This is a genomic window from Microbaculum marinum (genome assembly GCF_037855135.1).
Classification (GTDB): Bacteria; Pseudomonadota; Alphaproteobacteria; order Rhizobiales; family Tepidamorphaceae; genus Microbaculum; species Microbaculum marinum.
In genome coordinates, this window is sequence record NZ_JAZHOF010000001.1 from 56,839 (window position 1) to 113,092 (window position 56,254).

Consider the following 56,254-nt stretch of genomic DNA (forward strand, 5'->3'; position numbering starts at 1 on the left):
CCAGTCGTATGATTCGGGCAGATAGCGCTTTCAGGCCTCCGCGACAGCGGAACTGCCCGAACTTGACGCACCGTGCGGGCTGTCGAGGTAGTCCCGGGAGCGCATTTCGTACAGGCGCGACGCGGTTCGCCTGAACTCGGCGGCGCCGTCGCCGGCGGTATAGAGGGCGTCGGGTTCGGCGTCGGCGGAGACGACCAGCTTGGCGCGATGATCGTAGAGCGCGTCGATCAGGAGAACGAAGCGGCGCGCTTCGTTGCGCTGGTCGGCGCCGAGCACCGGAACGGCATCGAGAAAGACCGTGTGGAACGTGCGGGCGATCGCCAGATAGTCGCTGGCGCCGAGCGGCGCCTCGCAGAGGTCCGCAAAGCTGAACCGTGCGACGTCGCGGCAACGCTCCGGCACCGACACCCTGCGGCCGAGGACCTCTATCGAGGACGGCTTGCCATGGTCGGTCCCGGTCAGTTTGCGCCAGGCGACGTTCATCGCCCGCCTCGCGGCGTCGTCAGCCGGCGAGAAGTAGACCTGCTCGTCGCGAAGGCGGCCGAGGCGGTAATCGGCACCGGCATCCAGACAGACCACGTCGACGCGGCTCTCTAGCAGGTCCAGGAAGGGCAGGAACAGCGACCTATTGAGGCCGTCCCTGTAGAGGTCGCGGGGCCTGGTGTTTGACGTCGTGACGAGGACCAGGCCGCGGTCGAACAGCCGTGTGAACAGGCGGCCGAGGATCATTGCGTCGGTTATGTCGTCGACATGGAATTCGTCGAGGCACAGGAGCCGGCATTCATCGGCGATACCGTCGGCGACGGGCCGGATCGGGTCGTCGCCCTTGACCGCACCGTCCTTCAGCTTGACGCGCCAGTCGTGCACGCGTGCATGCACGTCGGCCATGAAGTCGCTTAAATGGCTGCGGCGCTTGCGCTTGAGGGTGACGGACTCGAAGAACAGGTCGACGAGCATCGTCTTGCCGCGTCCGACCTCGCCCCAGACATAGACCCCCTTCAGCGGATCGACCTTCTGGCGCCTGGCGAAGATCCAGCCCAGATGCGACTGCTTCTCGGCCATACGCCGGTTGACGAGCTCGACCGAAAGCCTGGTCAGGCGCTCGGCCAGAGCAGCCTGCTCGGGATCGAAGGCGAGTTCGCCGGCCGAAGCCATGGCGTCATAGCGCTCGATGACGGTGCCGCTCATGCCGGCTCCGGTAGAACGGCGCTCAAGCTGCCGGCGGGGATCGTCGGAAAGTCGCTTCGGGGCATCCTGCAAGGCCGGCGGCTGAGGTCAGGGGTTCACGGCACGCGCCGACGTAGCGCAGACGCGGCAGCTTCGGAAGTCCCGAAATGCGGCAGACGGGACCAGAATGAAGGCACTACGTTCCAAATGATCGTCTTCAGGCCTTAGCGGCGTCCCAGATCGCCACGCCCGGCAGTCCCGCCCAGGCGGCGCGGGTGGCCTCCGGGATGTGCGGCGACGTGACGGTGACGGCGGAATCCGGGCCGAGCGCGGGCTCGAAGCAGCCGCGCACGAGGAAGCCCGAGGCCGTCAAGGCCTGCACGTATTCCGACGCCATATGCGGGTGGAGGGCCATGAACCCGGTGGCGCCGTCGGCGGCGGGAACCTGGGCGCGCCAGCCGAGCGTGATCAGGAACGGATGGACGTCACTGATGAACAGGCTGCCGCCCGGCCTGAGCACTCGTGCGAACTCGGTGATCGCAGGCGCGACGTCCGGTAGATGGACGAGGGCGAGCGCGCAGACCACCGCGTCGACGCTCGCGTCGTCCAGTGGCAGGTCAGTCAGCTCTCCGAGACGGAAAGTCGCCTGCGGCAGCTTCACACGCGCCCTGGCAAGCATCGCCTCGGAGTTGTCTATCCCGACGACGTCATGGTCGCTCTCGACCAGATGCGCGCTGTAGCGACCAGTGCCGCAGGCGGCGTCGAGAACGGTTCCGGGCGGCAGTCCGGCGATCAGCGCGTGCAAGGTGGGCTCTTCGACCGGAAACAGCCTTAGCGGCCGGTCGTAGGTCTTCGCCCACCGTTGGTAGCCCGCGGCGAGGTCGAACTCGGCCGCGTAGGCGGGGGCCAGCAGCGCCGCGTCGGTGTCCACGTCGCCAACGAGCCTAACGATGTCTGCAATCCGGTCGCGCCGGGCCTGCATGTCGTCGCTGAAGGCGAGGCGCAGAAGTGCAAGCCCCTCGACCCCCAGGAGCAGTTCGGCCAGGCTCGGACCCGGGCTGGTCACGCCACCATTCCCGGCATTCAGTCGTGCGGCTTGAAGGCCTCGTCCACCGGCACCTGCAAGCCGTTGACGAGCCTGTTGGTTTCGTTGGCCATGCCGACGACGGCGAGCAATTCCATCAGCATCTGGTCGGTCATTCCCTTGGCGCGTGCCGCGGCGGTGTGGGAGCAGATGCAGTACTCGCAGTTGTTGGTCGCCGAGACGGCAACGTAGATCATCTCCTTGACCAAAGGATCCAGCGCGCCCGGTGCCATCACTTCCTTGACGCTCTCCCAGGTGCGCCGGAGCAGTGCGGGATCATGTGCCAGCGCCCGCCAGAAATTGTTGACGAAGTCGGTCTTGCGGGTCCGGCGGATGTCCTCGAACACCTCCCGCGAGGCAGCCGGTGCATCTTCGTCGCTGAGAATGGGAACGATGGGCATGGGGTCCCTTTCAGATTGAATGGCGTGCCGCTTGCGGTACGTGGCTATTTCAGCTTGTCGGCGAATTCCGCGACGATCCGTGCATAGACATCGCGTTTGAACGGTACCACCAGTTCGGTGAGATCTTCGAGACGCGCCCATTTCCAGGCGTTGAATTCCGCCTTGTGATGACCGCCGCCCGGCGTCTCGATGTCGATCTCGGCGTCCTCGCCCTCGAAGGCGAATGCGTACCACTTCTGGGTCTGGCCCCGATAGCGGCCCTTCCAGGCCTTGCCGACCAGGTCGGGCGGCAGGTCGTAGGTGAACCAGTCCCGGGATTCGGCGATCAGTCGTATCGAACTGATGTTCGTCTCCTCGTAAAGCTCCCGGCAGGCGGCGGTTTCGGGATCCTCGCCCTCGTCGATACCGCCCTGCGGCATCTGCCACCATGATCCCGGTCCCTCCGGCTCCTCGGGCCCGTCGGCCCGATGGCCGATGAAGACGAGGCCGTCGCGGTTCACCACGAGGGAACCCACGCAGGGGCGGTAGGGAAGGTCGGTTGTAAGCATGTCGATGTCCCTGATTGCGTCGACTGGGTCGGGGCTCCGCATCGCCTATCCCGGTGGGCGGGCACAGGCGGAACAGCTTGCGTGGTCCGGCCGGCCGCCGGAGGGATGACATTCTTTTGTGCACCATCCTGCCGTTGCAGGTACGAGCACGGCAGTCGCGGGCGCTTGCGGGCTTCCCCGACGAAGGCGCCCGGCAACCGGTTGGGGGCCGGTCCCGGGCGCGTTCAAATCATCCGCCATGATCCGGACGGTCTCGATCCGGTCCGGGCGCGCCGGCAGCCCGCCGGAGCGGCGCTCGAACCGCAAGTCTGTCAGTTCGGAACCGCACCGTCGGGATTCGGCGGGAACAGGCTGTTGACCTCGACCCCGCGCAGCAGGTCCAGCGCGTAGTTGAGCTGCTTGTCGTCTTCCTTGTCCGGCGGAACGTAGGCGGACGAGCCGCCTTCTTCCTCTTCACCCTCGGTCGTCAGGTGGCCGCGCAGGGAGGATTCGCCCTTCGAGGTGGTCGCGCCCTTCAGTTCCTCGGGAACGTCCTGCTCGACGAGGATGTCTGGATCGATGCCCTTGGCCTGGATCGAGCGGCCGGACGGCGTGAAGTAGCGCGCCGTGGTCAGTCGCAAGGCGCCGTTGGAGCCGAGCGGAATGATCGTCTGGACCGACCCCTTGCCGAAGGAACGGGTGCCCAGCACCGTGGCCCGCCGATGGTCCTGCAGCGCGCCCGCGACGATCTCGGAGGCCGAGGCCGATCCTCCGTTGATCAGGACGATCACCGGCTTGCCCTTGATCAGGTCGCCCGAACGCGCGTTGTAGCGCTGGCTCTCGTCGGCGGTGCGGCCCCGCGTCGAGACGATCTCGCCGCGGTCGAGGAAGGCATCGGAGACCGCGATGGCCTGGTCGAGCAGCCCGCCGGGATTGTTACGCAGGTCGATGACGAAGCCCTTCAGGTCCTCTTCCGGGATCTCGTCTTCCAGTTCCTCGATTGCCGACTTCAGGTTGTCGAAGGTCTGCTCGTTGAACTGCGTGACCCGGACATAGCCGACATCGTCTTCCGTGTTGTAGCGCACGGCGCGGATCTGAATGATGTCGCGCACCACCTCGATGTCGATCGGCTCTTCGGCGTCGCCCCGGCGGATGGTCAGCTTGATGGGCGTGTTGATCCGCCCGCGCATCTTCTCGACGGCTTCCGCCAGTGTCAGGCCCTGCACCGCCTCGCCGTCGAGATGGGTGATGAGGTCGCCTGCCAGCACGCCGGCACGGGCGGCCGGCGTGTCGTCGATCGGCGTGACGACCTTTACCAGACCGTCCTCCATCGTCACCTCGATGCCGAGGCCGCCGAATTCGCCGCGCGTCTGCACCTGCATGTCGCGGTAGCTTTTCGGGGACATGTAGCTCGAATGGGGATCGAGCGCGGCCAGCATGCCGTTGATCGCCGATTCGACGAGTTCGGAATCCGCCGGCTCCTCGACATAGTCGGCCTTCACGCGTTCGAATACGTCGCCGAACAGGTTCAGCTGACGATAGGTGTCGGCGTTCCCCGCGGCTTCGGCGACACCGCTCATCTGCCAAGGCTGCGATACGGCAAAGGTTGCCGCCGCGCCCATCATCATTCCGAATACGAGTATCGTGGCTCTGCGCATTATCCGCCTACTCCCGTGCGGCCTTCCGCCCACCATGGGGCGGGATCGATGGAACGTCCATCCTTACGAAATTCAATATATAGGACCGGCTGGCTGCGGCCGACAGTCACGTTTGTGGCACTCGCCAGAACAAGCCCGCCCATCTGCCCGACAGGTTCGCCTGCCAGCACGAACTGGCCTAGGCTCACCGCGATCTTGTCCATGCCGGCGAGAAGGACATGATATCCGTCGCCGGCGTTCAGGATCAAGAGTTGTCCATATGATCGGAACGGACCCGCGTATACGACCCAGCCGTCGCTCGGTGCAATGATCTGGGCCTGCGCCCGCGTTGCGACCGAGATGCCGCGGGCGGCCGATCCAAAGTCGTCGGGGCTGCCAAAGCCGTGCACGACGGCGCCGTTGACGGGCATCGGCAGAAGACCTTTCGCATCCGAAAAGGCGATCGCCGGCTCGAGCCGGGACGGGTTGCGCAGTGCGCCGAGGGCGTCGCGCGGCGTCAGCGGCGCCCGGCTGGTCAGGGCGGCCTGGCTCCTGGCGAGCTCGATCTCGCGGTCGATCGAGGCGATCAGTTCCTCGAGGTTCTGTGCCTCCTCGGCAAGCTTGCGCGCCTTCTCCCGGATTTCGCCTAGTTCGCTCTCGCTCTGCTGCGCGCTTTGCTGCTTGGCCTCGATCAGGGCGGCAACACGCTTGCGCTCGCCGTCGAGATCACGGTTCTGGGCAATGAAGCGTGCCTTCTCTGTTTCGATCTGCCGTTTCAGGCGCGCCATCTCCTGAAGGTCGGAGGCGAGCGCTTCCGTCTCGATCCGCAGACCGGGCAGGACCGCGCCGAGCAGGATCGCCGTTCGCACCGTCTTCAGCGCGTCGTCGGGATTGACCAGAACGGCTGGCGGCGGACGACGCCCCATCCGTTGCAATGCGCCGAGCAACTCGGCAAGCAGTGCGGATCGCCCGCGGAAGGACTGGCGCAGCTGGTCCTCGCGCTCCTCCAGCATCGCCAGCCGGTCCTCCACGGCTTCAATGTTTCCTTCGATGTCCTGGATCCGTCCGGCCGTCGCGATCAGTTGTTCGTTCAGTGCGGCGCGATCCTTGCGCAGGGCCTCGATCTCCGCCGCCAGCTCCTGTTCGGCCCTGCGGCTTGCCTCGATGTCCTGCCGGACGGCCTTCAGCGCTTCTTCCTTCTCCGAACGCTCGGCGGTCTGCTCGCCTGGCGCGTCGCCGGGCTGGCCTTCCTCCGCACCGGCGGCGACGGCCAAGGCAGACGCCAGCCCGGCCGCCAGCACGATCGCGACGATCGTGGCGGTCAGGGATTCGCGGCGGCTTCGGGTTCGCGGGCGCATCGGCGCGGAGTCTAGACTGGTGAACATTAACGGCTTGATAAGCCTAGCAATGCGGCAACATCACGATGGCCGCCAGTTACGGTTTGGTCATGCGCCACAGGGCGCGGCGGCCGGCGGCCCGGACATGGTCACGCCCGATGATAGGGATGTCCCGTCAGGATGGTCACCGCGCGATAGAGCTGTTCCGCGGCCATGGCGCGGACCAACTGGTGCGGCCAGGTCATGGCGCCGAAGGACAGGATCAGATCGGCCTTCGTGCGCGCCGCGCGGCCGTGTCCGTCCGGTCCGCCAATGAGCACAGATGTCGCCGGGACACCCTCGTCGCGCCAGGACGCCAGGGTCTGCGCAAAGGTCTCGCTCGATATGTTTCGGCCGCGTTCGTCCAGGACGATCCGCTTCGCCCCCGCCGGCACGCGGGCGAGCAGCGTCTCGGCTTCCGCCTCGGGGGACTTTCCGTCGCCGAACTCGACCACCTCGAAAGCCGAAAGGCCGATGGCCCGGCCGCCGGCACGGGCGCGGTCCAGGTAGCGATCGACGAGGTCGCGCTCCGGTGATGCCGCCTTGAGGCGGCCGATTGAAAGGATTTCGATGCGCATTGCGTTGCGCGCGCAAGCGCGCCGGCCGGAGGGCCGGCGCAGCCCGTGTCGCGGCGGCCGACGGTCAGTCGGCGGTCAGATCACCATCCGTTCCCGCGGAATCTCCGACGACCACATCTTCTCCAGATTGTAGAAGCTGCGGACCTCGGGACGGAACAGATGCACGATCACGTCACCGGCGTCGATCAGTACCCAGTCGCACGCCTCCAGGCCCTCGACGCCGACCTTGCCGTAGCCGGCGTCCTTCAGGGCCCGCAGCAACCGATCGGCCACCGCGCCGACGTGACGGTCGGAACGCCCGGTGCCGACAATCATGGCGTCGGCGATCGATGATTTGCCTGTGAGATCGATAGTGACGATGTCTTCCGCTTTGCCGTCTTCCAGCGCGGTCAGGATCGTCTCGAGCAGACCGTCCGACGGATCAACCTGTCGGTCAGCCGCAAGGGGAGGCACGCCGCGGACGACGCCCTCAGCGGACTTCGATGGTGTCAGGGGTTCTACCTCTCGTCATACCATCCGAGAATTACGGCAGCCTTCGCTTCGGCGCACTTACTGCCAACACTAAGATAGGGCATTCACTGTAACGTTTTCAATAAGTGGGCCGAGATTCCGCCAGCGCAACCCGTCAGCTGCCCTCCTTGGACAGCGTTCGCAGCTTTGTCGAGGACTGCGACGAGCGGCGACCGTGCAGGAAAACCCAAGCCGGCGGCTGGCAGAAGGGCAGGACCGGCGCGTCCGACTCCTTGATGCGGTAGGGAGCAAGCCAGGTCGCCGCTGCCCCGGTCGGGCCGTGGAACGTGTGGCCCGGCCGGTCGATGACGGCGATCGGCACCAGCGCGGCGATTTCCCGCCAGGCGTGCCAGCGATGGAAACCGGAGAGATTGTCGGCACCCATCAGCCAGACGAACCTCAGCGTCGGGCCGCGCCGCCGCAGGTAGCGCAGCGTGTCGCGTGTGCGGCTCATTCCGACATCCGCTTCGATCGCCGTGACATGGATACGCGGATGGGCGGCAATGGCGCGGGCTTGTTCGATCCGCTCGCCCAGCGGCTTCAGATTTCCTTTTTCCTTCAGCGGGTTGCCCGGGGTTATCAACCACCAGACGGCGTCCAGCCGGAGGCGCTTCAGGGCGATCTCGCTGATCAGCCGATGGCCCGGATGAGGCGGGTTGAAAGAGCCGCCGAGCAGGCCAATCCGCTGCCCCGGCCCGTGCGTCGGCAGGACCGGCCAGATACCCCCGCCTTGCGTCACGGGCGCGTCTGGCCGGAGCCGCGCACCCGGTACTTGAAGCTGGTGAGTTGCTCCACGCCGACCGGACCGCGCGCGTGCATCCGGCCGGTGGCGATGCCGATCTCGGCGCCCATGCCGAATTCGCCCCCGTCGGCGAACTGTGTGGAGGCGTTGTGCAGCAGGATTGCCGAATCGACCCTTGCAAAGAACTCCGCGGCTGCGGCCTCGTCATCGGTGACGATCGCCTCGGTGTGGTGCGAACCGTAGGCGTCGATGTGCCCGATCGCCGCCTCCAGCCCGTCGACGACCTTGACCGCGATGACGGCGTCGAGGAATTCCTTGCCGTAATCCCCGGCAAAGGCCGGCTTCACCCGCGAATCGGCGGCGAGGGTCGCCTCGTCGCCGCGAACCTCGCAGCCGGCCTCGAGCAGCGCGGTCACCAGCGGCTTCAGGTGCGAATCTGCGAGCGCCGTGTCGATCAGCAGCGTCTCGGCTGCGCCGCAGATGCCGGTGCGGCGCATCTTGGCGTTGACGACAATAGCCTTCGCCATCTCGAGGTCCGCCGGGGCGTGGACGTAGATGTGGCAGATGCCTTCGAGGTGCGCGAAGACCGGCACGCGCGCCTCGGACTGGACGCGCTCGACCAGGCTGCGGCCGCCTCGCGGCACGATCACGTCGATGGTCCCGCCAAGGCCGCGCAGCATCTCGCCGACGGCGGCGCGTTCGGTGGTCGGGACGATCTGGATCGCATCGCCGGGCAGCCCGGCGGACTCGAGCCCTTCTACCAGGCAGGCGTGGATGGCGCGTGAAGAATGCGTGCTCTCCGAGCCCGGGCGGAGGATCACCGCGTTGCCGGCCTTCAGGCAGAGCGCGCCGGCATCGGCCGTGACGTTGGGACGGCTCTCGAAGACGACGCCGATGACGCCGAGCGGCGTGCGCACCCGCTCGATGTGCAGGCCGTTCGGCCGGTCCCACTCGGCGATCACCGTCCCGACGGGATCGGCGAGTGCGGCGATGTCCTCGACGCCGCGCGCCATCGCCTCGATCCGGGCCGGGTCAAGCTTCAGCCGGTCGAGAAATGCGCCGGCCGTGCCGTTTTCCTCCGCCGCCTCCATGTCGCGGCGGTTGGCCGCCAGGAGGTCGTCCGAGCGCGCGCGAAGGGCGGCGGCCATGGCGGCCAGCGCCTCGTCCTTGCGAGCGCTCGGCGTCACCGCAAGCACGCCGGCGGCCACGCGGGCGCGCTCGCCAAGCCCAAGCATGAGCGCTGCGATGTCGTCCTGCGCCCGATCCGAACGGACAAAATCCTTCACTTCGGCGGTCATTTCGTCCCTCGTCGTTCCTCAGGTCTTCTTCAGGGTCAGATCATCCCGGTGGACCATTTCGGCGCGACCGGCATAGCCGAGAATACCGAAGATTTCCCGGCTGTTGCGACCGATGATCCGCCCGGCATCGACACAGTCATAGGCCGACAGGCCGCGACCGATCTCGCGGCCGGCAGTATCCCGGATGATCACCGCATCGCCGCGGGCGAAGCGGCCCTCGACGGCGCGCACGCCGGCGGGCAGCAGGCTTTTCCCCTGCTGCAGCGCCCGTGCGGCTCCGTCGTCGACGATCATCGTCCCGCGCGGCTCGAGCGCCCCGGCGATCCATCGCTTGCGGGCAGCGATCGGATCGCCGTGCGGACGGAACCAGGTCGCTTTGCCGCCGGCGTCGATCGCGGCGAGCGGATGAGCGACATGCCCCGACCCGATCACCATCGCGGTGCCGGCCGACGTGGCGATCTTGGCGGCCTCGATCTTGGTCAGCATGCCGCCGCGCGACAGTTCGGATCCCGCCGAGCCGGCCATCGCCTCGATCTCCGGCGTCACCGCCTCGACGGTCTCGACAAAGCGGGCGTCGGGGCTGCTGGCGGGCGGGGCGGTGTAGAGGCCGTCGACGTCGGACAGAAGCACCAGGCAGTCGGCACTCATCATGGTGGCAATCCGAGCCGCCAGCCGGTCGTTGTCGCCGTAGCGGATCTCGGTCGTGGCCACGGTATCGTTCTCGTTGATCACCGGGACGGCCCCGAGCTTCAGCAGCGTCTGCATGGTGGAACGGGCATTGAGGTACCGACGGCGCTCCTCGGTGTCGCCGAGCGTGACGAGGATCTGTCCGGCCGCGATGTGGTGCGCGCCGAGCGCCTCCGACCAGGCCCGTGCGAGCGCGATCTGGCCAACCGCCGCTGCGCCCTGGCTCTCCTCCAGACGCAACGGCCCGCGCGGCATACCGAGCACCGAGCGGCCGAGCGCGATCGCGCCGGAGGAGACCATTATCGCCTCACCCCCATGGACGATGTGGGCGGCGATATCGGCGGCCAGTGTCGCCAGCCAGCCGTGCTTCAGCCCGGTGGCAGGATCGACGAGCAACGAGGAGCCAACCTTCACCACGATCCGCCGGTGGGCACGCAGGCGACCGTCCGCCCGTCCGGCACCGGAAGCAAAACGCTCCTTCACTCCGGCCCCGCCCATCACGGCCTCCAGCCGGTTTGGTCTGTACGTTCTGCGTCTTCCCTGGCGCGCTCTTCCTGCTCCGCCGCCTCGATCTCGTGCAGAATCCGTCCGAGCAGTTCGCGCATGCCGAATCCCGATGCCGCCGAGACGAGGAAGACGTCGCGGCCGCACTCGCGGGCCAGCCCGCGGCGCTTCTCCTCCAGATCATCCTGCAGCACGGCATCGCATTTCGACAGCGCCACCAGTTCCGGCTTGTCCTCGAGGCCGGCCCCGTAGGCGTCGAGTTCGGCGCGCACCACGCGGTAGTCGGCGGCGACGTCCTCGCCGGTCGCATCGACGAGGTGCACCAGCACCCGGCACCGCTCGACATGGCCCAGGAACCGGTCGCCGATGCCGGCGCCTTCGTGGGCACCCTCGATCAGGCCGGGGATGTCGGCGAGGACAAATTCGCGGTCGCCCAGCCCGACGACCCCGAGACCGGGATGAAGGGTGGTGAAGGGATAGTCGGCGATCTTGGGCTTTGCCGCAGTGACGGAGGCCAGGAACGTCGACTTGCCGGCATTGGGCAGACCGACGAGGCCGGCATCGGCAATCAGCTTGAGACGAAGCCAGATCCAGCGTTCCTCGCCCTCGAGACCGGGATTGGCGCGGCGCGGCGCGCGATTGGTGGAAGACTTGAAATGCGTGTTGCCGAATCCGCCGTTGCCGCCGCGCGCCAGCAGGACGCGCTGGCCGACTTCGGTCAGATCGGCAATCACCGTTTCCCCGTCCTCCTCGAGAATCTCGGTGCCGACCGGCACCTTCAGAACCGCGTCGGCGCCTCCGGCACCGGTACGGTTCTGGCCCATTCCATGGGTGCCCTTCCGGGCCTTGAAATGCTGCTGGTAGCGGTAATCGATCAGCGTGTTGAGACCGCCGACGCATTCCGCCCAGACATCGCCGCCCCTGCCGCCATCGCCGCCGTCGGGACCGCCGAACTCGATGAACTTCTCGCGCCGGAACGAGACGCAGCCGGCGCCGCCGTTGCCGGCCTTCACGTAGACCTTGGCCTGGTCGAGGAACTTCATCGGGGCGCCTCCCCCGGCCTGTCGGGTTCGAAGACGAATAGCGGCGCGTCGTCGATGTGCCGGCCGCGCTCGGGGGCATCGAAGGCCACGGTGCCCCGGCGCCGAAAGCCTGCCTTCTGCAGCACGCGCTGGGACCCGGCATTTTCGGGAAACGTGCGGGCGTGGATAACGGCTCCCGGCAGCCACGACCGGGCATGGGCGGCCGCGGCGGCGACAGCCTCGCTCATCAGTCCGCGGCCCCAGAAGCCAACGCCCAGCCAGTAGCCGACCTCGATACCCTCGCTGCCGAGGTTCCTGAGGATCGCCACGCCGATCAGCTGAGCCGGCTCCTCCGACAGCGCGATCGCGAAGACCCGACCCTCGCCGCGTGCCGCCTTGGCGTGCGCATCCGCGATGAAGGCGTCCGCGGCGCCGTCCGGGTAGGGGTGGGGGATGCTTGCGGTGTGGCGCGAGACGCGCTCGTCGCCGGCGAGCGCACTGATCGCCGGCGCGTCGGAGGCCCTCAGCGGCCGCAGCAGCAGCCGGTCGGTGCGCAGTTCGATTTCTTCAGGCGTCGACATCGTCTTGGCAAGGCGCGTTTCAAACGACAACGGGGGAGACGGTGTCCCGTCTCCCCCGGCTGTCTCGTCTGGTTCTCGCTGCAGACCGCCGGGCTCGATCAGGACACCGGCGGACGGCCGGCTACTCGGCCGGCGAGGGCGAAACCACGGATACGTACTGGCGTCCGCCGGTCGTGGTGCGGAACTCGACGGTGCCTTCGGTCAGGGCGAAGATCGTGTGATCCTTGCCGAGACCGACATTGACGCCGGGATGATACTTGGTGCCGCGCTGGCGGATGATGATGTTGCCGGCGACCACCTGCTCGCCGCCATACTTCTTGACGCCGAGGCGGCGGCCGATCGTGTCGCGGCCGTTGCGGGACGAACCGCCTGCTTTCTTGTGTGCCATCGTCCTGATTCCTTATTTCTTGTCGGCCGCCGGGGCCTTGGTCTCGGCCGTCGCTTCGGAAGGCGCCGCCCCCGATTCTGTCGCCGCCGTTTCGGGCGCCGCCGTTTCCGCTGTCACCGTCTCGGCTGCCGCTTCCGCCTGCGCTTCCGCAGTCTTCGCGTCGTCCTTGGCCGACTTGCCGGGCTTCTGGTCCGCCTTCGGCGCAGCCTTCTTTGCTGACTTCTTGGCGCCGTCGGTGAGAATATCGGTAATCTTCACCACGGTGAGGTGCTGGCGGTGGCCGGCGGTGCGGCGATAGCCCTTGCGCCGCTTCTTCTTGAAGATGCGCACCTTGTCGCCGCGGGTCTGCTCGACGACCTCGCCGGCGACGCTGGCACCGGCCACGAACGGCGCGCCGATCGTCGCATTGTCGCCGTCGCCGACCATCAATACCTGGTCGAAGGTCACCGCGGCACCGGCGTCTTCGGGAAGCTTCTCTATCGTAATCCTGTCGTTAGCGGCGACGCGATACTGCTTGCCGCCCGTCTTGATGACCGCGAACATCGGGTCGTGTCCTTCTGTCGTCGCGCATCCTTCGGCGCCGCGTTTGAAGCGGACTTTGCGGGCGCCCGTGATCTTAGGAACGGGCGCGGGCCTCGGACAGCGCAATTAGGCGCGGCAGCCGTCAGCTCCGCGCGATGCGGGCGGAATATACGGAGCGCGACCGAAGAGTCAATGCGCAGGGCCGGGTCGAGAGGGCGGCCGCGGACGCCGGGGCGCGGGCGGATGGCGGCGCGTCCGGTGTAGGGCCGCCGATCCAGGGCGACACGCGGCGCCGCACGCGAACGCCGACCTTGTTCGAGGCGAAAGCGTCGTGTAGTTAGGGCGCCGTCTCGGCCCTGAGCCGATGCCCCGACCGCGGAGAGGTGCCGGAGTGGTCGAACGGGGCGGTCTCGAAAACCGTTGAGCGCGCAAGCGTTCCGAGGGTTCGAATCCCTCCCTCTCCGCCAGATCACCCGTCAGGACGCCAAGCGATCGACGCGTTTGGCGTGGGTTCGCCCGGGCCGCCGGCCGTTCCCGCGAGTCCTGCCTGCCGCACTCAGTCCGGCAACACGGTCCGGCACGCTTGAGATGCCCGCCGCGCCTGCCGATTGCAACCGCCCGCCGAAGACGGCTCCTCAGCCCCCCTGAGGGCTGCCTAGTTCAGTTCCTTATTGCTGATATAGGAAAATCGTATTTCCGAAATCGCGGTTCCCCCCGAACTGTCTGTGCCGCCCCCGTAGAGGGGCAGTCGCTGGACAAGACAGCGCTAGGGAGGAAACATGATACGCTTTGACGCAGGGATTCTGCGTGGATTGGTTCTGTGCGCGTCGCTCGCCGCGGTGCATCAGGCTCAGGCCGATGAAACGGAACTTCCGCAGGACATCCAGGATACGCTCTACAACTCCGACATGATGGATCCGGCGCAGCCGCTCGGCGACAGCGCCTACCGCAACTTCGTGGCGAAGAACCCGCCGCCGTGGAAGATCGGCTACGCATCGAGCTACGCGGGCAACACCTGGCGGGCCGCCGTGATGAACCGGCTGCAGAACGAGATCATCCCGAAGTGGACGGATCTCGGCCTGCTCTCCGAGGTCGTCATCACCCAGTCGAACCTCAACGATTCCACCCAGATCCAGCAGATGCGCCAGCTCGTCGACCAGGGCGTCGACGCGATCATCGTGTGCTGCTCCAATCCGACCGCCCTCAACCAGACGGTCGAGTACGCCCATTCCAAGGGCGTTCCGGTGTTCTCGGCCACCGGCTACCTGACGAGCCCCTACTCGGTGAACTCGTCGGCCAACTTCGTGGTCGGCGGCAACATGATGGGCGAGTGGATGGCCAACGAGCTCGGTGGCAAGGGCAACGTCCTCATCGTCGAGGGCATTCCCGGCACGTCGGCCTCCGACAGCCAGAACACCGGCATCGAGGCGGCACTGGCCAACCACCCGGACATCAAGGTCGCCGGCCAGATCGCCGGCATGTGGACCGACCAGGTGGCGCAGGCGGAAATCCAGAAGTGGCTCGCCACCAATCCCGGCAAGCTCGACGGCATCATCATCCAGTCGGCCTCGGAACTGGGCGCGCTGCGGGCGATGAAGCAGTCCGGCCGCGACATGATCCCCTTCACCATCGGCTCCGAGCTCGGTGCGCTGTGCTACTGGCGGCACAATTCGGACTTCGTCTCCGGCGCGATCCACGCCTGGCCCCCCGGCGACGATTTCGAGATGGCCTGGAACATCATGATGCGGACGCTGCAGGGGCAGGGGCCAAAGGTCCGGTCGATCCTCGCCAAGCCGATCGAGATGAACAAGGACGAGATGCTGGCGGCGATCCCGGAGGATTGCAGCGAGGACTCCGGCGACTGGTACCATCCGGGCGCCGAGGTCTGGGCCAGCAAGGAGTATCTCGACGACTTCTTCCTGCGGCCCGCGGATCCCGAGGCCTACGACCCGGCTTCCCACCCGAAGCCCTGAGTGCGCGAGCGCGGCTGTCGCGGCGGATCATCCGCGGCAGCCGCTTCGCGCCCGTCTCGCATCGTGAGCCCGAGCTGTCATGGCTGCCGTTTCGGTCGACATCTCCCACGTCCGCAAGACCTTCGGTCCGACGGTCGCGCTCGATGACGTGAGCCTGCGCGCCTACGAGGGCGAGGTGCACGCGATCATCGGCGGCAACGGCTCGGGCAAGAGCACGCTCGCCAAGGTGATCTCCGGCGTGCTGATCCCCGACGGCGGACAGGTCTCGATCCTCGGCAAGTCGGCGACGACGCCGCACGAGGCGCGCGACCTCGGCATCTCGAATGTCTTCCAGGAAGTGCTCGTCGCCGACGAGTGCTCGATCCTCGACAACATCTATCTCGGCGCCGACGGCCTGCTCGGCTCGTCGGTAAGCCAGGAGGAGCGTGCCCGCCGGGCCTCGGCGCTGATGGCCGAACTGCTCGGCTTCGATATCGACCTGAGCATTTCCGTCGGCGAGCTGCCCCTGTCGATCAAGCAGTGGATCACCATCGCCAGGGCGATCCTCACCGACCCCCGGGTGCTGATCCTCGACGAATCCTCGGCAGCCCTGGACTTCGATTCGACGGAGCGGCTGTTCCGCAAGATGCGCGAGATGAAGCAGCAGGGCTGCGCCATCCTGATCGTCACCCACCGGATCGCCGAACTGGTCCGCATCGCCGACCGCGCCACCGTGCTGCGCGACGGGGTGACGGTCGGCACGCTGGAAAAGGACGAGATCACCGAGGCCAACATCCTGGCGCTGATCGCCGGTCCGGAGCGCGAGCGCTCGAAGGCCGCCGAAAGCGTCGCCGAGCGCAGCTCGGACACGCCGCTCCTGCGCGTCCTCGGCGCGCGGGTGTGGCACGACGGGGGGGCGTTCGACTTCACGCTCTATCCCGGCGAGATCGTCGGCATCACCGGCCTCGACGGGCAGGGCCAGGCGGACTTCGTGCGGGCCGTCGCCGGGGTGCAGCCGCTGGTCTCCGGCCGCATCTCGATCGTCCGCGACCAGGTCGCCGAGGCGGTCACCGATCTGCATTCGGCGCGTCTGAACGGCATCAGCTACGTCTCCGGCGACCGCAAGAAAGAGGGCATTTTCGCCAATCTCGGCATCTTCGAGAACATGGTGCTGCCGGTATACCGGGAGTACCGCGCCGGCGGCTGGCTGAACCTGATCAACCGGACGAAGCTGACGCCGATCTTCGAGTGGGAAGCGAGCCGGCTCGCCGTGAAGATGGGTTCTCCCGACAACCTGATCACCTCCCTGTCGGGAGGCAACCAGCAGAAGGTGCTGATCGCCAGGTCGTTCGCCGAGAAGCCGTCGGTCCTGATCCTGAACGACCCCGCCCGCGGCATCGACGTCGGCGCCAAGCTCGACCTCTACCGAAACCTGCGCGACTTTGCCGCCCGCGGCAACGCGGTGATGTTCCTGTCCTCGGAGCTCGAGGAGTTCATGAACCTGTGCTCGCGGGTGCACGTGTTCCGCAACGGGGTGATCTCGGCGGACTTCGAGCCGCCGTTCGACGGGCACGCGATCCTGAACGCGATGTTCGGACGGCGGGCGAGCGCGGCGATGCCGGGCGAGGCGCTGGCCGAGGAAGAGGCCCATCCCTACCACCATGCCGAGGACGACAGCATGACGCTGCTGCCGCCCGACACCGCAGCGCGAACGGACGACGGCCGTCCGGCCGGCCGTCAGGTGCGCCTCAGGTCGAGACAGACGAAGGACGACGTCATGAACCAGGCAGGGTTCCTGCTGATTGCCCCCGACATCCCGCAGGGGGCGACGGTCCCCGGCCGCTTCGTCGAGGACGCCAAGGTGTCGCCGGCGCTGACCTGGCGGGGCGTGCCCGAGGGGGTGCAGAGCTTCGCCCTGGCAGTCACCGACCCCGACCTGCCGGCCGAGTTCAACTTCCCGCGCAGCTTCGCGCACTGGCTCGTCTGCAACATTCCCGGTCACATCCGGTCCCTGCCGGAAGGCGCGAGCAACAGCCTCGCCATGCCGCGCGGCGCCGTGGAACTGAACTCGGATTTCGTGACGTTCGGCATTCCCGGGTTCGGGAAGGGCTGGGGCGGGCCATGGCCGCCCGACCGCCAGCACCGCTACGTCTTCACACTCTACGCAGTGAAGGTACCCAGGGTCGAAGTGGCGCCGGACGGCGATCTCGCCGCGTTCGCGGCGGCCGTCATGCCGGTTGCCATCGACCAGGCTTCCTTCACCGCTGTCTACGGGCCGGCCCGCAAGCCGTTGCCCGAAGCTTGATCTGCCGAACCGACAGGAGGGCGACATGAGTAGATACGGCAGCAGGAAGAGCTTCGATCTGGAATGGGTCGAACGCTGGGCGCGCTGCGTCAACGAAGACAGGGTCCTGCCGGTGATTGGCAGGTTCTTCAACAACCGCTTCGTCCTCGGTGTGGACGAGACCGAGTATCTGATCGAGGTCAGCGGCGGCAAGATCGCGCGGATCTCGGAAGGGCTGACGCCGAACGACCTCGGCTTCGACTTCGCCCTCCGCGCGCCATCCTCGGCCTGGGCCAAGTTCAGCCAGGAAGTCCCGCCGCCGATGTTCAACGACATCTGGGCGATGGCGCATCCGCTGCACAAGCAGCTGGTCATCGACGGCGACCAGCTTCCGTTCTGGCAGAACATCCGCGCGCTGACGTGGATGCTGGCGCTGATGCGGCAAGTTTGAGGGAGACGGGAACATGAACGAGCACGATCCCATCGTAGGCCGCTACGTCTACGTTACCTGCCAGGGCAAGACCTACCGGACCTACTACGAGGAGACCGGCGAGGGCATCCCGATGGTCTGCCTGCACACCGCGGGAACGGACGGCCGGCAGTACCGGCACCAGATGTGCGACCCCGACATCTCCTCGAACTTCCGGGTGATCGCCTTCGACATGCCGTGGCACGGCAAGTCGATCCCTCCGGAGGGCTTCCACCTCATGGAGGACGAGTACAAGCTGACGACCAGCTTCTACGGCGAGTTCATCGTCGCCTTCTGCCGCGCCCTCGACCTCAAGATGCCGGTCATCATGGGACAGTCGATGGGGGGCAACATCTGCCTGCACCTGGCGCTGAAGTACGAGAACGAGTTCTCCGCCCTGATCGCGCTCGAGGCCTGCGATCATTCGCCGGGCTGGTGGATCAACCCGCTTCACCATCCCCACATCCACGGCGGCGAGGCCGTGGCCACCTCGGTGTTCGGCCTGATGTCGCCGGAGAGCCCGGACGAATACCGATGGGAGACGTGGTGGTACTACGCCCAGGGCGGGCCGGGGATCTTCAAGGGCGATCTCTACTTCTACTCCGTCGACAGCGACTTCCGCGACCAGGTGCACAAGATCTCCGGACGCCTGCCGATCTACTTCCTGACCGGCGAGTACGATTTCGCCTGCACGCCGGAGATGACCGAGCGGACGGCGGAGAAGGTCAAGGGGTCGGAGTGCATCATCTTCTCGGGCGGGCACTTCCCGACCTCCGAGGACCCGGCGAAGTTCAAGGACGTCATCGCCCCGGTCCTCAAGAAGATCGTGCAGAACGATCCGGAACGGCGGAGCAGCGGGCGCGCGATGTCGAGCGCGCCGGCGGGGTCGTCCCCGGCGCCGCGCGCGGCCTCCCGGCGCGTGATCGAACTGTGACGCCCGTCCGCGGCGCGCCGCCCGGGTGTGCCGCGGATCCACCTGAACCGTGGCCGAGACGGTCCGCATGACGGCACGTTCATCACTGTCGAGCACCTACCTGCTGGTGCCCATTCTGCTGATCGCGGTGCTGTTGAGCATCGCCGTGATCCGCGGGCCCAGCCTCGTGTCGATGTCCGGCTTCGGCAGCGCCATCATCGTGGCGGCGCCGCTGACGCTGGCGACCTACGCGCTGATGGCGCTGGCGGTGTCCGGCAGGGGAACCGTCGACCTGGCGGTCGGCCCGCTGCTCGCCTTCATCAACGTCTCGGTCGTGAAGCTGAACATGATCGGCGCCGTCAGCGGCCCGTTCGGCGTCTTCCTGGTGGCGCTCGGACTGGGCGTCCTTTACCAGCTGCTGTTCGCGCTCATCGTCATCTGGGTGCGCGTCCAGCCGATCATCGTGGCGCTGTCGGGCTTCCTCGCCCTGTCGGGAATAAACCTGGTGATCCTGCCGCGCCCGGGCGGCGTCGCGCCGGAATGGATGGCGAGCTGGGGTCTCGGCACGACGATCTTCTCGCCGGTCCTGCTGATCGTGCTTATCGCCACGGCCGGCTGGCTGCTGTTCACGCTCACCCCGTTCTACGCAAACCTGAGAATGATGGGCTACGACGAGCGGGCCGCCTGGACCAGCGGCGTCCGCATCAACATCGTCCGCATCGGGGCGCACGTCATCGCCGGGCTGTTCGTCGGCCTTGGCGCGATCTGCTACACCGCGCTGATCGCCTCCGGCGACCCGACCCAGGGCACCACGATGACGCTGACCGCGGTGACGGCGCTGGTGCTCGGCGGGGTCAGTCTGGCGGGCGGCCGCGGCGGCGTCACCGGCGCCCTGCTCGGCGCGCTGAACCTGTGGCTGATCGGCTACGTTCTCGCCACCTTCAACTTCGGCGCCATCCAGGCCTTCGTCACGCAGATGAGCTACGGGATCATCCTCGTCCTGTCGCTGCTGCTGACGCTGCTCGTGCCGGTCATCGGCCGCCACATCTCCTTCATTTCGCCGTGGGGCGCGTTCGTGGTGCTCGCCACGGTCGTCGTCGGCATCATGCTGCAGGTCGCGACCTCCGCGACCTACCTGCCGGCCGAGGCGCTGCCGGCCGCCCCCGCCGGCGACCTGATGACCCGCTATCTGCTGATCGCGCCGGCCGACGTCGCAGCCCCCTCCCTGAGCCTGACGCCGGTCCAGAAAGTCGCGTTTCTGCTGGCCGGCGCCGCCATCCTGCTGGTCGGCGCGGCGCGGCTGATCAACGCGGAGGTCAATGCCCGGCGCATGGGCCTGTTCCTCTACGTCTTCGTCACCGTGCTGCTCGTCGCCCTGTTCGCGGTGGTCGCCATGCAGGGCGGCAGCCTGACGCTGTTCGGGGGGCGGCCGTGAGCAGCCTCCCGCCCACCGGCCGCGACGCACGGTTCCAGCTGATCCCGATCCCGCGCTCGACGGCGATGATCTGGATCAACCTGGCGGCGGCGCTGATCGTCTCGGCGATCGGCTTCGGGCTCGGCTTCGGCCAGGGCATGAAGGCCCAGGACGTGATCGCCCTGACGGTCGTCACCGTCGCCGTGCTACTGTGGCTGCTGAACTACGTCGTCGTCATCTCCGAGACCCGCGCCGCCGACGCGGCGGAGGCGGCGGTCGCGGCGGAAGTAGCCGGGGAACCCGGCCGGAGCGCCGGCGTCTGGCGGTCGAACCGGGTGATGATCATCGCGATGGGGCTTCTGCTCCTCGCCTATCTGATCGCGGCCGCCTCGGTGCCATCGTTCCGGACGGTCACCTACCTGATCGCCTTCCTCGTCCTCGAGGCGATCCTGCTGTTCGCCTTCAAGGTCTCGGGCTATTTCGCCCACGGCCGCAGCGCCTTCATCGGCCTGATCGTGCTGGTCGCGCTGGTGGTGATCTCGTCGTTCACCATCGAGGGATTCCTGTCGGGCACCAACGTCAAGGCGGTGCTGCTGTTCGCCGCCTTCCTCGGCATCGCCTGCATCGGCCAGACGCTGGTGGCGCTGATGGGCGGACTGGACCTGTCGATCCCCTTCGTCATCGGGGCATCGAACATCGGCCTGTTGTTCCTCATCAGCCTCGGCGTGCCCTCCTTCGTGGCCGCCGGCTTCGTCCTCGTGCTCGGCGGCCTGATCGGCTTCGTCAACGGCGTCCTCAGCTACCGCCTGCAGGGCCAGGCGCTGATCCTCACGCTCGGCACGGGTTTCGCGGTGGCCGGCCTGACGCAGATCCTCACCTCGATCGGCTCCGCCTACAGCGGCAATGTGTTCGGCACCGTGCCGGCGTGGCTGCAGAACCTCGCCGCCATGAACGGCAGGACGTTCGGCCTGGCGTTTCCGCCGACCATCCTGATCTGGGTGGTGCTGGCGATCATCGTGATCGTCGGGCTGCGCTACTCGGCCTACGGACGCTACGTCTACGCGCTCGGCGGCAACCGCCGCAGCGCCAAGCTGATCGGCGTGTCCGAGTTCAAGTACTGGACGCTCGCCTACACCATCTCCGGAGTCTTCGCGGCGCTGACCGGATCGCTTCTGCTGGGGTGGTCCGGCGGCGGCTTCATCGGGGTCGGCGATCCCTACCTGTTCACGACTCTCGCGGCGGTGGTAATCGGCGGCACCTCGCTGATGGGCGGCTACGGCGGCTACGGGTTCACGGTCATCGGCGTGCTGGTCCTCCAGGTGCTCAGCTCGTTCCTGATCGGCATCGGCCTGAAGTACGAGTGGCAGCAGTTCATCTTCGGCCTGCTGATCCTGCCGATGGTGGCCCTGTACGGGCGGGCGCCGCACATCAGGGCACAAGTCTGAGGGGACCTAAATGTTCGGAGCACTCTACACTTCCCAGGACGTGGTCAGCAGCGCCTTCGCCGCCGCGCTCCTGGCGACCTTCTCGACCGCCGTCCTGTGCTTTCTCGGCCTCAGCTGGACCAGCGAGAAGTGGCGCATCCCGCTGGCGATGGTCGGCGTCGCGGCGCTCGCCTCCGCCCTGCACTATGCCGGCGCGGCGGCGCTGTGGATGGGCGGCGCCGGCTCCAGCGGCGGCATCCGCCTGTCGGCCTGGCTGACGGTGCAGCCGCTCCAGGTCGCCGCCGTCTACTTCTACGTGCGGGCGCTCGGCCCGGCCTCGGTCGGCATCTTCTGGCGGATGTCGGCGGCGGCGCTGCTGATGGTGTTCTCGCGCTACCTCGGAGATGCCGGCTTCTTCAATCCGACCCTCGGCGCGCTGCTGTCGATCGCCTTCTGGCTCTACATCCTCGGCGAGATGTACTTCGGCGGGATGACCGAGGTCATCCGCCGGGAAAGCCGCGCCGTGCGCCTCGGCTACTTCTGGATACGGCTGATACTGACGATCGGCTGGGCGATCTACCCGATCCTCCACTTCGTCGACGTGGTGATCGGCACGGGACAGGCTGCCGGCGTCGTCGCGCTCTACACGCTGTCGGACTTCATCAACCTGATCACGCCCTCTCTCATCGTGCTGGCCGTGGCAGGCCAGGAACGTTACTGAACCGGCTTAATTCCATGGCTGCTCGCCTCAGGAAAGGACAAGACCATGACCGGCGCTGATGCAATCGCGATCATCATTCTCCTGACCATTCTGATTGCCGTCGGGGTCTATCTGCTGCACTGGCTCTACCGCCACTCCTCCAAGGACCAGAGTTTCGTCCGCACCGGATCCGGCGGCGAGAAGGTGGTGATGGGCGGCGGGGCGCTGGTGATCCCGATCGTCCACGACATCACCGTCGTGAACATGAACGCGATCCCGCTGCAGATCCGCCTCGTCGGCGAGCAGTCGCTGATCACCCAGAACAAGATGCGGATCGACCTCGTCGCCGAGTTCCTGGTCCGGGTCATCGCCACCAGGGAAGGGGTGTCGGACGCGGCGCGGACGCTCGGCGACCGGACCCAGGACCCGCTGGCGCTGAAGGAGATCATCCAGGGGCGGTTCGTCGACGCCATGGCCTCGGTCGCCGCGTCGATGACCATGGAGGAGATCCACCAGGACCGGTCCCGCTACGTCGAGCGGGTCAGCGACCTGGTGGCGAAGCGGCTCGGCACCAACGGGCTCGAACTAGAGAACGCGTCGCTGACGTCGCTCAACCAGACCGACATTTCCGTCTTCAATCCCTCCAACGCCTTCGACGCCGAGGGCCTGACGCAGCTCACGGAGCAGATCGAGGCGCGCCGCAAGCTGCGCAACAAGATCGAGAACGAGACCCGCATCGAGATCAAGCTGAAGGACCAGGAGGCCGAGCAGCGCGCCCTGGAGATCGACCGCGACCTCGAATACGCCCGCATCGATCAGGCGCGCGCCATCGAGATCCGCAAGGCCGCCCAGGCCGCCGAGATCGAGTCGGAGCGGTCGAGCTCGGCGATCTCGATCGCCCAGGCCCGCGAGAAGGCGGACGAGGAATCCCAGCGCATCCGCATCATGAAGGACCACGCCGTCGAATCCGAACGGATCCGCTCGCAGAACGAGATCCGGGCGCTGGAGATCGAACGGCACAAGGACACCGAGCTCACCGAGATCGCCTCGCAGACCAAGCTGGCGACCGAGCGCCTGCTGACCCAGCAGCAGATCGAGGCGGAGCGCATCGAGCGCGAGCGCCTGGTGAAGGAAGCGCAGATCAAGTCGCGTCGCGAGATCGAGGTGTTCGACGCCAGCAGCGGCACCGAGATCGAGGAGGCGCGGCTCGCCCGCGAGCGCGCCGTCGAGACCCGCAGGATCGAGACGACCAGGGAGATCGAGCTACTCGCCGTTGAGAAGACCCGGGAGGTCCGGGTCAGCCAGGAGGTGGCGCAGACCGAGCAGGACCGCGCCGTCATCGCCAAGCAGCACGCGCTCGAGATCGAGCGCCTGCGCAAGGACGAGGACGTCGCCCAGCAGGATATCGTCCGGCGGCAGAAGGTCAGGCTGGCGGAAACGCAGAGCATGCGGAAGGTCGAGGATGCGGCGATCGTCGCCAACCGCGAGCTCGACGAGATGCGCGTCGCCGCCGAGAAGTACATCGAACGCTTCGTCATCGAGCAGGACATGGAAATCGAGCTGGCCGACAAGCAGCGGCTGATTTCTGTGGTCAACAAGGCCATCGAGGAGGCGGTCGCCCGCACCGACGAGGCCAAGGCCCGCAAGGCGCTCGCCGCCGTCGAGGAGCAGGTCGAGACGGTCCGCGCCGAGGAGAATGCCAACCGCAACAAGAAGATCGAGATCATCGTCGCCGAAGCCGCGGCCGAGCGCGACGCGCTGCGGGTGCTCAGGCGGGCCGAGTCCGAGAAGCTCGCCATCGAGCACCGGGCGCAGGCCGAGATCGCCGAGGCCAAGGCCGCGGGCATCCGCTACGAGACCGACGCGGAAGGCCATCGCAAGCTGAACGAGGCCGAGAACATGCGCAACGACGAGAGCCGCCGCTCGGCGATCTACGAGAACCTCGTCAAGTCGCTGCCGCAGATCATCCGCGAGTCGGTGAAGCCGATGGAGAACATCGAGTCGATCAAGATCCTGCAGGTCGACGGCCTGCCGGGCCTCAACAGCCCGTCGGAATCCGGTGGTGGCGGCGGCGGAACCGGCGGCACGGGACCGTCCGGCGGCAACATTTCCGACCAGGTCGTCAACTCTGCGATGAAGTACCGCACCCAGGTCGCCTTTGTCGACGGACTGATGGAGGAGATCGGCCTGCCCCTGAAGAACCTCGGGGCCGCCGGCGGCATGCAGTTCCGCAACTTCCCTGGTGCGCCTGAAGGCAAGTCCGGCAAGGGCGACGACTGAGCCGCGCCGCGGGAGTGCAGACGATGTCGGCAGATGACGCGCGGCGGGATCGGTTCGACCGGCACGCACTGGTCACGACGGTGTGGCTTCCCGCGGCGTTCCTGGCCGTGCTGACGATGCACCACGGCTATTCGGGAGCGGGTGTCTGGTGGGTTGTCGCGGGATTCGCCGCGCTGGCGGGCGGATTCGCTGCGCACATCATCGTAAACGCTGTCCTCGCCACCGGATTCACCGCCCGCGAGGTCGCACTCGGCCTCGGCTGCTTCCTGCTCGGCGCGCTCGGCCTGATGGTTGCCGTGCTGGTGGTGGACGGCTTCGCTGAGCGCTATTTCCTGGTGACGGCCGCGGGCCTTGCCGGTCTCGCCGTGATCGTCGTCTTCTACATGGTCACCCGTTTCGGGCCGCGGCAGGCCTTCCAGCACTTCGATGTCGTCCGCGACAACAATCCCAGGCGAGCGTCGCGCCTGGCCCATCGCGGAGGACGTCGGTGACCACGCTCCTGGTCGTCACATTCGCCGTCCTGGCCGCCTACGGGGTCTACATCGCGGCCCTCGCCGCGCGGGTCGCGCCCGGCCCGGCCGCCCTCGTCGACGGCGGCGCCGACCTGCCGGGATGGGCGGCCGTCTTCGCCGCCGCGGGGATCGCCGTCGCCGGTCCCGGCCTGCTCGCTCACCTGGTGCTGACGGCGCGGTTCGGCATGTCCGCCAACCACGTCGCCGCCGGGCTGGTACTCGCCGCGATCACCGCGGTGCTCCTGCAGAAGCGCCTCTGGCTTGCCGCACGCATCGCCGGCCTCGGCAGTCCGGGGGAGGCGCTCGGGCGCTACTACGGGAGCGTCACGCTGCGGCTCGTCGTGCTCACGGTTTCCGCCCTGTTCGCCCTGCCGTTTTCGGCAACCCTGCTGTCGCAACTCGGAGCGCTGATCGCCGAGGCGAGCGCGGACGCGCTGCCGCGGGCGGGGGTGGTGTGGAGCGTGGCATTCTTCCTGTTCCTGCCCGCCGTCATCGGCGGCTGGCGCGCCATCGTGCTCATCGTCGCGGCGCAGTCGGTCCTGCTGGCGGTGCTGCTGGTCGCCGGCACGGGATTCTCGGAGCTGGCACTGGACGGCCCGGGCTTCCTCTCCGCCGGCATCGCGGTAGGCGAGGGGCTGCTGGGCGACGGCATCCCTGGGGTCGTGCAGTTCTCCGCCGGGATCGGCAAGGACATTGCCCATGGCGGCATCTTCACCACCGTCGGGATCGCGTCGACCGCCCTGTCCCTCGTCGGCATCGTCCTGAGCCCGGGCTTTCTCTATCTGGCGGTCACGGTGCGGCCCGGCCGCAGCGCCGGTTTTGCGCCGGTGTGGCTGATCGCGGGACTGGGCGCCGGGATCCTGCTGTTCCTCACGCCGTTTCTCGCCGCGCGGATGACCGAGGGCATAGCGCCGCTGATCGCGGTGCTCTCGGCGGTTGAGCCGTTCGCGGGCCTCGCCCTCGTCGCGGCGCTCGCGATCGGCCTGCAGGTCACCGCCTTGTTCTTCATGACGTCCGGCGCGCTACTGGCAACGCGCGAGATCGTCGTTCCCTATGTCGTGCCGGATCTGACGCCCGCCGGCCGCCGACTGGCCGCCCGAATCGCGCTTGCCGTCACGTTTGCGCTCGCCGCCGCGCTGGCGACGTTTGCCCCGGTGTCTTCGGCTGTCGTCGCATCGCTGGCATTGCCGATGTCCGTCCAGCTCCTCCCGGCGCTGCTGGGGCTCGCCTTCGTGCGCTGGATTAGCCGCGAGGCGGTGCTGACCGGGCTGATCGTCGGGACGCTTCTGGTGGTGTTCACCGAGCCGTTCGGCCTCGTTTTGGTCGAGGGGCTGTTCGGCCCTCTGCCCTGGGGGCGCTGGCCGCTCACCGCGCATTCGGCGGCGTGGGGACTGGTCTTCAACGCGGCCGCGGTATTGCTCGTCTCGATCTTCACGCGGCAGGTCAGAGGCCGCGGGCAGCGCGACCGCCTGCACGACGAGTTCGCCGCCCGCTGGAAGACCGACTTCGGCGGACCCGCCGCGCGGGGGGCGAAGTGGTCGCTCACCCTGATCTGGTCGTTCCTGGCGCTCGGTCCCGGCGCCATCGTCGGCAATAGGTTCTTCAGCGAGCCCGTGTTCGCCGGCGAGACGGCGCCGATCGGGCTCCCGTCGCTCTGGGTCTGGCAGCTCTTCTTCTGGCTGATCGGCGTCGCTCTGGTCTGGTGGATCGCCTATCCCTCGCGCCTCGCGGTCACGTCGACGGCGGGGCTCCGCACCCTTGCCTTCGATCCGGACCCGGTGCCGCCGGGCCGCGCCGGGGCGCCGGGCTGGATCGCCGCGGGCCTGGCGCGCGTGACGGAGCGCTAGCGCGATGGCCCGGCTCGAAAAATCGGGGGTCGACATCCGCCGCCTGCGCTACTTCTTCGCGGTCTGCGACAATGGCGGTTTCTCCAAGGCCGCGCCGGTCATCGGCATCGCCCAGCCGGCGCTGACGCGCCAGGTGCGGCTGCTCGAGCAGGAACTCGGCGTCGAACTGGTGACCCGGAACGGGCGCAGCGCCGTGCCGACCGAGGCCGGCGCGCGGCTGCTCGGGGAGGCCAAGACCCACATCGAGGAATTGGACCTGCTGTTCGAGCGGCTGCGGCAGGACTTCAACGGCGCAGCCGGCGACATCCGTCTCGGCGTCTGTCCGACGATTGCTCCGCTGTTCCTCAACCACATCATGGACTCGATGCGGCACGGCGGTCGCGTCAGCGTCGTCGAAGCCTATTCGGGAGATCTGGAACGGCTCATGGCGAGCCGCCGGCTCGATCTCGCGATCAGCTATCTGGGCGCGAACGACGCTCGGGCGGAGAACATTCCGCTGCTCACCGAGCGCCTGGTGCTCGCCGGCCCGCCCCTCGACGTCGCCGACCCCGCGCCGTTCGCCGCGCTGGCCGGCCTGAGGCTGATACTGCCCAGCCCCATTCACCAGTTGCGCCGGATCGTCGACCGGGTCGCAGCCGATCGGGGGGTAGCGCTGCGGCCCGCCCTCGAACTCGACAGCCTGACGGCCGTCAAGGCGATGATCGAGGAGGCCGACCACGGCTACCACACCGTCCTGCCCTACCACTCCGTCGCCGCCGACGCTGCCCAAGGACGCTACTGCCTGTGGCAGATCGACGATGCGGACATGGTCAGGACGATCGCCCTGCTGTGTCCCTCCGGCATGTCCGACCGGGCGCTGAACGGAATGATCGAGCGTGTGCTCGGCCGTGCCGCCGAGCTTCGCGACCAGCACGACCCCGCGCTGCTGTGCTGAGGGCAGCGTCAGAGCGCCCCGCGATAGCCGGGAGACGCAATCGCTATTTCCGCCCGTCCCGCGGTCTTGCGATCTATCGTTTCCAAACCGTACCGGAACCGTGCCCATGACGAATTTCGACCCCACCGCCGACTATGCCGCGATCCGGGAAGGCGTCGCCAAGGTCTGCGCCGAGTTTCCAGGCTCCTACTGGCGCGATCTCGACGCAAGGCGCGCCTATCCGAAGGACTTCGTCGATGCCCTGATCCGCGAGGGCTATCTCGCCGCCATGATCCCCGAGTCCTATGGCGGGTCCGGCCTCAACCTGTCCTCCTCCGCGGTGATCCTCGAGGAAATCCATCGCAACGGCTGCAACGCGGCCGCCTGCCATGCCCAGATGTATACGATGGGCACCGTGCTCCGGCACGGCAACGAGGCGCAGAAGCAGCAGTATCTGCCGGGCATCGCCGACGGCTCCCTGCGCCTGCAGGCGTTTGGCGTCACCGAGCCGACCAGCGGCACCGATACGCTCGCGCTGAAGACGCGCGCCGACAGGGACGGCGACTCCTACGTCGTCAACGGCCAGAAGATCTGGACCTCCCGCGCCGAGCACTCCGACCTGATGGTGCTGCTCGCCCGCACCACGCCGCGCGACAAGGCGCCGTCCCGCACGGACGGGCTTTCGGTGTTCCTGATCGACCTGCGGGAGCATCTGGGGAACGGCATCGAGATCCGGCCGATCAGGACGATGATCAACCACGCGACCACCGAGGTGTTCTTCGAGAACGTACGGATCCCGGCAAGTTCGCTGATCGGCGAGGAGGGCAAGGGCTTTCGCTACATCCTCTCGGGGATGAATTCGGAGCGCATTCTCATTGCTGCCGAATGCATCGGCGACGCCAAGTGGTTCCTCGCCACGGGAGCTGACTACGCGCGGGAGCGCACCGTCTTCGACGCGCCGATCGGCGCCAACCAGGGGGTGCAGTTTCCGTTGGCGAGGGCCTACGCGCACATGCTGGCGGCCGAGGCGATCGTCTATCGCGCCGCCGCCATGTACGATTCCGGCCTCAATCCCGGCGTCGAGGCCAACACCGCCAAGATGCTCGCTGCCGACGCCAGCTGGGAGGCGGCGGAGGCATGTCTGCAGACCCACGGCGGCTTCGGCTTTGCGGAGGAATACGACGTCGAGCGCAAGTTCCGGGAGGCGCGTCTCTACCAGGTTGCGCCGATCTCCACCAACCTGATCCTGTGCTACATCGCAGAGCAGGTTCTGGGTCTTCCGAAGTCGTACGGGCAGGGACGCAAATGAGCTTGAACCGTCTCCTCGATCTCGCCGGCCTGCCGCGGGACGAGCTGCCGGCGGCGGCGAGGACGCGGGCGCGGTTCTCGCTCTGCGACTGGATCGCCTGCGGCCGCGCCGCCGTCGACGAGCCGCTGGCGATCGCCCTGCGCGGCTTCGTCGCCGCGGAAGGCGGCAATCCCGTCGCCTCGGTGTTCGGCGATGGCGCCGCCCCGGCCCGGGCCGCCGCCCTGGTGAACGGTGCGACCAGCCACGCGCTCGACTATGACGACACGCACTTCGGCCATGTCGGCCATCCCTCCGTCGGCATCTACCCGGCCGCGCTGGCTGCGGCCGAGGAGACCGGCGCCACCGCCTCGGATGTCGTCGATGCGTTTCTCGTCGGGGCCGAAGCGTCCATCCGCGTCGGCCTGGTGCTCGGGCGCGGGCACTACAATCGAGGCTTTCACCAGACGGCGACCGCCGGTGCGTTCGGGGCGACCGTCGCGGCCGGCCGGATCTACGGGCTCGACCGGGACCGGTTGCGCGCCGCGATCGGCCTCTGCGCGACGCGCGCCTCGGGGCTGAAGTCGCAGTTCGGCACCATGGGCAAGCCCTACAATGCCGGGATATCCGCCTCGAACGGGGTCGAGTGCGCCGCCCTTGCCAGGGCAGGCTTCAGCTCCGCGGACGACGGCCTGATGGGGCCGCAGGGCTTCGTCGCCACCCACTCGGACGACCCGGACGAGGCCGGTGCGTGGGGCGATCCGCCGCCCGCAACCTTCCTCTTCGAGGACATCAAGTACAAGCTGCACGCCTGCTGCCACGGCACCCACGCGATGATCGAGGGGCTGGCGGCGGCAGGCCGGGAGCGCAACCTCACGCCGGAGCGCGTCGGCGAAATACGCCTGCGCACCAATCCGCGCTGGCTGTCGGTCTGCGACATCAAGACCCCGCGCACCGGGCTGGAAGTGAAGTTCAGTTACCTCTGGCTCGCCGGCATGGTCCTGTCTGGCATCCCGACCGCCAGCGAGGCGGCCTACACCGACGCGCTCGCCGGGGATCCGTCCCTGGCGCGGCTCGCGCAGCGCATCAGCGTTGAGGGCGATGCGCAGCTCTCCGACATGCAGGCCGCCGGGGATATCGCCCTCGACGACGGCAGCGTCGTGCCTTTCGCGCACGACCTCGCGGCGCCGCTGCCCGACGCCGAGCTGGAGCAGCGGCTCCGCGCCAAGGGCGCCGGCCTGATCGGCTCGGCCGCCGACCGGATCTGGGCGGCGACCGAGGATCTCGACCGCCTCGGCGCCCGCGACCTGGGCCAGATGCTGAGGAACTCCTGACCGGAAGTACAGTCTCCGCGACTATCCCGCCACGGCGACGTCTTCGCCGACCAGCCGGCCGTCCCAGATGCCCCGGCGCACGAGTTCGCGCGCGACTTCGAGCGTGATCTGCTCGACGGCGCGGCAGGCGCCGCTCATCGGCAGTGCCGGGTTGTTGGCGAGGTAGACAGGGCGGGCGATGACCGGATCGACGATGCGCGCCTTGAGCAGCTCGCCCCGGGCGACGAAGTCGTGGGCCGCGGCGGGCGCGAAGATCGTGTAGCCCGATCCGCGCGCCGCCAGCTCCTTGATCTGCGTCATCGCATCCATCTCCAGCACGACGTTCATCTCGATGTGCCGGGCGTGCGCATGCTTTTCGATGGTGCGGCGCAGGCCGTGCGAGGGGGTCGGCAGGATCAGGTCCAGCGCCGCCACCTCGGCCAGGGCGACCGGCGAGCCCGGCGGGCTGGACAGCGGCCAGTACTCGGGCGCCGAGAAGAAGCAGAGCTCCTCGTCGAGGATGTGGGTGGCGCGGAAATGGTCCTTCCCGTCGAGGTCGTACAGAAAGCCGATGTCGACGGTCTTGTCCTCGATCCAGGTCTTGATGAACCCGCTCATGGCTTCGGTCGCCTGCAGTCGGATCTGCGGATACTCGACCCGGATCGTCTCGGCGAGCGGCACCGACATCACCATCGACACCGAGGGCGGCATGCCGAAGGCCACCGTGCCGCGGACGATGCCGCCGGCCGCCCTGAGGTCGGAGACGCAGCGGTCGAGGCTGTCGCAGATATCCCTGGCGCGGTCGGCGAGCAGCTGGCCCTCTTCGGTCAACACGATGCCGCGCGGCGATCGCACCAGCAGCTGCACCCCGAGCTCGCCCTCCAGGCGGATGACGTGCTGGGACAGGGACGGCTGGGCCACCCCCAGGCGCTGCGATGCGGCCGACAACGACCGTTCCTCAGATATGGCGATGAAGTACCGTAGGTGCCGGATATCCATGGGCTGTTCTTGTTGTGCCTCGCCTCGAGGTAGTCGAGCACGATCTACCGTGTCAAGGAAACCCGTATTTCTCCGACTGACTCCGCCCCTGTACCTTCGCGCCGGGAGAACGATAAGGGAGGGACGCCCGCGATGCGGGACCTTGACGGCATTCTTGTCGTCTCGCTGGAGCAGGCCGTCGCCGCGCCGCTGACCACTGCGCGCTTGGCCGATGCCGGAGCGCGCGTCATCAAGGTGGAGCGGCCGGAAGGCGACTTCGCCCGCGGCTACGACCGGCTGGTGCACGGCGAGAGCGCCTATTTCGTCTGGATCAACCGCGGCAAGGAGTCGATCTGCCTCGACCTGCGCCAGGACGACGACCTGGCGCTGATGAAGCGGATGGTCGCGCGCGCGGACGTGTTCGTCCAGAACCTCGCGCCGGGCGCGGCCGCGCGGCTCGGCCTCGGCGCCGCGGCGTTGCGCGCGGCCAATCCCGGTCTCGTCTATGTGTCGATCTCCGGCTACGGCGAGGACGGCCCCTACCGCGACCAGAAGGCCTACGACATGCTGATCCAGGGGGAGAGCGGGCTCCTCTCGGTCAACGGCACGCCGGAGGGCAGCGCCCGGGTCGGCATATCGGTCTGCGACATCGCGGCCGGCGAGACCGCCTACGCGGCGGTGCTGCAGTCGCTGTTCGCCCGCAGCCGCAGCGGTGAGGGCCGCGAGGTCGAGGTGTCGCTGTTCCACACGATGACCGACTGGATGAACGTCCCGTTCCTGCAGTCCCACTACGGCGGCGCGGCGCCGCCGCGGATCGGGCTGCGGCACCCGACCATCGCTCCCTACGGCGCCTATCGGTGCGGGGACGGACGCGAAATCCTTCTGTCGGTCCAGAACGACCGCGAATGGGCGGCACTTGCGGCAAAGGTTCTGGAGCGTCCGGAGCTGGCTGCCGATCCGCGCTATGCCGACAACGTCTCGCGGGTCGCCCACGCCGGGGACATCGATGCACTGATCGGATCGGTGCTCGGGGCGATGGACCGCGAGGCCGCCATGGAGTGCCTGACGAAAGCCGGGATCGCTTGCGGCCGCCTGTCGGCGGTGGAGGACCTGTCGCACCATCCGCAGGCCCGCAGAATCACGATCGACAGTCCGACCGGTCCCGTCGAGATGATGGGGCGCGGCCTTCGCTACGGCGATCCCGACGCCCTGGGCTTCGGTCCCGTGCCGGCGCTCGGGGAGCATTCCGACGCCTTGCGCGAGGAATTCGCCGTTCGCGAGTAGAGCGTCGAGTAACGCATCGCGGCGGCGGGTCAGGCAATCCGCCGGCGACTGTCCGCAATCCGGCGATCCACCGTCACCAACTCGGAGTGGCAATCATCCGTCGGCACGCAAGCGGGCCTGCGAACGCCGGCGCGCCAGCCAGATCACCAGAGGACTTAGCCAGAGCGCGATGGTCAGTACGCCCAGCGTTCCCGCGATCGGGCGCTCGAAGAAGGCCAGCAGGTTGCCGTCCGCCTTGATGGCCGAGGTCATGAAGTTTTCCTCGACGGTCGTCCCAAGCAGAAGGCCGAGAATGGCCGGGGCGATCGGGATCCCGTTCTCCTCCATGAAGTAGGCGATCACGCCCGCCAGGAGCATGACGCCCACGTCGAACAGCGTGTTGTTGATCGCGAAGGCGCCGAGGATCGACAGGATCAGGATGAACGGCGACAGCACGCCGCTCGGCACCCGCAGGACGTGTCGGGCGACCTTGATGAACATGAACCCGAGCGGGATCAGCAGCAGGTTGGCGAGCAGGAAGGAGATCAGGACCGCGTCGATCACCTCCGGATTGTTGATGAAGATCGTCGGCCCGGGGTTCAGTCCCTTGATGAACAATACGCCGATCGCGATCGCCGTGACGGCGTCACCCGGAATGCCGAAGACCAGTGCGGGGACCCAGGCGCCGCTGACGGCGGCATTGTTCGCCGACGTGCTCGCCACGATTCCCTCGAGGCTTCCCTTGCCGTACAGGTCCGGCTTCCGCGAAGTCTGCTTGGCCAGCGCATAGGCCACCCAGGCCGCCAGTGTGCTGCCCGCCCCGGGCAGGATGCCGATCACGGTGCCGACGGTGCTGCCGCGGAGGAATTGCCGCCAGTGCTGCGCGAAGGTGCGCGCGATCCCCGAGAACAGGTTGCCGATCGGCTTGAGGTTGGCGGGATTGACCGCGCCGCCGCCGCTCACCGTGCGTATCAGTTCCGACAGCGCGAAGGCGCCGATCATGGCCGGCACGAAGTTGATCCCGCCCATCAGTTCTATCTGGCCGAAGGTGAAGCGCGGAAGGCCGGTTGTCGCGCCGATGCCGACGCATGAGGCGAGAAGGCCGATCAGGAGCGAGAACGTACCTTTTGTCAGCGAAGACGAGGAGATGAAGGCGGCGCAGGTGAGACCGAGCATCGCCAGCCAGAAGTATTCGAAGGTGCCGAACCGGATGACGACCCGCGCAAGGGCGGGGGCCGCGAAAAGGAGTACGAGCGCGCCTGCGAGCCCCCCAAGGGCCGAGAAGCACAGATTCACGCCGAGGCACAGCTCTGCGCGGCCGCTTTGCGTGAGGCAATAGGCGTCGTCGACATAGGCTGCCGACCCGGGCGTGCCGGGAATCCGCAAGAGCGTTCCTGGAATGTCTCCGGCGAAGATCGCCATGGCCGAGGACGTGACGATCGCAGCGACTGCCGGAACCGGATCCATGAAGAACGTGACCGGCACGAGCAGTGCCGTCGCCATGGTGGCCGTCAGGCCCGGGATGGCTCCCATGAACAGGCCGAACATGGCCGAGGCGAGGATGACGATCATGACGTCGACGCGGAAGAGAAGTTCGAGTGCGAGCAGGATCGTTTCCATGATCGTCTACCACGCCAGCGGTTGCAGAAGCCCCCACGGAAGCGGGACCAGCAGGATGTCGGCAAACACGAACTGGAGGATTGCTGCCGCTGCGGCCGCGCCGAAAAGGGAGAGCACCGGACGACCGTGATAGCGCACCAACATCAGCCAGAGGCAGATGAAGGCGGTGGGAACGAACCCCAGCCGGTCGACGGCGAATATGTAGAAGACCGGGATCGCAAGCAGCATTGCGACGTTGAGAGCCGTCGCCGGCGAGCGCATCCACGGTGCAAGCGAGAGCAATGGGGCTTCCCGATCGGCCAGCCACCACTGCACCGCGAGAACCACACCGCAGCCCACCAGCGCCAGGCCGATCAGGCTGGGAAACAGCGCCGGTCCGAAGGCCTGGTGGCGGGGAGACGGAAAGGTGGAGGCGACGCCTAGAACGCCGCCCCCCAGCACCAGTGCGATGAGCGCCAGCGCAAGGTTGTTCACGCGCATTTCTGATTGTCCGCGTTATACGCTAGCGCCGACCGCTCAACATCACTCGGCGAGATCGGCCGCCTTCAGCGCCGCACCGAACTGCTCCTGCTTTCGGGCGAGCTGTTCGCGGAACTCGTCCGGTCCCAGGCATGCGACCGTGTAGCCGCGCTTGGTCATGAAGTCCGCGAACTCCTCGCCGTGGCAGACTTGCAGCACCGCCTCCGACAACCGCTGCACCACGTCGTCAGACACGCCTTTCGGTGCCGCGATGCCGCGCCAGTTGGCGATCGTCCAGTCGAGCCCGGTGGCTTCCTTAAGTGTCGGGACGTCGGGATAGGCAGCGTTGCGCTCCTCGGCCATTGTCGCCAGGGCCCTCACCTCCCCGGCTTCGATGAGCGACTTGGCATCGGCCACGTTGTTGGTGACGAAGTCGACGCCGTTCGAGGTGAGTTCGGCAAGGCCTTGCGCGCCGCCCTGTGTCGGCACCCAGGTCACCGACGTCGGGTCGATCCCGGCGCTCTCGAGCATGCCGACCATAGCGAGGTGCAGGAGGCCACCCTGGTTTGCGCCCGAGGCCTTCATCGCCTTGCCGGACTTGATGGCCTCGAGCAGATCCGCCGCCGTCTCGTATGGCGAATCGGCGCGCACGAGCAGCCCCGGCGCGTCGGAATTGTACTGGGCGACGGGGACCACGTCCTCGTAGCTGACGTCGGCGAGACCTCTCCAGCGATACATGGAGAGCTCGGTCGTGATGACGCCGAACGTATAGTCGTCGGGTTTCGCCTGCGCGATGCCGACGTGGCCGACGACACCGCCGCCGCCGGTCCGGTTGACGACGGCGAAGGGGGTGTCGAATTCATCCTCGAGCAGCTGGGCGAGGATGCGTGCGGTGGCGTCCGTGCCGCCACCGGCAGACCAGGGAACGATCAGTGTCACCGGCCGCTCCGGCCATTCCGCCAGGGCCGGGCCGGCCCCGCCGACGACACCGGTGGTGCCGAGCACGGCCATTGCGGCTGCGATCGTAAGCGCTTTGTGCACTCGCATGGGAGTCCTCCTTAGGGTGTTGTGGTTGTTTTTCCTTGGGGCCCGCGGTGCCTTGCGCACCGCGGGCGGTTTGTCGGCGCGCCTCAAGCGGCCTTGGTCAGTCGCTCCTCGCCGACAAGCGCCGCGAGCGGTTCCCGCACCGCACGCTTCTGTTCCGGCGTGGCCTCGGGAGTGGGGCGCCGTGTGCCGCCGCCGGGACAACCCTGCAGGATCTGGACATGCTTGGTGACGGCGACCCGGTTCTCCGAGTAGATCGCGTGCCAGAGCCGGAGCAGGCCTTCGTGGATCTCGCGGGCAGTATCGTGATCCTTCGCCTGCACCGCATCCCACAGCCTCACGCAGGGGCCGGGTACGGCAGCCAGGATCTGGGAGATCGCCCCGTGTGCGCCGAGCGCGAAGGTGGGGTACAGCAGCGGGTCGATCGCCGCGTAGATGCGGTGCTCCGGTCGCGCGGTGATCATGAGATCGGCCAGGAGCTTGAGATCGCCCGCACTCTGCTTGACTCCGATCACCTGCGGGATGTCGTCCATCAGCCGGAGGAGCTGGTCGACCGGGATGTAGTTCCAGGGGATGACGTTGTAGAGGATGATCGGCAGGTCGACCGCCTCCGCAATATCCGCGAAATGGCCGAAGGTGGCATCGTCGCCCGGCTTGTAGATGTAGTGCACCGGCGTGATCTGCAGCGCCGAGACACCGAGGTCCGCCACGGCGCGGGCCTTTTCGATGGCCTGCCGCGTGGAGTTCACGATGACCCCGGCGACCACCGGCATCCGGTCGCCGACCTCCTGGCACGTCGTGTCGACGATCGCGCGCAGTTCGTCGGTGGACAATGCATAGCCCTCGCCGGCGCTGCCGCCCGCCACGATGCCATGCGCGCCTTCGTCCATCAGGAATTTGGCCTGCCGCCGCAAGGCGGCGAAATCGATCTCCTCCGCGCTGTCGAACGGGGTGGTCATCGGCGGCAGAACGCCGAAGATGTCGGAGGGGGCGAATTTCGGTCGGGCCATGCTTTTCTTCTCCTTGCGTGGCTTGGAATTTCGGCTCAGGCGGGTTCAGGCGAAGACGGCTCGCCGTCAACGGATGCCGCCCGGGCGCGAAGGTTTCGGGTAATCTCCTCGGCGCCCCGGGTCGTGGCTTCGATGAGGGCTTTGCGGGAGCAGTCGAAGCGCGAGGTCGGCGCCGCAATGGTCAGGCCGGCGATCGGCCTGCCGGCAGAATCGCGGACTGGAGCGGCGATACCCGACGCACCGTCGACATGGCCGTTGCGACTTTCCGCCCAGCCGCGCTCGCGCACCTGGGCAAGCGTCCGCCTGAGCTGCTCCGGATCGGTCTGCGTATCCCGCGTGATCTGCTCGAGCGGCTCGCGGCGCAGATAGGCGTCGAGACCGGCCGCGCTCTCGGCGGCAAGGAAGAGCTGGCCGATCGAGGTGCAGTATGCGGGACGGTCATGCGCCAGCCCGCCGTCGTAGCGCACCTCCTTGGCGCTGACGACCTTGTCGATGTATCGGATCCGCCAGTTCGGCAGGCGGATGCCGAGAAAGACCGATTCTCCGGTCATCTCGGCGACCTCCACCATGACCGGGCGCGCCGCGCGCCTGAGCATGGCGAACTCGCCGCCGACCCAGCCGCCGTGCCGCAATTCCCCGGCCAGAACGTAAGCGGCGCCTTCGCGCTCGGCGTAGCCGCAGTCGACCAGCGTCTCCAGCAACGCCTGCGCGCTGCTCTTGGGCACGCCGAGATAGCGCGCGATCTCGCTGACCCCCACGGCGCTGGGAAGCACCGAGAGCAGTTCGAGGAGCTGAAGGGTTCTGCGCGCTGACTTGACCATTCTGTTCACATATGCGAACGTCGTTCGGAATTCTTGTGAACCCTCGGATGAGCGGCGCCGTTTGTCAAGGGGGAGGGGCGCGGGAGTCCGTCGGCGAGATCTCCGTCTCGCGCGATCCGGCCCGGATCTCTGGTCGGTCAGCCGTGTGCAAAAGTCCTCCGCCGTCAGCGTGCAGGCGGTCGGGGCGGTCACACCCGCGTCAGCCGCACTCTTCCGCCTCTTCGCTGGGATGTACCCGGACGCACCCTGTCCGGGCCTACTCCGGACCCCGTTCCGCCGTCCGCCCGGCTGCTGACTGGGGGAGGAGGTGCCTTGTTCCTCACCTGGGCGGGACCACGGATGCTTCGCACGGTTGGCCGGTGTTTGAACGAAGGGGAAAAATGTGCCATGAGCCGACCCCGATAGTCTGGATCGGGCTATTGCACGTCCTTATGCCCAAGGCTCCGTGGGATGCTTGAGAGACTCATCGTGACTGTGCCGTTCGTCCGGCCATCGGCTCTCCTCGATATCGCCGACGCGCGGCCGCCCGCCTCGGAGGGCGCGACGCTCGGGTCGGGCACGGGATTCAACGTCGACGGCGGCCGCTGGAACTGATGACATCGCGCGAAATGCCGACTACCCGACGCAGTTCGAACCCGGTGGTGCGCGCCTCGGGCCTCTGCATGCCCGTCCTTGCGCTGATTGCGGGCGCCCTGTTGCTGCCGTCTTCCGCGGCGGCCGGCTGCTCCGACGTCACGCCGACGCGCCCGGGCGAGGTCTATCTGTTCCGCGGCCTGGGAAACATCTACTCGGCGGGGCCCGACGAGATGGCAGCGCAGTTCTCGAAGCTGGGAATGAAGAACTGCGTCGACAACCACCTGAACTGGATGCAATTCGCCGACGACATACTGGAGCGCAGCGACCAATCGGACATCTCGTATCCGATCATCCTGATCGGCCACTCCCTCGGCGCCCGGGCGGCGGTGTCGATGGCGAACCACCTGGGGAAGAACGGTGTTCCCGTCGCCTATGTCGCGATGTTCGATCCCGTGGAATCGACCAGGGTCGGCGGCAACGTCGGCGAAGTGGTCAACTACTACGTCAAGATACCGCTCACCAACAAGCTCGCCCGATCGGGTGAAGGGTTCACCGGCACGATCGAGAACGTGGGCCTGTCCGGATGGTCGGGCGTCAGCCACTTCAACATCGACAATCTCAAGCGGCTGCAGTTCAGCATCTACCTGCGTGCGCTGTATCTGTCGGACAGCGCACTCCTGGCCCTCTCCGAGGAACAAGATACGGAATCGGACGTGGCAAGCTCAGAGCCGCCCGAAGCCCCCGGCCCGGACGAGTAGGAATTCCGCGAAACAAGCGCCGAGCTCGGTCCGGCCGCGGGGCCGACAAGGTATGCGCCCGGGGATCGCTCACTGTGCCGCGGCGACGATGGCGCGTGCCAGCGAGCGTCCCACGCAATCGTAGCCGTCGCGGGAATTGTGCAGGCCGTCCCACGCCACCAGGGCGCCTTTCGGCAGCCCGGCGTCGAATGACCGTCGCATCAGCGAGAACCGGGAAAACAGACCGACGTCTTCTTCGAGAGCTGCCGCAAGGATCATGGCCTCCATCGTGGCGGCATGTGGCGAGGCGAGCACCTGCGGCGCATACTGCAGGTCCATCAGCACCACATCGGACCCCGCCGCCTTCAGGATCTTCACGCCGTGAACAATGAGGTCGCGAAGCCCTTCGGGATTGCCGCCCCAGGCAATGTCGTTCGTGCCCAGTTGCCAGATCACCAGGTCCGGCTGATAGGCCAGCACCTCGCGTTCGAAGCGGTCCAGGTTGCCGGGTATCGTATCGCCGACGCGGCCGCTGTTGACGACGTCGACGGGCACGTCGGACCATAATCTCTCGAGTTCGCGCCGCATCACCTGCGGGTAGGTGTCGGCAGGATCCAGCATCCACAGTCCTCTGGTCGACGACGAGCCGACCGCGACGATTCTCACGGGGCCGCCCTCATCCAGGCGCGCAGTCGTTCGCGGCAGCGAGGCGCCGAGCGAGCGGTCGCGATTGACGGCCAGGCAGAATTCGGCGGACGGGATCTCCGCACGGGCTGCCTCCAGGGGAGCGAACGCGACAAGCATGAACACGCATGAGGCGAGCGGTGCCGCGGAACTGCCGAGCCTTGACCTCATCCCATGTCTGCCTCGAAGCCGAGCCGGCTGGAATCGGCGTTGTTGCTGGGCCGCCATTTTCAGGCGTGGTGAAGAAGAGCGCGTATCCGGGCTCAGGCGGGTGCCGGATTGAGCGACGGTCTGCGGTCGAACCAGGGCCGTAGCGCCTCCAGCTGGGCGGCCAGTTGCAGAAGCGTCGCGTCCTCGCCGTAGCGACCGACGACCTGCACGCCGATCGGCAGGCCGTCCGTGCTCCAGGCAAGCGGCAGGCTGATCGCCGGCTGGCCCGTCGCGTTGAACGGGCCTGCGAACGGCGCGACCCCGAACAGCCGGCCGAGGAAGACGTCGACGTCGGTCTCCTCGGTGGACAGGACGCCGAGCCTCGGCGGCGGTGTCGTCAGGGTCGGCGTCACCAGGATGTCGTGGCTGTCGAAGAATGCGGCGAGGCGGCGCACCTCCCGGTTCATGACCGCCATCGCGCCGACATAGGCGGCAAGCGTGGTGGCGCGGCTGCGGTCCAGCACGGCGTGGGACTGCGGCTCGAGGTCGTCGGCCTCGATCGGGCGTCCGCGCTGCTTCGCCCACATGTCGGCTAGCGGGGCGAGGCCGCCCATCAGGACGAGCATCATCGCGTCGATCAGCGCGGCGTAGTCGAACTCCGGCTTTGCCTCTTCGACGACGTGACCGGCTTCGGCGAGCAGCGCGGCGGTGTCGCGCACCGCTGCGGCGCATTCGGGATCGACGGGCGTGCCGTCGAAATGGCTGTCGAGGAAGCCCGCGCGCAGCCTCCGCGGCGCCTCGCCGATCAGGTCTGCGAACGGGCGCTGCGGCCTGGGTGAGAAGAATGGTGCGCCGGTGTCGGGGCCGCTCGTGACGTCGAGGATCGCCGCGCAGTCGCGCACGGTGCGGGTCACGGCGTGCTCGTGGCTGATTCCGTGATTGCCGTCGCCGCGATGCGGTCCGTACGGATTGAGGCCGCGCGTCGGCTTCAGGCCGACCAGGCCGTTCGCCGAGGCGGGGATGCGGATCGACCCGGCGGAATCGGTCGCGTGGGCGGCCGGCAGCATGCCGCTGGCGACCGCCGCGCCGGCGCCGCCGCTCGAGCCGCCGGCGATCCGCTCGCGGTTCCACGGATTGCGCGTCGGCCCGTAGGCGCGCGGCTCCGTCGAGGCGCTCAGCCCCAGTTCCGGTGAATTGGTACGGCCGAGGAAGACGAAACCGGCCCTGCGCAGCCGTGCGACGAGGTTTGAATCGAAGTCGAACACCATGCCCTGGAAGAAGCGGCTGCCATTGGTCAGCGGCACACCCTTCACGGGGGCGTGCAGGTCCTTGATCAGGTAGGGGACGCCGTGGAAGGGACCCGGCTCCGTGCCGGCGTCAAGCCCGGCAAGCGCCTCTTCGTAGCACGTGTGGATCACCGCGTTGACCAGTGGATTGAGCGCCTCGATCCGGGCGATCGCCGTCTCGACGACCTCGCGGGCGGAGACCTCGCCGCCGGCGACCAGCGCCGCGAGGCCGACCGCGTCGCGACTTTCCCAGTCCGTTTGCGAGATCATTCCGCCACCCTTTTCGCGCTGATACCGGTTCCTTCCCCATTCATGCCGGCGGTGATGTTGAGGATCGTCGCATCCTCCTCGCCGACACTGATGTAGGCATGGCCCATGCCCGCGTCATAGTAGACGCTGTCGCCGGCCTTGAGGCGCACCGGCGCGTAGAATTCCGCGTGCAGCTCGACCTCGCCGCTCAGCACGAAGACGAGTTCCTCGCCGGGGTGCCTGATCAGCTCGCCGAATTCCTCGATCGACCGTGCCTTCACGGTGACGAAGGTCGGATCCATCTCCTTCAGCGTCAGGCCGGTCGCCAGCGGCTCGTAGACATAGGCGCCGGTCGGATGCCGCTTGCGGTCGTCGGCCCGGGTGACGTCGAGGCGCCCCATCCGCACGCCTGCGGGCTTCGGCTTCGGCCCGTTCAGCAGGGTCGTCAGGTCGATGTCGAGGCCGCGCACAAGCTTCAGCAGCACGTCGTAGGTCGGCGACATTCGGCCGGTCTCGATCTTGGAAACGGTGGAGACCGCAAGTCCCGAGGCGTCGGCGACCTCCTTCAGGGTGCGCCCCGTGCTGCGGCGAAGGCCGCGCAGCTGGACCCCGAATGCCGGTTCCGCATCCATACCGGGGGCGCGCAAGTCTGGCGCCGCCTCCGGTTCCGATCCAGCCATGTCTCGCCTCCATCTGCCGTGTGGTGCAGAACTATCATCGGAAATTTTCTTTGACAATTTTTTCCGTTCGGAAAACTCTTGTCCTCAGCGCGGGGGAATGACGATCGGTCATGGCATGGCTCGTCCTGGTTCTGTTCATCCTGGCAAGCCTCGCCGGCGGCGCGGCGATCGCCTACGTGACCGGCGCCGCTGCGGTCCTCAGCTTCATCCTCGCCGATTCGAGCCGCTACCTGGCCATCCTGCCACAGCGCATCCTGTCGCAGATCGACGTCTTCACCTTCCTGGCCATGCCGCTGTTCATTCTTGCCGGCGAGCTGATGAACAGGGGCGGGGTGACGCGGGCGCTGATCGACTTGGCGATGGTGCTGGTCGGCCGCATGAAGGGCGGGCTCGGCCATGTCAACATCGCCGCCAGCGTGTTCATGGCCGGCATCTCCGGATCGGCGGTCGCCGACGCCGCGGCGCTCACGGCGACGCTCGTTCCCGAGATGAAGGCGCGCGGATATTCCGCCACCTACGCCGCCGCGCTGACCGCCGCCTCCTCCGTCATCGGGCCGATCATTCCGCCGTCGATCGTCATGATCTTCTACGGCGCGCTGATGAACGTCTCGGTCGCAGCATTGTTCGCCGGCGGCCTGCTGCCGGGTCTGCTGGTGGCGCTCGGTCTGTTCGTGATGAACGGTATTCTGGCGCGACGGCACGGCTACGGGACCGGCGACGCGCTGGCCATGCCGCCTGCCGGACGGACGCTGGTGCGCGCGGTTCCGGCCCTGTTCGTGCCGGTGATCATCGTCGCCGGAATCGTCTTCGGCGTGGTGACGCCGACGGAAGCGGCAGCCCTTGCCGTGGTCGCCGCCCTGCTCATCGCGTTCTTCTACCGCACCATCGAGGCACGCCCGGACGGCGCAACGCCGCTGACCCTGCTCCTGCGCGATATCCGCGACGGTCTGGAGCGCACCGCAGTGCTGACCGGCTCGATCTTCATGATCCTCTTCGCGGCGGCGATCTTCGGCTACCTGATCGCCATCAGGGACGTGCCGCAGGCGATCACCGACCTGGTCGGCTCGGCCGGCATAGACGGCCTCGGCTACCTGCTGCTGATCAATCTCGTCTTCTTCGTCGCCGGCATGTTCATGGACGTGACGATGGCGCTGGTGCTGCTGGTGCCGCTGCTGGTGCCGGCGGCCATCGCCTCGGGCGCCGACCCCGTTCATGTCGGGGTGCTGTCGTGCCTCAACCTGACCATCGGGCTGATCACGCCGCCGTTCGGGGGTTGCCTGATGATCGTCTCGGCCACCAGCGGCGTGAACTATCTGCGCCTGTCGCTCGCCGTCCTGCCGTTCATCGCCATCGAGGCCGTGGTGCTGGTGGTGCTGATCCTGTTTCCCGACATCACGCTTGTCGTTCCTGCCGCGCTCGGGCTGGTCGAATGAGTCCGGCCGCGATCGTGTCGATGCATTCCAATGGGAGGGTATGAAATGAACCTGTTTGCCAAGACGCCCCTGAAACCTGCCGTTTTCGGCCTCGTCGCCGGAACGCTCGGCGTCCTTGCCACGCTCGCGCCGGCCTCCGCCGAGGAGATCAAGATCGCGGTCGGCTGCCCGCCGGTGCCGATCTGCTCGGACTGGGTCTGGGCTGAGGATTTCGCCGCGAAACTGAAGGAAGAGGGGCTCGAGGCGAAGGTCTTCACCGGCGGCGCGCTCGGCAAGGATCCGGAGGTCGTCGACCAGCTCGCGCAGGGGCTGATCCAGGTCGGCCTGACCAATTTCGTGATGATCAAGCAGGTCGATCCGGCCGTTCTGGGCTTCCTGGCGCCCTACATGTTCGACGACATGGCGCACATGTTCCGGGCGCTCGACGAAACCGATATCGTCGACTCGATCGACGCCAACATGCAGCAACAGGGCATCAAGATCGGCGGCCTGATCGGGCTCGGCGGCACCATCGGGATCTTCAACACCAAGCATCCGGTGACCAGCGTCGCCGATCTCTCGGACCTGCGGCTCAGAGCGATCGATTCCTCGCAGATGGCGCTGTTCGACGAGTGGGGCGTGCCCGGCGTCGTGGTCGACATGCCGGAGGTCGCGACCAGCCTGCAGAAGGGGATGATCGACGGCTACGTCAATCCGCCGGTCGTCGCGTTCATCTTCAAGCACACCGATTTCCTCAAGTATTACACCGATGTAGGCGCGGGGACGCCGATCCGTTCGGTGCTGATGTCGCTCGACTGGTACGACGGCCTCGGCGCCGACGAGAAGCAGAAGGTCGATGCGGCGCTGGCTTACGCGAACGACCGCAACCGCGACTGGACCTACAAGGCGGCCGAGCAGGAGATCGCCAAGCTGAAGGAGCTCGGCGTCGAGGTGAGCGAGCTTTCGCCCGAGGCGCGGGCCGAATTCAGGGAAACCTCGCAGAAGGCGTGGGCGGAGCTGATGCCGCCGGAGGCGGTGGAGGCCTTCAAGGCGGCCGCCGGCCGGACCCGCCAGTAACGATGCCGTCGCAGTGCCGTCGGTGTGCCGTCGCCGTGCCGGGAGGGTGCCGTCGATGCGCCTGAAGAGCGTCATCCTGACAGCCAGCGCCGCGGCCGAGCGAATATGCCTGCTGGCGGCGATGGCGGCGCTCGCCGGCATGGTCGGCGCGGTCATGCTGCAGATCGTGGCGCGCTACGGTTTCTCCTCGCCACCGTCGTGGACGGAGGAGCTGGCGCGCTACCTGATGGTCTGGGGCGGGCTGCTCGGGGCGACGGTCGCCTTCAGGCGCGGCAGCGACCCGGTCATCGTCCAGGCCGATGCGTTCCGCGTCGGGTGGTCGCGGGCGGTGCGCGACGCGGCGCTGGCGGTGACCACGGTGATCTTCCTGGCGCCGGTGCTCTACTACTGCTTCTTCGGACCCGACATGGCGGTGGCGCGCAGCTTCCTGGTTCGCAACGCCGCCCGCACCTCCGACGGGCTCGGTCTCAACCTGGCGGTCATCGCCGCGTCGATCCCGGTCACCGTCGCCGTGATCTTCCTGCACCTGGCTGCGCGGCTCGCCGGTGCGAGCAGGCCGGCCGGTTCATGAGCTTCGACTTCGACGCCCTGCAGGTCGTCTCCGGCGCGGCGATCGACGCGGCGCTGCCGCTCGCCGACGGGGTCGAGGTGATCGAGGCGGCGATGCGCGAGGTCTCGGCCGGCCGCGCCGACCAGCCGCTGCGCTGGCTGATGCCGCTTGGCGGCGGCAACGGCATGGGCGTAATGCCCGGCGCGATGCGGTCGCCGGCGGTGCACGGGATGAAGCTGATCAGCCTCTATCCCGACAACCCGAAGCGCGGCCTGCCGAGCCATCTCGGCATGATGCTCGTGTTCGACTCGCAGACGGGCATGCCGCTGGCGGTGCTCGACGCGTCGGTGCTGACCACCCGCCGGACGGCGGCGGCCACGGTGGTGGCGACCCGCGCGCTGGCGCGGCCGGAGGCGCGCGTCCACGCGATACTCGGCACCGGCGAACTGGCCGAGGCGCATGTCCGCGCGTTCGCCGCGACGATGCCCTTCGCCGAGACCCGGATCTGGGGGCGGCGGCGCGAGGCGGCCGAGGCGCTTGCCGGCCGGATCGGGGACACCGGCGGCACGATCCGGCCGGTCGTGCGCCTGGAGGATGCTGTCGCCGGGGCGGACGTCGTCACCACCGTGACGGCGGCGCGGACGCCGATCCTGTTCGGGCGCGACCTCGAGCCCGGCCAGCACGTCAACCTCGTCGGCGCCAGCATGGCGGACGCCCGCGAGATCGACGACGAGGGGGTGCGGCGCGGGCGGGTCTATACCGACCTGCGGGCAAGCGCCGAGAGGCAGGCCGGCGAACTGATCGGGGCGATGGCAGCGGGCGCGGTCGGGCCCGAACACCTGGTCGGCGAGATCGGCGCGGTGCTGCTGGGCGAGCTTGCCGGGCGCAGCGCGGGTGCCGTCGGCGCCGCCGAGATCACGATCTACAAGTCGCACGGAGTAGCCGCGCAGGACCTGGCCTACGCCGGCGCCGTCCTGGGCCGGCGGATCGCCACGCTACGGTGACATCGGGGGTCCCGAGGCAGCGGCCGGCGGCACCGGGCGCCGTCGCCGGCTCGCGCCCTCCCGATCGCGCCGGCACCGCCGCTTCACGGGCGTGGACTTTTCCGCGGCATCGGTGCATCTAGGGGCATGCGCCGCAGCAATCCTTCTGCATGATCCCCCTCGGGAGGACGGCGGGGATTGTCCGAAGGCCGGCGGCGCGACCCTGGACGATCCTGCAATCAGAAGGTGCCGGCATGCACGATCCCCTCCCGGAGGAGACAGCCGACAGGCGTGAGGCGGAGCGCCTCGAGTCGCTGGACCGGTACGACATTCTGGATACGCCGCCGGAGCCGAACTTCGACAAGTTCACCCGCCTGACCAGAAAGCTGTTCGGCACACCGACGGCGCTGGTCTCGTTCATCGACGCGCATCGGCAGTGGTACAAGGCCCGCGACGGCGCCGAGGCGAGCGAGGTGCCGCGCAGCGATTCCTTCTGCACGCGGCTGATCGAGGACGGCGAGCCGCTCATCGTGCGCGACGCCGCGGCCGACCCCAGGTTCTCCGGGAACCCGTACGTCCTCGGCGCGCCATACGTCCGTTTCTACGCCGGCGTGCCCCTGAGGTCGGAGGACGGCAACATCATCGGCTCCATCTGCACGATCGATACGGTTCCCCGCCAGGTCGACGAGGGGCAGCTGGCGATGCTCACCGATCTGGGCGAGATGGTGATGGAGGAACTGAACCTGCGCCGGCTCGCCACGCGCGACGCCCTGACCGGGGCACTGTCGCGCCGGGAGTTGCGGGAGCAGGCCGGCCAGGCCCTGGCGCTGGCGCAGCGCCACGGGCACAAGCTCAGCTGCGCGATCCTCGACCTCGACCACTTCAAGGAGATCAACGACGGCTACGGCCACCTGGCCGGGGACAGGGTGCTGGCGAAAGTGATCGCCACCTGCACCAAGATGCTCCGCCGGACCGACCTGATCGGCCGGCTGGGCGGCGAGGAATTCGCGTTCGTGTTCCCCGAGACCGGCGGCCGGGACGCGGCCGCCATCGCCGAGAAGCTGCGCGTCGCGATCGCCGAATCCGCCGTCGATCTCGGTCCGGCGACGGTCAGGCCAACCGGCAGCTTCGGCGTCGCGTCGCTCGCCGACCTGCCGCTCGATTTCGACACGTTCCTGGCCCAGGCGGACGAGGCGCTCTACGAGGCGAAGGCGGCGGGACGGAACCGCGTGGCGGTCTGGGACAAGTCGGTGTCGCTGTCCCTGGCGAACCGGCGGCGGGTGCTGAAGAGCGGCCGCATCCTCGCCGGCGACGACAGCGCCGCGGTGGACTGCACGGTGCGAAGCCTGTCGGCGCGCGGCGCCGGCATCGACGTGTCGGACCCTGCCGCGCTGCCGGCGCAGTTCGACCTGCAGATCGCCTCGGACGGTCTCAGGCGCCGCTGCCGCGTCGTGTCGCTCACCGACAACCGCGTCGAGCTGGCATTCGAGCCGCGCAAGGCGTCGTAGTGCAGAGGCTACGGGTCGGCGCGTCCGGGGCGACCCTTCGATCAGGCGGACCCGAGCCGCTCGGCGCTCCGTACTCGTCCAGTAGCCGAATTCACTGAACATTCCATCCACGTCCCGGGCGGTGCCGCTTGGGGTCGAAAAGGCACGTGCAGCTTACGTTGCAGTGCAGCATACTTTTCGGTTGCGTAGTTTAGTAAATCTGGTTCTACTAAACACGAATACTAAACACGAACACCAAACACGCCGGGTCGAACCGGCACACGGGGACACGGGCCGCCGGAGCGGCCGGTGGTGCGTTCGGCAGTCGAGGCTCATCGGGCCCTTCCGGACGCGGGATCGCAAGGAGGACCTCATGACGAAGCTACTCGACTATGCCCTCGGTGCCGCCGCCGTCGCGGTCGTCGCCGGTGGCGCACTCGGCCCGGGCAAGGCCCAGGCCGAGGAAATCACACTGTGCTGGGCGGCCTGGGACCCGGCCAACGCCCTCGTCGAACTGTCCAAGGACTTCACCGCCGCGTCCGGCGTCGAGATGAAGTTCGAGTTCGTGCCGTGGCCGAACTTCGCCGACCGGATGCTCAACGAACTCAATTCCGGCGGCAAGCTGTGCGATCTGCTGATCGGCGACAGCCAGTGGATCGGCGGCGGCGCCGAGAACGGCCACTACGTCAAGCTGAACGAGTTCTTCGAGAAGGAAGGCATCTCGATGGACGACTTCGCGCCGGCCACCGTCTATGCCTACTCGACCTGGCCGAAGGGCACGCCGAACTACTACGCCCTGCCGGCGATGGGCGACGCCAACGGCTGGTTCTACCGCAAGGACTGGTTCTCCAAGCCCGAGCTGCAGGCCGAATTCAAGGAGAAGCACGGCCGCGACCTGGCGCCGCCGAAGACCTGGACGGAGATGAAGGAGGTCGCCGAGTTCTTCCAGGGCCGGGAGATTGACGGCAAGACAGTCTACGGGGTCTCGATCTTCACCGAGCGCGGCTCGGAGGGCATCACCATGGGCGCCACCAGCGCGCTCTACCCCTACAACTTCAAGTACGAGATGACGCCCGGCAAGTACGACATGGAGGGCGCCGTCAACTCGCCCGACGCCGTCGCCGGACTGGAGGCCTACAAGGACCTCTACAAGTGCTGCACGCCGCCCGGCTACACCGACAGCTACATGCAGGAGAGCCTGGACGCCTTCAAGTCGGGCCAGGTGGCGATGGCGATGAACTGGTTCGCCTTCTTCCCCGGCCTCTACAAGGATCCGGAAGTGGGCGGCGACAAGATCGGCTTCTTCGTCAATCCCGGCCAACTCACCGAGGCCTCGACGCTCGGCGGCCAGGGGATCTCGGTCGTCGCCTATTCCGACAAGCAGGACGCGGCGCTCGAATACATCAAGTGGTTCGCCCAGCCGGACGTGCAGAAGAAGTGGTGGTCGCTCGGCGGCTACTCGTGCCACGTCGCGGTGCTGAACGACCCCTCGTTCCCCGACAGCCAGCCGTTCGCGGCCGACTTCCTGCTCGCCATGGATAACGTCAAGGACTTCTGGCAGGAGCCGGCCTACGCCGAACTGCTGCTGGCCATGCAGAAGCGCCTGCACGACTACGTCGTCGCCGACCAGGGGACGGCCCAGGAGGCGCTCGACAAGCTGATCGCCGACTGGACCGAGGTCTTCGAGGACGAAGGCAAGCTCAACTAGTTCCTCCCGGCCGCCGGCCCCGCACGGGATCCATCCGGAAGGATGTCTCCCGCGGCGGGGCCGGCAGGCCCCTCGACCGCACGACACGGATCACCGTTCCGGAGAGTATCTGAAGGTTGCAGATGGCCGAGACCACCTCATCGATCGACCGGATTGCACGAGGCGCCGCCCGCGCCACCCCGTCGGCCGTGTCGCGCCGGGTGCGCGGCCTGTCGGACCGGGCGATCGCCTGGCTGTTCATCGCGCCGACGATCGTGCTGCTGCTGGCGATCAACATCTTCCCGCTGATGTGGACGATCTGGCTGTCGTTCACGAACTACAAGGCGAACCGCCTGACGCGGCCGCCGGAGTTCATCGGGCTGGAAAACTACCAGCGCGTGCTGACCGACTACGACATCTGGCAGACCCTGCAGGTCACCGCCCGGTTCCTGTGCTGGACGATGGCGATCCAGGTGGTGCTCGGCTTCGGGCTCGCCTGGCTGATCAACAAGCAGTTCAGGGGACACGGCTTCTGGACGACCGTCATCCTCCTGCCGATGATGCTGTCGCCGGCCGTGGTCGGCAACTTCTGGACCTTCCTCTACCAGCCGCAGATCGGGCTGTTCAACTACGCGATCTCGTTCTTCACCGGCATCCCGCCCTCGTCGTTCCAGATGATCGGCGACGTCAACCTGGCGCCCTGGGCGATCGTCATCGTCGATACCTGGATGTGGACGCCGTACATCATGCTGATCGTGCTGGCCGGCCTGCGCTCGATCCCCGACTACCTGTACGAGGCGGCCGAGGTGGACCGGGCGAGCCCGTGGCGGCAGTTCTGGTCGATCACCGTGCCGATGGTGCTGCCGTTCCTGATGCTGGCGGTGCTGTTCCGGGCGATCGAGAACTTCAAGATGTTCGACCTGGTGGTCGAGCTCACCTCCGGCGGGCCGGGCTCCGTCACCGAGCTCGCCTCGATCAACCTCAAGCGCGAAGCCTTCGAGAAGTGGCGCACCGGCTATTCGTCGGCGTTCGCGATCATCCTGTTCGTGACGGTGTTCGGGGCGGCCAACATCTACGTGAAGGCGCTCAACACGGTGAAGCAGCGATGAGCACCGCCACTGCACATACCGGCGCCCACTCCGTCGTCGAGCCGTCGCGCTGGATCAAGCTGCTCTCGGGCGGCGTCGTGATCCTGTATGCGCTGATCACCATCCTGCCGCTGGTCTGGATCTTCATGACCGGCTTCAAGACGCCGCCGGATTCGATCTCCTATCCGCCCAAGATCGTCTTCGAACCGTCGCTGGAGGGCTACGTCAACCTGTTCACCACGCGGACCCGGCAGACGCCGGAATACATGCAGCAGCTGCCACCGCCCGAGACCTGGTGGGACGAGCTGGTGCGCTCCCGCGACATGGTGATCGCCGGACCGTCGCGCTTCGGCGAGCGGTTCATGAACTCGGTCATCATCGGCTTCGGCTCGACCTTCCTGTCGGTGTTCCTGGGCACGCTGGCGGCCTACGCCTTCTCGCGCTTCAAGGTGCCGCTGAAGGACGACCTGATGTTCTTCATCCTGTCGACCCGGATGATGCCGCCGATCGCCGTCGCGATCCCGATCTTCCTGATGTACCGGATGGTCGGCCTGAGCGACACGCATCTGGGCATGATCCTGCTCTACACCGCGGTCAACGTGTCGCTGGCGGTGTGGCTCCTGAAGGGCTTCATCGACGAGATCCCGCGCGAATACGAGGAGGCGGCGCTGATCGACGGCTACACGCGGCTGCAGGCCTTCATCAAGGTGGTGCTGCCGCAGATGGCGACCGGCATCGCGGCGACCGCGATCTTTTGCCTGATCTTCTCGTGGAACGAATACGCCTTCGCGCTGCTGCTGACCTCGGGCACGGCACAGACGGCGCCGCCGTTCATCCCGACCATCATCGGCGAGGGCGGCCTCGACTGGCCGGCGGTGGCGGCCGGGGCGACGCTGTTCCTGATCCCGATCGTGGTGTTCACCATCGTGCTGCGCAAGCACCTGCTGCGCGGCATCACCTTCGGGGCGGTGCGCAAATGAGCGCGACCCTCCAGCCTTCGTTGGCGCCGGGCGTCCGGGCGGATGGCCTGCGGGCCCCTGCCGGGTCCGCCCCCTCCCCCCTTGCGGGGGAGGGTCGGGGAAGGGGCGCGCTGCCGCAGGCGGCGCGTGTTGCCGCAGCCGTGCCCGTGTACGGCGGCTTCGTGGTGTGTTGCGGCCGCCGCACGCTCCGCTCGCTGGCGCTCGCTGCGCGCCCCACCCCCGACCCCTCCCCACGAGGGGGAGGGGGGCTCGCGGAGGCTATGGCATGAGCGCGACGGACCGGAACCGGGCTGAAGGGACGGCGGTGCCGGCGAAGGAGGGCATGCTGTCGCGCTTCCTGCGGCTGCGGCGCGGGCCGTGGGAGAACCTGGCGACGCTGATCATCTTCATCGGCGTGGTGATGCTGATGCAGCCGTTCCTGCTGGCGCTCTACACCTATTCCTTCGTCACCATCCTGACCGGCACGGTGATGTTCATCATCGTCAGCCACTTCCCGGAGACGTAGGCGATGGCCGAGATCCGCATCGAGCACCTGCGCAAGCAGTTCGACGATTTCGTCGCCGTCGAGGATTCGTCGCTGACGGTGGAGAACGGCGAGTTCTTCGTCATGCTGGGGCCGTCGGGCTGCGGCAAGACGACGACGCTCAGGATGATCGCCGGCCTCGAGCTGCCGACCTCCGGCCGCATCCTGCTGGACGGCGACGACGTGACGTTCCTGAGGGCGAGCGAGCGCGACATCGCCTTCGTGTTCCAGCTGTTCGCGCTGTATCCGCACATGAACGTGCGCCGGAACATCGGCTTCCCGCTGTCCTGCCAGGGGGTGCCCAGATCGGACGTCAGGCGCCGCGTCGAGGAGACGGCGCGGCTGCTGCGCATCGACCACCTGCTCGACCGGCCGGTGTCGGGACTGGCCGGCGGCGACCGGCAGCGCGTCGCGCTGGGACGCGCCATCGTGCGGCGGCCGAAGGCGTTCCTGATGGACGAGCCGCTCGGTACGCTGGACGCGGAGTTCCGCGAGCTGATGTGCCAGGAGCTGCGGCAGCTCCACAACCGGATCGGCGCCACCACCGTCTACGTGACGCACGACCAGCTCGAGGCGATGGCGATGGCCGACAAGATCGCGGTGATGAACCACGGCGTCATCGAGCAGTACGGCCCGCCGCAGGAGATCTACGACCGGCCGGCGAGCATGTACGTCGCCGACTTCATCGGCTCGCCGCCGATGAACTTCCTGCCGTTCCGCGGGTCCCTGCGGCGCGGCACCCGCCAGGTGAGGCTGAACGGCGCGACGATCGACGTGCCGGAGATCCGCGAGGAGGGGGCCGAGGGGGATCTCGTCCTCGGCGTGCGACCGGAGCACATCCGCTTCGACGAGTCGTCGAAGATCCGCGGCAAGGTGGTCGACGCGGAATATCTCGGCACCACCCAGATCGTGACCGTCACGACCGGCCACGGCACGATCAAGGCGCGGATCGGCGCGGACCGCCCGGCCGATCCCGGCGACACGGTCGGCCTGACCTTCGTGGCCTCGCGGCTGTCGCTGTTTGCCGGCGGGTCCGGCCGCGCCGTGCGCACCGAGCTGCACGACGGAGGTCGCAATGGCTGAGGTCGTCCTGAACGGCGTCACCAAGCGCTTCGGGGAGACGGTCGCCGTCGACGACATGAGCCTGACGGTGGCCGACGGCGAGTTCGTGGTGCTGCTCGGCCCGACCGGCGCCGGCAAGACGACGACGCTGCGCCTGGTGGCCGGGCTGGAGCGCGCCGATGCCGGGTCGGTCTCGATCGGCGGCGCCGACGTCACCGGCACGGAGCCGGCGGCCCGCGACGTCACCTTCGTGTTCCAGCAGTACTCGCTCTATCCGCACCTGAGCGCCTACGACAACCTGGCCTTTCCGCTGCGCTCGCCGGCCCGCCGGCAGCCGGAGGCGGCGATCCGGGCCCGCGTCGAGGAGGTCGCCGCGATGCTGCGGATCTCCTCGAAGCTGAACAACAAGGCGACGCGCCTGTCCGGCGGCGAGATGCAGCGCGTGGCGATCGGCCGGGCGCTGGTGCGCAATCCGCAGGTCTACCTGATGGACGAACCGCTGTCGTCGCTCGACGCCAAGCTGCGCGGCGACATGCGGCTGGAGCTGAAGCGCATCAAGAAGGATGTCGGCGCGACCATCCTCTACGTCACTCACGACCAGGTCGAGGCGATGACGATGGGCGACCGGATCGGCGTGATCCGCGACGGCCGGCTGGTGCAGATCGGCACGCCGCGGCAGATCTACACCGATCCCGACGACCTCTACGTCGCGACCCGGCTCGGCCAGCCGGCGATCAACGTGCTGCCGCAGGGCGTGCTGCCGGACGGCGGCGCGCCGGCCGGCGCCGCCACCGTCGGGCTGCGCACCGAGCACCTGCGCATCCGGCGCGCCGCCAACGGCGAGGCGCGCGGGCAGGTCGACTGGATCGAGCATCTCGGCGACCAGAGCCACCTGCACATCTCGCTGGACGGCCGCCGGATCACCACGCTCGCCGAGCCCGACTCGGGGCTCGACGTCGGCGACAAGGTCAGCATCGAGGTGACGGAGCCGCTCTACTTCGCCGCCGACGGAACACGGATAAGGGGAGCGTGAGGCGATGACGGAGACCGACACCATGGCCATGACCGATGTCGGCGAGGCCGCCATCACCGCCCTGGCGACGGCGATGGCCGAGGCGATGTTCGCCCATGCCGGGGAACTGACGGACCTCGACCAGGCGATCGGCGACGGCGATCACGGCCTCAACATGAAGCGCGGCTTCGAGGCGGTGATGGCGGAACTGCCGGCGATCGCGGCCAAGCCGCTGCCCGAGGCGCTGAAGGCGGCCGGCATGCAGCTGGTCATGAAGGTCGGCGGCGCCTCCGGGCCGCTCTACGGCACCCTGTTCATGACGCTGGGCAAGGAGATCGGCCCGGCACCGGATCGCCAAGAGCTTGCCGCCGCCCTCGCCGCCGCGATCGCCGCGGTGAAGGCGCGCGGCAAGTCCGACACCGGCCAGAAGACGATGCTCGACGTGCTCGCGCCGGTGCAGGCGGCGCTTGCCGCGGGGGCGTCGATCGGCGAGATCCGCGCCGTCGCGGGCGAGGCCGCCGACGCGACCGTGCCGATGCGGGCGACCAAGGGCCGCGCCTCTTTCCTCGGGGAGAGGTCGATCGGTCACATGGACCCGGGCGCGCGTTCGAGCCAATTGCTGGTGGAGGCCGTGTGCGGCGTGCTCGGAGGCGGTCGATGAACTCGCGCGTCGGGATCGTCATCGTCTCGCATTCGCCCGACGTGGCGCGCGGCACCGCCGACATGGTGCGCCAGATGGTCGGCAACGAGGTGCCGCTGGGCTGGTGCGGCGGCAATCCGGACGGGGGGCTCGGGACGAGCGTGGAAAAGATACTCGGCGCCATCGACGCCGCCTGGTCCGACGCCGGCGTGGCGATCCTCGTCGATCTCGGCGGCGCGGAGACAAATTCGGAAATGGCCATCGAGATGTTGCCGGAAGAGCGACAGGCCAAGGCGGTCCTGATCAATGCCCCGATCGTCGAGGGCGCGATCATGGCGGCGACGGAATCCTGGGGAGGAGGCAGTCTCGACGAGGTCCGGCTCACCGCCGAAGAACTCGCACCCCGATAAAGAGGTTGAAGACCCCATGAGCACCCCGCCGACTCTCCCGGCGACCGCATCGGTCCTTCTCGCCCACGAGGTCGGGCTCCACGCCCGCCCCTCGGTGAAGCTGACCAAGCTGGCCAAGACATTCTCGTCGCGCATCGAGTTCGCCTCCGATGCGGACGGCCCGTGGATCGACGCCAAGAGCATCGTCAAGGTGATGGCGGTCAAGGTTCCCAAGGACACGGTGGTGCATTTCCGCGCCGCCGGCGCCGACGCCGACGCAGCGGTGGCGGCGCTGGTGCAGCTCGTCGAGGCGGACTTCGAGGACGCGACCGTATGAGCGTCGAGGCGCGATCCCCGGAGCCGCCGACCTACCAGGGCCGACCCGCCTCGCCGGGCGTGACCTTCGGTCCGGTCGTGGTCGAGCGCGCGGCGACGGGTTCGGGCCGCGGAGCCGGCGATCCGGCAGGCGAGCGGGCGGCGCTGGAAACGGCGCTGGCCGGCGCGGCGGCGGCGCTGGCCGGCCTCGTCGCGGGGAGTTCGGCCGATGCCGCCGAGATCCTGGAGTTCCAGCTGGCGCTGGTCGAGGACGAGGCGCTGAGCGCGCCGGCCTTCGAGGCGATCGATGCAGGCCAGCCGGCCGAGGCCGCCTGGAGGCAGGCGCTGGACGCCCAGATCGCCGACTACCGGGCGGCCGAGGAAGAGTATTTCCGGGCCCGCGCGGCGGACCTCGTCGACCTTCGCGACCGGGTGGCGGGACTGCTCGGCGGCCAGACCGTGGCGGGCGTCGAGCTGCCGGACGGCGCCGTCTACCTGGCCGACGACATCGCCCCGTCGCGTTTCCTGTCGACGGACTGGCGCGGACGCGGCATCGCCTTGCAGGCGGGCAGCCCGACGAGCCATGTCGCGATGCTCGCTCGCGCGCGCGGCATTCCGATGATCGTCGGCCTGGGGACGGTGTCGGTGGACGAGGGGGACCTCGTCCTGCTCGATGCCGACAGCGGCCGTCTCGTCGTCGCCGCCGAGCCGGCCGACCAGTTGCGCTTCGCCGCCGAATTCGCCATCCACCGGCGCCGCGCCCCGGCGACTCTCGAGACCGCGACCGGCCCCGCCCTGACGGCCGACGGCGAGCGGGTGGCAATCCTGATCAACGTCGCCGATCCGAGCGAACTGTCCGACGTGCCCGTGGCGATCTGCGACGGCATCGGCCTTGCCCGCACCGAACTGATGTTTAATGCGCCCGGGGCCGCCGGCATCGGCACCAGCGGGGGCACCGGCACCGGCGGGGGCGCCGGCCTGGCGGACGAGGAAACGCAGCTTTCAGCCTACCGCCGCCTGCTCGCCTGGGCCGACGGCCGGCCGGTCACGGTGCGCACGCTGGATGCCGGCGGCGACAAGCCGATCGCCGGCTATACCGTGCCCAACGAGGCCAACAGCTTCCTGGGAATGCGGGGCGTGCGGCTGTCGCTGAAGCATCCGG

The 56,254-nt window shown here is 67.9% G+C and carries 54 protein-coding genes, 1 tRNA gene and 1 pseudogene (1 of these 56 cut by a window edge); 32 read left to right on the plus strand and 24 right to left on the minus strand.

Features of this window, described 5'->3' with window-relative positions; genetic code table 11:
- Positions 1-30 precede the first annotated feature (30 nt).
- The 15 genes and pseudogenes from zapE to rplU all read right to left on the minus strand — a co-directional run.
- Complete coding sequence (gene zapE / locus V3328_RS00260) at positions 31-1,188, minus strand: cell division protein ZapE (protein ID WP_340327630.1); 1,158 nt, start codon at positions 1,186-1,188, stop codon at positions 31-33.
- A 196-nt stretch (positions 1,189-1,384) separates the two neighbouring features.
- Complete coding sequence (locus V3328_RS00265; RefSeq protein ID WP_340327631.1) at positions 1,385-2,233, minus strand: class I SAM-dependent methyltransferase; 849 nt, start codon at positions 2,231-2,233, stop codon at positions 1,385-1,387.
- 17 nt (positions 2,234-2,250) lie between these two features.
- A complete protein-coding gene (locus tag V3328_RS00270; protein WP_340327632.1) occupies positions 2,251-2,652 on the minus strand; it encodes a carboxymuconolactone decarboxylase family protein in 402 nt (133 codons plus the stop codon).
- A gap of 44 nt (positions 2,653-2,696) precedes the next feature.
- Entirely contained in the window at positions 2,697-3,200 is a 504-nt protein-coding gene (locus tag V3328_RS00275; RefSeq protein WP_340327633.1) for an RNA pyrophosphohydrolase, read from the minus strand.
- Positions 3,201-3,511: 311 nt separating this feature from the next.
- On the minus strand, positions 3,512-4,840 hold the full coding sequence (locus tag V3328_RS00280; RefSeq protein ID WP_340328246.1) for a S41 family peptidase: 1,329 nt from the start codon (positions 4,838-4,840) through the stop codon (positions 3,512-3,514).
- Complete coding sequence (locus V3328_RS00285; protein WP_340327634.1) at positions 4,837-6,174, minus strand: murein hydrolase activator EnvC family protein; 1,338 nt, start codon at positions 6,172-6,174, stop codon at positions 4,837-4,839. The genes V3328_RS00280 and V3328_RS00285 overlap by 4 nt, the downstream gene beginning before the upstream one ends.
- A gap of 128 nt (positions 6,175-6,302) precedes the next feature.
- A complete protein-coding gene (gene rlmH / locus V3328_RS00290) occupies positions 6,303-6,770 on the minus strand; it encodes a 23S rRNA (pseudouridine(1915)-N(3))-methyltransferase RlmH (RefSeq protein WP_340327635.1) in 468 nt (155 codons plus the stop codon).
- Positions 6,771-6,845: 75 nt separating this feature from the next.
- Positions 6,846-7,223 carry a ribosome silencing factor gene (gene rsfS / locus V3328_RS00295; RefSeq protein ID WP_340327636.1) on the minus strand — a complete coding sequence of 126 codons (378 nt, stop codon included), beginning with the start codon at positions 7,221-7,223 and terminating at the stop codon, positions 6,846-6,848.
- A 172-nt stretch (positions 7,224-7,395) separates the two neighbouring features.
- On the minus strand, positions 7,396-8,019 hold the full coding sequence (locus tag V3328_RS00300) for a nicotinate-nucleotide adenylyltransferase (RefSeq protein ID WP_340327637.1): 624 nt from the start codon (positions 8,017-8,019) through the stop codon (positions 7,396-7,398).
- Positions 8,016-9,320 carry a glutamate-5-semialdehyde dehydrogenase gene (locus V3328_RS00305; protein WP_340327638.1) on the minus strand — a complete coding sequence of 435 codons (1,305 nt, stop codon included), beginning with the start codon at positions 9,318-9,320 and terminating at the stop codon, positions 8,016-8,018. The genes V3328_RS00300 and V3328_RS00305 overlap by 4 nt, the downstream gene beginning before the upstream one ends.
- A gap of 18 nt (positions 9,321-9,338) precedes the next feature.
- A complete protein-coding gene (proB, locus tag V3328_RS00310) occupies positions 9,339-10,505 on the minus strand; it encodes a glutamate 5-kinase (protein ID WP_340327639.1) in 1,167 nt (388 codons plus the stop codon).
- Positions 10,505-11,554: a GTPase ObgE gene (obgE, locus tag V3328_RS00315; protein WP_340327640.1), complete on the minus strand. Its 1,050-nt coding sequence runs from the start codon at positions 11,552-11,554 to the stop codon at positions 10,505-10,507. The genes proB and obgE overlap by 1 nt, the downstream gene beginning before the upstream one ends.
- Positions 11,551-12,144, minus strand: a complete 594-nt coding sequence (locus V3328_RS00320) for a GNAT family N-acetyltransferase (RefSeq protein WP_340327641.1) — start codon at positions 12,142-12,144, stop codon at positions 11,551-11,553. Before V3328_RS00320 ends, obgE begins: the two co-directional genes overlap by 4 nt.
- A gap of 91 nt (positions 12,145-12,235) precedes the next feature.
- Positions 12,236-12,502: a 50S ribosomal protein L27 gene (gene rpmA / locus V3328_RS00325; RefSeq protein WP_340327642.1), complete on the minus strand. Its 267-nt coding sequence runs from the start codon at positions 12,500-12,502 to the stop codon at positions 12,236-12,238.
- Between the two features lie 117 nt (positions 12,503-12,619).
- Positions 12,620-13,045, minus strand: a pseudogene (rplU, locus tag V3328_RS00330) (50S ribosomal protein L21); the annotation flags it as partial.
- Between the two features lie 356 nt (positions 13,046-13,401).
- On the opposite strand from rplU, the gene V3328_RS00335 reads away from it, so the two are divergent.
- From V3328_RS00335 to V3328_RS00400, 14 genes are all read left to right on the plus strand, one after another.
- Positions 13,402-13,491: transfer RNA gene (locus V3328_RS00335), tRNA-Ser, on the plus strand.
- A 312-nt stretch (positions 13,492-13,803) separates the two neighbouring features.
- On the plus strand, positions 13,804-14,997 hold the full coding sequence (locus V3328_RS00340) for an ABC transporter substrate-binding protein (RefSeq protein WP_340327643.1): 1,194 nt from the start codon (positions 13,804-13,806) through the stop codon (positions 14,995-14,997).
- Between the two features lie 79 nt (positions 14,998-15,076).
- The gene (locus V3328_RS00345) at positions 15,077-17,281 is read left to right on the plus strand and encodes a YbhB/YbcL family Raf kinase inhibitor-like protein (protein WP_340327644.1); all 2,205 of its coding nucleotides are present in this window, start codon (positions 15,077-15,079) and stop codon (positions 17,279-17,281) included.
- 25 nt (positions 17,282-17,306) lie between these two features.
- On the plus strand, positions 17,307-17,711 hold the full coding sequence (locus V3328_RS00350; RefSeq protein WP_340327645.1) for a hypothetical protein: 405 nt from the start codon (positions 17,307-17,309) through the stop codon (positions 17,709-17,711).
- Between the two features lie 13 nt (positions 17,712-17,724).
- Positions 17,725-18,663, plus strand: a complete 939-nt coding sequence (locus tag V3328_RS00355) for an alpha/beta fold hydrolase (RefSeq protein WP_340327646.1) — start codon at positions 17,725-17,727, stop codon at positions 18,661-18,663.
- A 67-nt stretch (positions 18,664-18,730) separates the two neighbouring features.
- Entirely contained in the window at positions 18,731-20,077 is a 1,347-nt protein-coding gene (locus tag V3328_RS00360) for an ABC transporter permease (protein WP_340327647.1), read from the plus strand.
- A complete protein-coding gene (locus V3328_RS00365) occupies positions 20,074-21,501 on the plus strand; it encodes an ABC transporter permease (protein WP_340327648.1) in 1,428 nt (475 codons plus the stop codon). The genes V3328_RS00360 and V3328_RS00365 overlap by 4 nt, the downstream gene beginning before the upstream one ends.
- Before the next feature lie 10 nt (positions 21,502-21,511).
- Positions 21,512-22,201, plus strand: coding sequence for a bacteriorhodopsin (locus tag V3328_RS00370; protein WP_340327649.1), 690 nt, complete (start codon positions 21,512-21,514; stop codon positions 22,199-22,201).
- A 45-nt stretch (positions 22,202-22,246) separates the two neighbouring features.
- Complete coding sequence (locus tag V3328_RS00375; protein ID WP_340327650.1) at positions 22,247-24,460, plus strand: flotillin family protein; 2,214 nt, start codon at positions 22,247-22,249, stop codon at positions 24,458-24,460.
- Positions 24,461-24,483: 23 nt separating this feature from the next.
- Positions 24,484-24,951, plus strand: coding sequence for a hypothetical protein (locus V3328_RS00380; RefSeq protein ID WP_340327651.1), 468 nt, complete (start codon positions 24,484-24,486; stop codon positions 24,949-24,951).
- Positions 24,948-26,819: an SLC5/6 family protein gene (locus V3328_RS00385; RefSeq protein WP_340327652.1), complete on the plus strand. Its 1,872-nt coding sequence runs from the start codon at positions 24,948-24,950 to the stop codon at positions 26,817-26,819. The genes V3328_RS00380 and V3328_RS00385 overlap by 4 nt, the downstream gene beginning before the upstream one ends.
- 4 nt (positions 26,820-26,823) lie before the next feature.
- Complete coding sequence (locus tag V3328_RS00390) at positions 26,824-27,753, plus strand: LysR family transcriptional regulator (RefSeq protein ID WP_340327653.1); 930 nt, start codon at positions 26,824-26,826, stop codon at positions 27,751-27,753.
- A gap of 106 nt (positions 27,754-27,859) precedes the next feature.
- Positions 27,860-29,041 carry an acyl-CoA dehydrogenase family protein gene (locus V3328_RS00395; protein WP_340327654.1) on the plus strand — a complete coding sequence of 394 codons (1,182 nt, stop codon included), beginning with the start codon at positions 27,860-27,862 and terminating at the stop codon, positions 29,039-29,041.
- A complete protein-coding gene (locus V3328_RS00400; protein WP_340327655.1) occupies positions 29,038-30,351 on the plus strand; it encodes an MmgE/PrpD family protein in 1,314 nt (437 codons plus the stop codon). The genes V3328_RS00395 and V3328_RS00400 overlap by 4 nt, the downstream gene beginning before the upstream one ends.
- Positions 30,352-30,372: 21 nt before the next feature.
- Here V3328_RS00400 and V3328_RS00405 read toward each other — a convergent pair whose 3' ends face one another.
- Positions 30,373-31,329 (minus strand): LysR family transcriptional regulator, encoded by a 957-nt coding sequence (locus tag V3328_RS00405; RefSeq protein ID WP_340327656.1) that lies wholly within the window; start codon positions 31,327-31,329, stop codon positions 30,373-30,375.
- A 132-nt stretch (positions 31,330-31,461) separates the two neighbouring features.
- Here V3328_RS00405 and V3328_RS00410 point away from each other — a divergent pair, with 132 nt between their 5' ends.
- Positions 31,462-32,592 carry a CaiB/BaiF CoA transferase family protein gene (locus V3328_RS00410; RefSeq protein WP_340327657.1) on the plus strand — a complete coding sequence of 377 codons (1,131 nt, stop codon included), beginning with the start codon at positions 31,462-31,464 and terminating at the stop codon, positions 32,590-32,592.
- A gap of 93 nt (positions 32,593-32,685) precedes the next feature.
- Here the strand turns inward: V3328_RS00410 and V3328_RS00415 are convergent, their stop codons facing one another.
- From V3328_RS00415 to V3328_RS00435, 5 genes are all read right to left on the minus strand, one after another.
- Entirely contained in the window at positions 32,686-34,191 is a 1,506-nt protein-coding gene (locus V3328_RS00415; protein ID WP_340327658.1) for a tripartite tricarboxylate transporter permease, read from the minus strand.
- Between the two features lie 6 nt (positions 34,192-34,197).
- Positions 34,198-34,671: a tripartite tricarboxylate transporter TctB family protein gene (locus V3328_RS00420; protein ID WP_340327659.1), complete on the minus strand. Its 474-nt coding sequence runs from the start codon at positions 34,669-34,671 to the stop codon at positions 34,198-34,200.
- A 42-nt stretch (positions 34,672-34,713) separates the two neighbouring features.
- Entirely contained in the window at positions 34,714-35,697 is a 984-nt protein-coding gene (locus V3328_RS00425; RefSeq protein WP_340327660.1) for a tripartite tricarboxylate transporter substrate binding protein, read from the minus strand.
- Between the two features lie 83 nt (positions 35,698-35,780).
- Positions 35,781-36,704 (minus strand): dihydrodipicolinate synthase family protein, encoded by a 924-nt coding sequence (locus V3328_RS00430; RefSeq protein ID WP_340327661.1) that lies wholly within the window; start codon positions 36,702-36,704, stop codon positions 35,781-35,783.
- Positions 36,705-36,739: 35 nt separating this feature from the next.
- Positions 36,740-37,525 (minus strand): IclR family transcriptional regulator, encoded by a 786-nt coding sequence (locus V3328_RS00435; protein ID WP_340327662.1) that lies wholly within the window; start codon positions 37,523-37,525, stop codon positions 36,740-36,742.
- Positions 37,526-37,975: 450 nt separating this feature from the next.
- Here V3328_RS00435 and V3328_RS00440 point away from each other — a divergent pair, with 450 nt between their 5' ends.
- Together V3328_RS00440 and V3328_RS00445 are read left to right on the plus strand one after the other, a co-directional pair.
- Positions 37,976-38,119 carry a hypothetical protein gene (locus V3328_RS00440; protein WP_340327663.1) on the plus strand — a complete coding sequence of 48 codons (144 nt, stop codon included), beginning with the start codon at positions 37,976-37,978 and terminating at the stop codon, positions 38,117-38,119.
- Positions 38,120-38,133: 14 nt separating this feature from the next.
- Positions 38,134-38,859: a BTB/POZ domain-containing protein gene (locus V3328_RS00445; RefSeq protein ID WP_340327664.1), complete on the plus strand. Its 726-nt coding sequence runs from the start codon at positions 38,134-38,136 to the stop codon at positions 38,857-38,859.
- A gap of 69 nt (positions 38,860-38,928) precedes the next feature.
- On the opposite strand, the gene V3328_RS00450 is transcribed toward V3328_RS00445, so the two are convergent.
- From V3328_RS00450 to V3328_RS00460, 3 genes are all read right to left on the minus strand, one after another.
- The gene (locus tag V3328_RS00450) at positions 38,929-39,693 is read right to left on the minus strand and encodes an SGNH/GDSL hydrolase family protein (RefSeq protein ID WP_340327665.1); all 765 of its coding nucleotides are present in this window, start codon (positions 39,691-39,693) and stop codon (positions 38,929-38,931) included.
- A 92-nt stretch (positions 39,694-39,785) separates the two neighbouring features.
- The gene (locus V3328_RS00455; RefSeq protein ID WP_340327666.1) at positions 39,786-41,228 is read right to left on the minus strand and encodes an amidase; all 1,443 of its coding nucleotides are present in this window, start codon (positions 41,226-41,228) and stop codon (positions 39,786-39,788) included.
- Positions 41,225-41,887: a helix-turn-helix domain-containing protein gene (locus V3328_RS00460; RefSeq protein WP_340327667.1), complete on the minus strand. Its 663-nt coding sequence runs from the start codon at positions 41,885-41,887 to the stop codon at positions 41,225-41,227. The genes V3328_RS00455 and V3328_RS00460 overlap by 4 nt, the downstream gene beginning before the upstream one ends.
- A gap of 110 nt (positions 41,888-41,997) precedes the next feature.
- Between V3328_RS00460 and V3328_RS00465 the strand changes: the two genes are divergently transcribed.
- The 15 genes from V3328_RS00465 to V3328_RS00535 form a co-directional block, all read left to right on the plus strand.
- Positions 41,998-43,320 (plus strand): TRAP transporter large permease, encoded by a 1,323-nt coding sequence (locus V3328_RS00465; RefSeq protein ID WP_340327668.1) that lies wholly within the window; start codon positions 41,998-42,000, stop codon positions 43,318-43,320.
- Positions 43,321-43,365: 45 nt separating this feature from the next.
- Entirely contained in the window at positions 43,366-44,376 is a 1,011-nt protein-coding gene (locus V3328_RS00470) for a TRAP transporter substrate-binding protein (protein ID WP_340327669.1), read from the plus strand.
- 55 nt (positions 44,377-44,431) lie between these two features.
- Positions 44,432-44,947: a TRAP transporter small permease gene (locus tag V3328_RS00475; protein WP_340327670.1), complete on the plus strand. Its 516-nt coding sequence runs from the start codon at positions 44,432-44,434 to the stop codon at positions 44,945-44,947.
- The gene (locus V3328_RS00480; RefSeq protein ID WP_340327671.1) at positions 44,944-45,930 is read left to right on the plus strand and encodes an ornithine cyclodeaminase family protein; all 987 of its coding nucleotides are present in this window, start codon (positions 44,944-44,946) and stop codon (positions 45,928-45,930) included. Before V3328_RS00475 ends, V3328_RS00480 begins: the two co-directional genes overlap by 4 nt.
- A 233-nt stretch (positions 45,931-46,163) precedes the next feature.
- Positions 46,164-47,417, plus strand: coding sequence for a sensor domain-containing diguanylate cyclase (locus V3328_RS00485; protein ID WP_340327672.1), 1,254 nt, complete (start codon positions 46,164-46,166; stop codon positions 47,415-47,417).
- A gap of 352 nt (positions 47,418-47,769) precedes the next feature.
- Positions 47,770-49,104 (plus strand): ABC transporter substrate-binding protein, encoded by a 1,335-nt coding sequence (locus V3328_RS00490; RefSeq protein ID WP_340327673.1) that lies wholly within the window; start codon positions 47,770-47,772, stop codon positions 49,102-49,104.
- Positions 49,105-49,226: 122 nt separating this feature from the next.
- Positions 49,227-50,192, plus strand: coding sequence for a carbohydrate ABC transporter permease (locus V3328_RS00495; protein ID WP_340327674.1), 966 nt, complete (start codon positions 49,227-49,229; stop codon positions 50,190-50,192).
- Positions 50,189-51,151, plus strand: a complete 963-nt coding sequence (locus V3328_RS00500) for a carbohydrate ABC transporter permease (protein WP_340327675.1) — start codon at positions 50,189-50,191, stop codon at positions 51,149-51,151. Before V3328_RS00495 ends, V3328_RS00500 begins: the two co-directional genes overlap by 4 nt.
- Before the next feature lie 322 nt (positions 51,152-51,473).
- Positions 51,474-51,656: a hypothetical protein gene (locus V3328_RS00505; RefSeq protein WP_340328247.1), complete on the plus strand. Its 183-nt coding sequence runs from the start codon at positions 51,474-51,476 to the stop codon at positions 51,654-51,656.
- 3 nt (positions 51,657-51,659) lie between these two features.
- A complete protein-coding gene (locus V3328_RS00510; RefSeq protein WP_340327676.1) occupies positions 51,660-52,757 on the plus strand; it encodes an ABC transporter ATP-binding protein in 1,098 nt (365 codons plus the stop codon).
- Positions 52,750-53,769, plus strand: coding sequence for an ABC transporter ATP-binding protein (locus tag V3328_RS00515; RefSeq protein ID WP_340327677.1), 1,020 nt, complete (start codon positions 52,750-52,752; stop codon positions 53,767-53,769). Before V3328_RS00510 ends, V3328_RS00515 begins: the two co-directional genes overlap by 8 nt.
- 4 nt (positions 53,770-53,773) lie before the next feature.
- A complete protein-coding gene (gene dhaL, locus V3328_RS00520) occupies positions 53,774-54,409 on the plus strand; it encodes a dihydroxyacetone kinase subunit DhaL (protein WP_378759439.1) in 636 nt (211 codons plus the stop codon).
- Positions 54,406-54,798 carry a dihydroxyacetone kinase phosphoryl donor subunit DhaM gene (gene dhaM / locus V3328_RS00525; RefSeq protein ID WP_340327678.1) on the plus strand — a complete coding sequence of 131 codons (393 nt, stop codon included), beginning with the start codon at positions 54,406-54,408 and terminating at the stop codon, positions 54,796-54,798. Before dhaL ends, dhaM begins: the two co-directional genes overlap by 4 nt.
- Before the next feature lie 16 nt (positions 54,799-54,814).
- Positions 54,815-55,114, plus strand: a complete 300-nt coding sequence (locus V3328_RS00530; protein WP_340327679.1) for an HPr family phosphocarrier protein — start codon at positions 54,815-54,817, stop codon at positions 55,112-55,114.
- Positions 55,111-56,254, plus strand: partial view of a phosphoenolpyruvate--protein phosphotransferase gene (locus V3328_RS00535; RefSeq protein WP_340327680.1) — the 5' portion only. The gene runs 527 nt beyond the window's last position; only the first 1,144 of its 1,671 coding nucleotides appear in the window; it begins with the start codon at positions 55,111-55,113; its stop codon lies beyond the right edge, outside the window. Before V3328_RS00530 ends, V3328_RS00535 begins: the two co-directional genes overlap by 4 nt.

Bases quoted from the DNA above. Each gene is read 5' to 3' on its own strand.
- zapE (WP_340327630.1), bottom strand. From the start codon at position 1,188: ATGAGCGGCACCGTCATCGAGCGCTATGACGCCATGGCTTCGGCCGGC.
- V3328_RS00270 (WP_340327632.1), bottom strand. From the start codon at position 2,652: ATGCCCATCGTTCCCATTCTCAGCGACGAAGATGCACCGGCTGCCTCG.
- V3328_RS00275 (WP_340327633.1), bottom strand. From the start codon at position 3,200: ATGCTTACAACCGACCTTCCCTACCGCCCCTGCGTGGGTTCCCTCGTG.
- V3328_RS00285 (WP_340327634.1), bottom strand. From the start codon at position 6,174: ATGCGCCCGCGAACCCGAAGCCGCCGCGAATCCCTGACCGCCACGATC.
- rlmH (WP_340327635.1), bottom strand. From the start codon at position 6,770: ATGCGCATCGAAATCCTTTCAATCGGCCGCCTCAAGGCGGCATCACCG.
- V3328_RS00305 (WP_340327638.1), bottom strand. From the start codon at position 9,320: ATGACCGCCGAAGTGAAGGATTTTGTCCGTTCGGATCGGGCGCAGGAC.
- proB (WP_340327639.1), bottom strand. From the start codon at position 10,505: ATGGGCGGGGCCGGAGTGAAGGAGCGTTTTGCTTCCGGTGCCGGACGG.
- obgE (WP_340327640.1), bottom strand. From the start codon at position 11,554: ATGAAGTTCCTCGACCAGGCCAAGGTCTACGTGAAGGCCGGCAACGGC.
- rpmA (WP_340327642.1), bottom strand. From the start codon at position 12,502: ATGGCACACAAGAAAGCAGGCGGTTCGTCCCGCAACGGCCGCGACACG.
- V3328_RS00340 (WP_340327643.1), top strand. From the start codon at position 13,804: ATGATACGCTTTGACGCAGGGATTCTGCGTGGATTGGTTCTGTGCGCG.
- V3328_RS00345 (WP_340327644.1), top strand. From the start codon at position 15,077: ATGGCTGCCGTTTCGGTCGACATCTCCCACGTCCGCAAGACCTTCGGT.
- V3328_RS00350 (WP_340327645.1), top strand. From the start codon at position 17,307: ATGAGTAGATACGGCAGCAGGAAGAGCTTCGATCTGGAATGGGTCGAA.
- V3328_RS00355 (WP_340327646.1), top strand. From the start codon at position 17,725: ATGAACGAGCACGATCCCATCGTAGGCCGCTACGTCTACGTTACCTGC.
- V3328_RS00360 (WP_340327647.1), top strand. From the start codon at position 18,731: ATGACGGCACGTTCATCACTGTCGAGCACCTACCTGCTGGTGCCCATT.
- V3328_RS00370 (WP_340327649.1), top strand. From the start codon at position 21,512: ATGTTCGGAGCACTCTACACTTCCCAGGACGTGGTCAGCAGCGCCTTC.
- V3328_RS00375 (WP_340327650.1), top strand. From the start codon at position 22,247: ATGACCGGCGCTGATGCAATCGCGATCATCATTCTCCTGACCATTCTG.
- V3328_RS00380 (WP_340327651.1), top strand. From the start codon at position 24,484: ATGTCGGCAGATGACGCGCGGCGGGATCGGTTCGACCGGCACGCACTG.
- V3328_RS00390 (WP_340327653.1), top strand. From the start codon at position 26,824: ATGGCCCGGCTCGAAAAATCGGGGGTCGACATCCGCCGCCTGCGCTAC.
- V3328_RS00395 (WP_340327654.1), top strand. From the start codon at position 27,860: ATGACGAATTTCGACCCCACCGCCGACTATGCCGCGATCCGGGAAGGC.
- V3328_RS00400 (WP_340327655.1), top strand. From the start codon at position 29,038: ATGAGCTTGAACCGTCTCCTCGATCTCGCCGGCCTGCCGCGGGACGAG.
- V3328_RS00405 (WP_340327656.1), bottom strand. From the start codon at position 31,329: ATGGATATCCGGCACCTACGGTACTTCATCGCCATATCTGAGGAACGG.
- V3328_RS00410 (WP_340327657.1), top strand. From the start codon at position 31,462: ATGCGGGACCTTGACGGCATTCTTGTCGTCTCGCTGGAGCAGGCCGTC.
- V3328_RS00415 (WP_340327658.1), bottom strand. From the start codon at position 34,191: ATGGAAACGATCCTGCTCGCACTCGAACTTCTCTTCCGCGTCGACGTC.
- V3328_RS00420 (WP_340327659.1), bottom strand. From the start codon at position 34,671: ATGCGCGTGAACAACCTTGCGCTGGCGCTCATCGCACTGGTGCTGGGG.
- V3328_RS00425 (WP_340327660.1), bottom strand. From the start codon at position 35,697: ATGCGAGTGCACAAAGCGCTTACGATCGCAGCCGCAATGGCCGTGCTC.
- V3328_RS00430 (WP_340327661.1), bottom strand. From the start codon at position 36,704: ATGGCCCGACCGAAATTCGCCCCCTCCGACATCTTCGGCGTTCTGCCG.
- V3328_RS00435 (WP_340327662.1), bottom strand. From the start codon at position 37,525: ATGGTCAAGTCAGCGCGCAGAACCCTTCAGCTCCTCGAACTGCTCTCG.
- V3328_RS00440 (WP_340327663.1), top strand. From the start codon at position 37,976: ATGCTTGAGAGACTCATCGTGACTGTGCCGTTCGTCCGGCCATCGGCT.
- V3328_RS00445 (WP_340327664.1), top strand. From the start codon at position 38,134: ATGCCGACTACCCGACGCAGTTCGAACCCGGTGGTGCGCGCCTCGGGC.
- V3328_RS00450 (WP_340327665.1), bottom strand. From the start codon at position 39,693: ATGAGGTCAAGGCTCGGCAGTTCCGCGGCACCGCTCGCCTCATGCGTG.
- V3328_RS00455 (WP_340327666.1), bottom strand. From the start codon at position 41,228: ATGATCTCGCAAACGGACTGGGAAAGTCGCGACGCGGTCGGCCTCGCG.
- V3328_RS00460 (WP_340327667.1), bottom strand. From the start codon at position 41,887: ATGGCTGGATCGGAACCGGAGGCGGCGCCAGACTTGCGCGCCCCCGGT.
- V3328_RS00465 (WP_340327668.1), top strand. From the start codon at position 41,998: ATGGCATGGCTCGTCCTGGTTCTGTTCATCCTGGCAAGCCTCGCCGGC.
- V3328_RS00470 (WP_340327669.1), top strand. From the start codon at position 43,366: ATGAACCTGTTTGCCAAGACGCCCCTGAAACCTGCCGTTTTCGGCCTC.
- V3328_RS00475 (WP_340327670.1), top strand. From the start codon at position 44,432: ATGCGCCTGAAGAGCGTCATCCTGACAGCCAGCGCCGCGGCCGAGCGA.
- V3328_RS00480 (WP_340327671.1), top strand. From the start codon at position 44,944: ATGAGCTTCGACTTCGACGCCCTGCAGGTCGTCTCCGGCGCGGCGATC.
- V3328_RS00485 (WP_340327672.1), top strand. From the start codon at position 46,164: ATGCACGATCCCCTCCCGGAGGAGACAGCCGACAGGCGTGAGGCGGAG.
- V3328_RS00490 (WP_340327673.1), top strand. From the start codon at position 47,770: ATGACGAAGCTACTCGACTATGCCCTCGGTGCCGCCGCCGTCGCGGTC.
- V3328_RS00495 (WP_340327674.1), top strand. From the start codon at position 49,227: ATGGCCGAGACCACCTCATCGATCGACCGGATTGCACGAGGCGCCGCC.
- V3328_RS00500 (WP_340327675.1), top strand. From the start codon at position 50,189: ATGAGCACCGCCACTGCACATACCGGCGCCCACTCCGTCGTCGAGCCG.
- V3328_RS00505 (WP_340328247.1), top strand. From the start codon at position 51,474: ATGCTGTCGCGCTTCCTGCGGCTGCGGCGCGGGCCGTGGGAGAACCTG.
- V3328_RS00510 (WP_340327676.1), top strand. From the start codon at position 51,660: ATGGCCGAGATCCGCATCGAGCACCTGCGCAAGCAGTTCGACGATTTC.
- V3328_RS00515 (WP_340327677.1), top strand. From the start codon at position 52,750: ATGGCTGAGGTCGTCCTGAACGGCGTCACCAAGCGCTTCGGGGAGACG.
- dhaL (WP_378759439.1), top strand. From the start codon at position 53,774: ATGACGGAGACCGACACCATGGCCATGACCGATGTCGGCGAGGCCGCC.
- dhaM (WP_340327678.1), top strand. From the start codon at position 54,406: ATGAACTCGCGCGTCGGGATCGTCATCGTCTCGCATTCGCCCGACGTG.
- V3328_RS00530 (WP_340327679.1), top strand. From the start codon at position 54,815: ATGAGCACCCCGCCGACTCTCCCGGCGACCGCATCGGTCCTTCTCGCC.